Annotated in this window: 52 protein-coding genes, 1 tRNA gene and 2 pseudogenes (2 of these 55 cut by a window edge); 21 read left to right on the forward strand and 34 right to left on the reverse strand. The window is 71.6% G+C overall.

All coding sequences use genetic code 11. From position 1 onward, the window contains the following. From IE255_RS13535 to IE255_RS13560, 6 genes are all read right to left on the reverse strand, one after another. Window positions 1-935, reverse strand: the 5' portion of a protein-coding gene (locus IE255_RS13535) for a glycoside hydrolase family 43 protein (RefSeq protein ID WP_190050473.1). Its footprint begins 67 nt before the window's first position; the window shows 935 of its 1,002 coding nt (coding positions 1-935); the start codon lies at window positions 933-935; the stop codon falls past the left edge of the window. Window positions 936-967: 32 nt separating this feature from the next. Continuing rightward, entirely contained in the window at window positions 968-1,495 is a 528-nt protein-coding gene (locus IE255_RS13540) for an NUDIX hydrolase family protein (RefSeq protein ID WP_190050758.1), read from the reverse strand. A gap of 84 nt (window positions 1,496-1,579) precedes the next feature. Further along, window positions 1,580-2,392: an SAM-dependent methyltransferase gene (locus IE255_RS13545; protein ID WP_190050474.1), complete on the reverse strand. Its 813-nt coding sequence runs from the start codon at window positions 2,390-2,392 to the stop codon at window positions 1,580-1,582. 145 nt (window positions 2,393-2,537) lie between these two features. After that, on the reverse strand, window positions 2,538-3,353 hold the full coding sequence (locus IE255_RS13550) for a hypothetical protein (RefSeq protein WP_190050475.1): 816 nt from the start codon (window positions 3,351-3,353) through the stop codon (window positions 2,538-2,540). Between the two features lie 110 nt (window positions 3,354-3,463). Beyond that, window positions 3,464-4,207 carry a response regulator gene (locus IE255_RS13555; protein WP_190050476.1) on the reverse strand — a complete coding sequence of 248 codons (744 nt, stop codon included), beginning with the start codon at window positions 4,205-4,207 and terminating at the stop codon, window positions 3,464-3,466. An 18-nt stretch (window positions 4,208-4,225) separates the two neighbouring features. After that, the gene (locus IE255_RS13560) at window positions 4,226-4,597 is read right to left on the reverse strand and encodes a DUF4333 domain-containing protein (RefSeq protein ID WP_190050477.1); all 372 of its coding nucleotides are present in this window, start codon (window positions 4,595-4,597) and stop codon (window positions 4,226-4,228) included. A gap of 155 nt (window positions 4,598-4,752) precedes the next feature. Between IE255_RS13560 and IE255_RS13565 the strand changes: the two genes are divergently transcribed. The 8 genes from IE255_RS13565 (at window position 4,753) to IE255_RS13600 (ending at window position 12,945) form a co-directional block, all read left to right on the forward strand. Beyond that, window positions 4,753-5,916, forward strand: coding sequence for a sensor histidine kinase (locus IE255_RS13565; protein WP_190050478.1), 1,164 nt, complete (start codon window positions 4,753-4,755; stop codon window positions 5,914-5,916). 104 nt (window positions 5,917-6,020) lie between these two features. Then, window positions 6,021-6,662, forward strand: a complete 642-nt coding sequence (locus IE255_RS13570) for a helix-turn-helix domain-containing protein (protein ID WP_190050479.1) — start codon at window positions 6,021-6,023, stop codon at window positions 6,660-6,662. A gap of 52 nt (window positions 6,663-6,714) precedes the next feature. Next, the gene (locus tag IE255_RS13575) at window positions 6,715-8,052 is read left to right on the forward strand and encodes a M24 family metallopeptidase (protein ID WP_190050480.1); all 1,338 of its coding nucleotides are present in this window, start codon (window positions 6,715-6,717) and stop codon (window positions 8,050-8,052) included. After that, entirely contained in the window at window positions 8,052-9,029 is a 978-nt protein-coding gene (locus IE255_RS13580; protein ID WP_190050481.1) for a thiamine pyrophosphate-dependent dehydrogenase E1 component subunit alpha, read from the forward strand. The genes IE255_RS13575 and IE255_RS13580 overlap by 1 nt, the downstream gene beginning before the upstream one ends. Further along, on the forward strand, window positions 9,017-9,997 hold the full coding sequence (locus tag IE255_RS13585; protein ID WP_190050482.1) for an alpha-ketoacid dehydrogenase subunit beta: 981 nt from the start codon (window positions 9,017-9,019) through the stop codon (window positions 9,995-9,997). The genes IE255_RS13580 and IE255_RS13585 overlap by 13 nt, the downstream gene beginning before the upstream one ends. 22 nt (window positions 9,998-10,019) lie before the next feature. Further along, window positions 10,020-11,381 carry an amidohydrolase family protein gene (locus IE255_RS13590; protein ID WP_190050483.1) on the forward strand — a complete coding sequence of 454 codons (1,362 nt, stop codon included), beginning with the start codon at window positions 10,020-10,022 and terminating at the stop codon, window positions 11,379-11,381. Next, complete coding sequence (locus IE255_RS13595; RefSeq protein WP_190050484.1) at window positions 11,378-12,259, forward strand: cupin domain-containing protein; 882 nt, start codon at window positions 11,378-11,380, stop codon at window positions 12,257-12,259. Before IE255_RS13590 ends, IE255_RS13595 begins: the two co-directional genes overlap by 4 nt. After that, the gene (locus tag IE255_RS13600; protein WP_190050485.1) at window positions 12,256-12,945 is read left to right on the forward strand and encodes an SDR family oxidoreductase; all 690 of its coding nucleotides are present in this window, start codon (window positions 12,256-12,258) and stop codon (window positions 12,943-12,945) included. The genes IE255_RS13595 and IE255_RS13600 overlap by 4 nt, the downstream gene beginning before the upstream one ends. 18 nt (window positions 12,946-12,963) lie before the next feature. On the opposite strand, the gene IE255_RS13605 is transcribed toward IE255_RS13600, so the two are convergent. The 4 genes and pseudogenes from IE255_RS13605 to IE255_RS13620 all read right to left on the reverse strand — a co-directional run bounded on the left by IE255_RS13605 (window position 12,964) and on the right by IE255_RS13620 (window position 14,726). Then, a complete protein-coding gene (locus IE255_RS13605; RefSeq protein WP_190050486.1) occupies window positions 12,964-13,611 on the reverse strand; it encodes an HhH-GDP family DNA glycosylase in 648 nt (215 codons plus the stop codon). 2 nt (window positions 13,612-13,613) lie between these two features. Further along, window positions 13,614-13,958: a DUF3140 domain-containing protein gene (locus IE255_RS13610; RefSeq protein WP_190050487.1), complete on the reverse strand. Its 345-nt coding sequence runs from the start codon at window positions 13,956-13,958 to the stop codon at window positions 13,614-13,616. Between the two features lie 33 nt (window positions 13,959-13,991). Next, window positions 13,992-14,472 (reverse strand): annotated as a pseudogene (locus tag IE255_RS13615) (Dps family protein). Next, complete coding sequence (locus IE255_RS13620; protein WP_190050488.1) at window positions 14,469-14,726, reverse strand: WhiB family transcriptional regulator; 258 nt, start codon at window positions 14,724-14,726, stop codon at window positions 14,469-14,471. The pseudogene IE255_RS13615 and the gene IE255_RS13620 overlap by 4 nt, the downstream one beginning before the upstream one ends. Window positions 14,727-14,922: 196 nt before the next feature. Here IE255_RS13620 and IE255_RS13625 point away from each other — a divergent pair, with 196 nt between their 5' ends. Then, window positions 14,923-16,110 carry a thiolase family protein gene (locus IE255_RS13625; RefSeq protein ID WP_190050489.1) on the forward strand — a complete coding sequence of 396 codons (1,188 nt, stop codon included), beginning with the start codon at window positions 14,923-14,925 and terminating at the stop codon, window positions 16,108-16,110. 73 nt (window positions 16,111-16,183) lie between these two features. Further along, entirely contained in the window at window positions 16,184-16,957 is a 774-nt protein-coding gene (locus IE255_RS13630) for a sulfite exporter TauE/SafE family protein (RefSeq protein WP_190050490.1), read from the forward strand. Here the strand turns inward: IE255_RS13630 and IE255_RS13635 are convergent. After that, window positions 16,943-17,743, reverse strand: a complete 801-nt coding sequence (locus tag IE255_RS13635; protein WP_190050491.1) for an HAD-IIA family hydrolase — start codon at window positions 17,741-17,743, stop codon at window positions 16,943-16,945. The two genes, IE255_RS13630 and IE255_RS13635, sit on opposite strands and share 15 nt — an antisense overlap. A gap of 89 nt (window positions 17,744-17,832) precedes the next feature. On the opposite strand from IE255_RS13635, the gene IE255_RS13640 reads away from it, so the two are divergent. After that, a complete protein-coding gene (locus tag IE255_RS13640; protein ID WP_190050492.1) occupies window positions 17,833-18,573 on the forward strand; it encodes a cobalt-precorrin-6A reductase in 741 nt (246 codons plus the stop codon). 64 nt (window positions 18,574-18,637) lie between these two features. Here IE255_RS13640 and IE255_RS13645 read toward each other — a convergent pair. From IE255_RS13645 to IE255_RS13655, 3 genes and pseudogenes are all read right to left on the reverse strand, one after another. Next, window positions 18,638-20,052, reverse strand: a pseudogene (locus IE255_RS13645) (MFS transporter). A gap of 81 nt (window positions 20,053-20,133) precedes the next feature. After that, on the reverse strand, window positions 20,134-20,904 hold the full coding sequence (gene cobF / locus IE255_RS13650) for a precorrin-6A synthase (deacetylating) (protein ID WP_190050493.1): 771 nt from the start codon (window positions 20,902-20,904) through the stop codon (window positions 20,134-20,136). A gap of 99 nt (window positions 20,905-21,003) precedes the next feature. Next, window positions 21,004-21,546 carry a DUF309 domain-containing protein gene (locus IE255_RS13655; protein WP_190050494.1) on the reverse strand — a complete coding sequence of 181 codons (543 nt, stop codon included), beginning with the start codon at window positions 21,544-21,546 and terminating at the stop codon, window positions 21,004-21,006. Window positions 21,547-21,642: 96 nt separating this feature from the next. Here IE255_RS13655 and IE255_RS13660 point away from each other — a divergent pair. Next, window positions 21,643-21,716: transfer RNA gene (locus IE255_RS13660), tRNA-Pro, on the forward strand. An 87-nt stretch (window positions 21,717-21,803) separates the two neighbouring features. Here the strand turns inward: IE255_RS13660 and IE255_RS13665 are convergent. Both IE255_RS13665 and IE255_RS13670 read right to left on the reverse strand, forming a co-directional pair. Further along, window positions 21,804-22,637, reverse strand: a complete 834-nt coding sequence (locus IE255_RS13665) for an RNA methyltransferase (RefSeq protein WP_190050495.1) — start codon at window positions 22,635-22,637, stop codon at window positions 21,804-21,806. Window positions 22,638-22,757: 120 nt separating this feature from the next. Continuing rightward, entirely contained in the window at window positions 22,758-23,948 is a 1,191-nt protein-coding gene (locus IE255_RS13670; RefSeq protein WP_190050496.1) for an FAD-dependent monooxygenase, read from the reverse strand. Between the two features lie 243 nt (window positions 23,949-24,191). Between IE255_RS13670 and IE255_RS13675 the strand changes: the two genes are divergently transcribed. The 3 genes from IE255_RS13675 (at window position 24,192) to IE255_RS13685 (ending at window position 26,865) form a co-directional block, all read left to right on the forward strand. Next, complete coding sequence (locus IE255_RS13675) at window positions 24,192-24,854, forward strand: NUDIX domain-containing protein (protein ID WP_190050497.1); 663 nt, start codon at window positions 24,192-24,194, stop codon at window positions 24,852-24,854. A 116-nt stretch (window positions 24,855-24,970) separates the two neighbouring features. After that, complete coding sequence (locus tag IE255_RS13680; protein WP_190050498.1) at window positions 24,971-25,954, forward strand: aldo/keto reductase; 984 nt, start codon at window positions 24,971-24,973, stop codon at window positions 25,952-25,954. An 86-nt stretch (window positions 25,955-26,040) separates the two neighbouring features. Next, complete coding sequence (locus IE255_RS13685; protein ID WP_190050499.1) at window positions 26,041-26,865, forward strand: DUF427 domain-containing protein; 825 nt, start codon at window positions 26,041-26,043, stop codon at window positions 26,863-26,865. On the opposite strand, the gene IE255_RS13690 is transcribed toward IE255_RS13685, so the two are convergent. From IE255_RS13690 to IE255_RS13730, 9 genes are all read right to left on the reverse strand, one after another. Further along, window positions 26,831-27,562 carry a TetR/AcrR family transcriptional regulator gene (locus IE255_RS13690; RefSeq protein ID WP_190050500.1) on the reverse strand — a complete coding sequence of 244 codons (732 nt, stop codon included), beginning with the start codon at window positions 27,560-27,562 and terminating at the stop codon, window positions 26,831-26,833. The two genes, IE255_RS13685 and IE255_RS13690, sit on opposite strands and share 35 nt — an antisense overlap. Window positions 27,563-27,627: 65 nt before the next feature. After that, window positions 27,628-28,971, reverse strand: a complete 1,344-nt coding sequence (locus IE255_RS13695) for a GH39 family glycosyl hydrolase (protein WP_190050501.1) — start codon at window positions 28,969-28,971, stop codon at window positions 27,628-27,630. A 41-nt stretch (window positions 28,972-29,012) separates the two neighbouring features. Continuing rightward, window positions 29,013-29,807 (reverse strand): polysaccharide deacetylase family protein, encoded by a 795-nt coding sequence (locus tag IE255_RS13700; protein WP_190050759.1) that lies wholly within the window; start codon window positions 29,805-29,807, stop codon window positions 29,013-29,015. Window positions 29,808-29,915: 108 nt separating this feature from the next. Continuing rightward, entirely contained in the window at window positions 29,916-31,025 is a 1,110-nt protein-coding gene (locus IE255_RS13705) for a GNAT family N-acetyltransferase (RefSeq protein WP_190050502.1), read from the reverse strand. A 3-nt stretch (window positions 31,026-31,028) separates the two neighbouring features. Then, window positions 31,029-32,147 carry a glycosyltransferase family 2 protein gene (locus IE255_RS13710; RefSeq protein WP_190050503.1) on the reverse strand — a complete coding sequence of 373 codons (1,119 nt, stop codon included), beginning with the start codon at window positions 32,145-32,147 and terminating at the stop codon, window positions 31,029-31,031. Further along, window positions 32,144-33,508 carry a lipopolysaccharide biosynthesis protein gene (locus IE255_RS13715; RefSeq protein ID WP_190050504.1) on the reverse strand — a complete coding sequence of 455 codons (1,365 nt, stop codon included), beginning with the start codon at window positions 33,506-33,508 and terminating at the stop codon, window positions 32,144-32,146. The genes IE255_RS13710 and IE255_RS13715 overlap by 4 nt, the downstream gene beginning before the upstream one ends. Before the next feature lie 120 nt (window positions 33,509-33,628). Continuing rightward, window positions 33,629-34,009, reverse strand: coding sequence for a hypothetical protein (locus tag IE255_RS13720; protein WP_190050505.1), 381 nt, complete (start codon window positions 34,007-34,009; stop codon window positions 33,629-33,631). Beyond that, the gene (locus tag IE255_RS13725; RefSeq protein WP_229906385.1) at window positions 34,006-35,679 is read right to left on the reverse strand and encodes a glycosyltransferase; all 1,674 of its coding nucleotides are present in this window, start codon (window positions 35,677-35,679) and stop codon (window positions 34,006-34,008) included. Before IE255_RS13725 ends, IE255_RS13720 begins: the two co-directional genes overlap by 4 nt. A 457-nt stretch (window positions 35,680-36,136) precedes the next feature. Further along, on the reverse strand, window positions 36,137-36,901 hold the full coding sequence (locus IE255_RS13730; protein ID WP_190050507.1) for a glycosyltransferase family 2 protein: 765 nt from the start codon (window positions 36,899-36,901) through the stop codon (window positions 36,137-36,139). A gap of 188 nt (window positions 36,902-37,089) precedes the next feature. Between IE255_RS13730 and IE255_RS13735 the strand changes: the two genes are divergently transcribed. Continuing rightward, window positions 37,090-38,904, forward strand: coding sequence for a glycoside hydrolase family 15 protein (locus IE255_RS13735; RefSeq protein ID WP_190050508.1), 1,815 nt, complete (start codon window positions 37,090-37,092; stop codon window positions 38,902-38,904). 40 nt (window positions 38,905-38,944) lie between these two features. On the opposite strand, the gene IE255_RS13740 is transcribed toward IE255_RS13735, so the two are convergent. From IE255_RS13740 to iolC, 8 genes are all read right to left on the reverse strand, one after another. Then, entirely contained in the window at window positions 38,945-42,136 is a 3,192-nt protein-coding gene (locus IE255_RS13740) for a putative bifunctional diguanylate cyclase/phosphodiesterase (protein WP_308280892.1), read from the reverse strand. A 6-nt stretch (window positions 42,137-42,142) separates the two neighbouring features. Then, window positions 42,143-43,243 carry a UDP-glucose 4-epimerase GalE gene (gene galE, locus IE255_RS13745; protein ID WP_229906386.1) on the reverse strand — a complete coding sequence of 367 codons (1,101 nt, stop codon included), beginning with the start codon at window positions 43,241-43,243 and terminating at the stop codon, window positions 42,143-42,145. Between the two features lie 86 nt (window positions 43,244-43,329). Beyond that, on the reverse strand, window positions 43,330-44,121 hold the full coding sequence (locus tag IE255_RS13750; RefSeq protein ID WP_190050509.1) for a GntR family transcriptional regulator: 792 nt from the start codon (window positions 44,119-44,121) through the stop codon (window positions 43,330-43,332). Window positions 44,122-44,144: 23 nt separating this feature from the next. Further along, window positions 44,145-45,647 carry a CoA-acylating methylmalonate-semialdehyde dehydrogenase gene (locus IE255_RS13755; RefSeq protein ID WP_190050510.1) on the reverse strand — a complete coding sequence of 501 codons (1,503 nt, stop codon included), beginning with the start codon at window positions 45,645-45,647 and terminating at the stop codon, window positions 44,145-44,147. A gap of 39 nt (window positions 45,648-45,686) precedes the next feature. Continuing rightward, window positions 45,687-47,561 carry a 3D-(3,5/4)-trihydroxycyclohexane-1,2-dione acylhydrolase (decyclizing) gene (gene iolD, locus IE255_RS13760; protein ID WP_190050511.1) on the reverse strand — a complete coding sequence of 625 codons (1,875 nt, stop codon included), beginning with the start codon at window positions 47,559-47,561 and terminating at the stop codon, window positions 45,687-45,689. Next, complete coding sequence (gene iolB, locus IE255_RS13765) at window positions 47,558-48,451, reverse strand: 5-deoxy-glucuronate isomerase (RefSeq protein WP_190050512.1); 894 nt, start codon at window positions 48,449-48,451, stop codon at window positions 47,558-47,560. The genes iolD and iolB overlap by 4 nt, the downstream gene beginning before the upstream one ends. Window positions 48,452-48,465: 14 nt before the next feature. Beyond that, window positions 48,466-49,344, reverse strand: a complete 879-nt coding sequence (locus tag IE255_RS13770; RefSeq protein ID WP_190050513.1) for a Cgl0159 family (beta/alpha)8-fold protein — start codon at window positions 49,342-49,344, stop codon at window positions 48,466-48,468. 13 nt (window positions 49,345-49,357) lie between these two features. Next, on the reverse strand, window positions 49,358-50,335 hold the full coding sequence (gene iolC, locus IE255_RS13775; RefSeq protein ID WP_190050514.1) for a 5-dehydro-2-deoxygluconokinase: 978 nt from the start codon (window positions 50,333-50,335) through the stop codon (window positions 49,358-49,360). Window positions 50,336-50,657: 322 nt separating this feature from the next. On the opposite strand from iolC, the gene IE255_RS13780 reads away from it, so the two are divergent. The 5 genes from IE255_RS13780 to IE255_RS13800 are packed head-to-tail and all read left to right on the forward strand — an operon-like array spanning window position 50,658 to window position 55,612. Continuing rightward, complete coding sequence (locus tag IE255_RS13780; RefSeq protein WP_190050515.1) at window positions 50,658-51,677, forward strand: sugar ABC transporter substrate-binding protein; 1,020 nt, start codon at window positions 50,658-50,660, stop codon at window positions 51,675-51,677. Further along, complete coding sequence (locus IE255_RS13785; RefSeq protein ID WP_190050516.1) at window positions 51,677-52,753, forward strand: ABC transporter permease; 1,077 nt, start codon at window positions 51,677-51,679, stop codon at window positions 52,751-52,753. The genes IE255_RS13780 and IE255_RS13785 overlap by 1 nt, the downstream gene beginning before the upstream one ends. Window positions 52,754-52,758: 5 nt before the next feature. Beyond that, the gene (locus IE255_RS13790; RefSeq protein WP_190050517.1) at window positions 52,759-53,670 is read left to right on the forward strand and encodes an ATP-binding cassette domain-containing protein; all 912 of its coding nucleotides are present in this window, start codon (window positions 52,759-52,761) and stop codon (window positions 53,668-53,670) included. Between the two features lies 1 nt (window position 53,671). After that, window positions 53,672-54,574, forward strand: a complete 903-nt coding sequence (locus tag IE255_RS13795) for a sugar phosphate isomerase/epimerase family protein (RefSeq protein ID WP_190050518.1) — start codon at window positions 53,672-53,674, stop codon at window positions 54,572-54,574. 18 nt (window positions 54,575-54,592) lie between these two features. Then, the gene (locus tag IE255_RS13800; RefSeq protein WP_190050519.1) at window positions 54,593-55,612 is read left to right on the forward strand and encodes a Gfo/Idh/MocA family protein; all 1,020 of its coding nucleotides are present in this window, start codon (window positions 54,593-54,595) and stop codon (window positions 55,610-55,612) included. Window positions 55,613-55,654: 42 nt separating this feature from the next. Here the strand turns inward: IE255_RS13800 and IE255_RS13805 are convergent, their stop codons facing one another. Further along, a protein-coding gene (locus tag IE255_RS13805; RefSeq protein ID WP_190050520.1) for a Gfo/Idh/MocA family protein crosses the window boundary here: on the reverse strand, window positions 55,655-55,920 show its final stretch. The gene runs 751 nt beyond the window's last position; 266 of the gene's 1,017 nt are visible here — the last part of the coding sequence; its start codon lies beyond the right edge, outside the window; it ends in the stop codon at window positions 55,655-55,657.

The following is a 55,920-nucleotide window of genomic DNA, read 5'->3' on the forward strand; positions in this document are numbered from 1 at the left end:
TCGTACAGCTTCCCGCGGGCGTTCTCGAAGGGCCGGTGGAGGATCATCATCAGCCGGCCGTCGAAGGTGTGGAACAGCATGCCGTGGCCGCTGTCGTCGCGGACCAGCGGCCGGTGTTGCCGCCAGGGGCCCGTGAGGTCCCCGGATTCCGACACGGCGTACGTCTGCACATAGCCGCCGCTGACCGTGCCGTCCTCGCCGGGCGTGTTCTTCTCGTAGGTCGACCACAGCATGAGCAGGGACCCGTCAGGGGTGCGGTACAGCTGAGGGCCGTCGGTGATGTACGGCGGGAGCTGGTGCGGTACGCCGGCGGGGATCTGCTCGCCGGTCCAGGGCGCGTCCGAGGCCTTGAAGAGGTAGACCGGGTCGCCGACCGTGCGGGACAGGTCCGGGGTCAGCCGGATCGCCTCCATCGTGCCGTCGATGGTCTGGAGCCACTCGTGCGCGTACACCATCCAGGGCTGCCCGGCCGGGTCGACGTACAGCGTGCCGTCGAGGGTCATCAGGTGCTCGGGCGGGACGGGCCGGGACGGGTCGAGGACCGTGAAGGGGCCGAGCAGTGAGTCGGAGACCGCCGTGATCGTGCCGCGCATATGGGTCGGGGTCCGGAACGGCACGCCCCACCGGTTCGGCGGCGGGACCGGAAGCGGCCTGGCCTCGTTGTGCAGCGTCGTGAACAGGTAGTACCTGTCGTCCCACGCGTGCACCTCCGGTGCCCACGCGCCGTCCGTCGCCCAGATGCCCTCCTGCTCGGCGGTCAAGAAGACCACGACGGGGCTCGTCCAGTCGCGCAGGTCGCGGCTGCGGTAGACCATCGTGCCGGTGCCGGCCACACCTGACACGGCCGGGACGTTGGACGTGTACAGGTGGTACGTGTGCGTCGCGTCGTCGGCGACGACGAACGGATCGTGCAGCGGCATGTCGGCAAGCCGCATCGGCGAAGGTCCCTTCGGCAGCGCCTAGCCGGTCAGATCACACAGCCCGCGTGCGCCAGCGCCTGCTTCAGCAGTACCCCGTGCCCGCCCGGCATCTCGCTCTGCACCGCCTCCGACAGAGCCTCCTGCGGACTGAACCACACCAGGTCCAGCGCGTCCTGCCGGGGCCGGCAGTCGCCCGTCACCGGCACGATGTAGGCGAGGGACACCGCGTGCTGGCGGGGGTCGTGGTACGGCGTGATGCCCTGCGTCGGGAAGTACTCCGCGACCGTGAACGGCTGGAGCGAGGCCGGGACGCGGGGCAGGGCGACCGGGCCGAGGTCCTTCTCCAGATGGCGCAGCAGGGCGTCGCGGACGCGCTCGTGGTGCAGCACGCGGCCGGAGACCAGTGTCCGGCTGACCGTACCGTCGGGTCCGATGCGCAGCAGCAGGCCGACGCTGGTGACTTCGCCGCTGTCGTCGACGCGTACCGGGACGGCCTCGACGTACAGGATCGGCATGCGGGCGCGCGCCATCTCCAACTCGTCGGAGGACAGCCAGCCGGGCGTGGTTTCGGTCATGTCAGACATCGCTTGATCATACTTTCAGCCGTTCGGACTTCCTGGGTAGCCGCTCCAGGAGAACTGTGACCGGCCCCACGCGCGTCAGGGCTTCACGGCCACCGCGCCGTACTGCGGCACCAGCACGGCCGAGCCGGGCTCGGCGCGCCACTGCCCGCACGACACCATGCCCGGTTCGAGCAGCTCCAGGCCGTCGAGGAACGCGGCGATGTCCGCGCCGCCGCGGGCCGTGATCGGGGGAGTGGCGTTCTCGTTCCAGAACTTCATGGCCGGGATCTGGCCGGCGCCGCCGAGCTCGTCGTCGAAGGTCGGGTGGGTGAGGACCAGGAAGCTGCCGGAGGGGACCGCGGCCATCACCCGGCGCACGATGTCCAGGGCCTTCTCGGTGTCCAGGACGAAGTTGAGGATGCCCAGCATCATCACGGCGACGGGCCGGGTCAGGTCGAGAGTGTGCCCGGCCCGTTCAAGGATGGCGTCCGGGTCGTGGACGTCGGCGTCGATGTAGGCGGTGGCGCCGTCGCTGGTGCCGGTCAGCAGGGTGCGGGCGTGCGCCAGCACGATCGGGTCGTTGTCGACGTAGACGATCCGTGCGTCGGGTGCGATCCGCTGGGCGATCTCGTGGGTGTTGTCCGCCGTCGGCAGGCCAGTGCCGATGTCCAGGAACTGCCGCACTCCGCGCTCGCCGGCCAGGAACGACACGGCCCGGCCCAGGAACTCCCGGTCCGCCCGGGCGATGTCCCGGATGATCGGGAACATGCCGGCGACGTGCTCGCCGACCTGCTGGTCGACCTCGTAGTTGTCCTTGCCGCCGATCCAGTAGTTCCACACGCGCGCGTTGTGCGCCACACCGGTGTTCAGTCTCGCCGACCCGCTCGGCGGGGTGTGGCTCTCACTCACGTCTCTTCCTCTCCTCGCACGAGCGACCGAAACCGGCCATCGCCGCCATTGTGCCGCTCCGATGATCACGCTGTCCCGGGAATCGGCAGAGGCGGTGGGGCCGTCGGTGTGCGGCGGGGGAGCGCCACGGGGCCTGTGGCCCGGTTCAGTTGGGGCTGGCGGCGGGTGTCCGGCCGGCGAGGACGTCCTCCAGGCGCTGGGTGCCGAGCCGTGCCGCCTGCCCGGTGGAGTCCTGCTCGTCCCCGTCGAGCCCGCCCGCCGTGACGGTGATCGCGTTGTTGCCGACGCGTACGGCGGCGACGTCCAGGGTGAGCGTGGCCTCCGTGCCCCCGATGGGGCCCCGCACCGTCACGCGCAGGCCCTCACGGGCGTCGCCCACCTTCGGCAGCGAGGCGTCGACGACCTGGACGGTGCGCTGGTCGCGGCCGTCGGTCACGGTGAACTCGTCGCACTCCTGCGGCAGGCCCGCCATCCAGTTCAGGGACTCCTGCGGGTCGGTCCGGTCGTAGGAGGCGACCTGGTACAGCAGGCGCGAGTCGCCCTGTGTGAAGCCGCGCAGCGCGGACACGCCCGACGGCCTGCCCAGCAGATCGTCGTCGAAGAGGGAGTCCAGGAGCCGTTGGCAGTCGGCGGCCTGGGCCTTGGCGGTGAGGAAGTCGGAGACGTCCACCCTGCCGATGAGCAGGCTGTCGTGCCAGTTCTGGACCTCCGTCTCCTTCACCTGGGTCCAGTCGTCCTCGATGTCGGCCTCGGTGATCAGCGCCGTCCGCGCGCCGCCCTCGCTGAGGGTGGCGGCGGGGGAGGGGGTCTGCTGCTTCCCGGCGACCTGTGACGCGGTGACGCCCGGGACGCGCGAGCCGTCCTCGCCGCCGTCGTCCGAGCAGGCGGCGGTGGCCAGCAGCGTGCCCGCCGCCAGTGCGCAGGAGAGGACGCGGGCGAGCCAGGTCGGACGACGGGCCATCGGGAGTGCCTCCTGAGAACGTGACGCGTGTCCTCAGCGCACCACCGGCACCGACGGCCCACCACCGGCACCGGACTGTTCGGGTGAGCGCCACCCAGGGTGCGGACGCCTCACGCTTCGGCCCGGGCGTGCCCGTTCTGCCATGCCCAGGCCGCGATCTCGACGCGGTTCCGGGCGGCCAGCTTGACCTGGACGCTGGACAGGTGCGCCTTGACCGTGGAGAGGGAGACGTACAGTTCGGCCGCGATCTCGGCGTTCGTGCGGCCGAGGGCGACCAGGCGGACCACGTCCAGCTCGCGTTCGGTCAGCGGCTCCTGGAGCGGGGCCGAGGGAGCCGGGGACACCGGCCGCGCGGGACGGTCGGCGGGCGTCGCGGCCGCGGTGACGTGCTTGAGCAACCGGACCGTGACCGACGGGGAGACCAGCGAGTCGCCCGCCGCGGCGGCGCGGACGGCCTCCGCGAGGAGGGTCGGCCCGGAGTCCTTGAGCAGGAAGCCGCAGGCGCCCCCGCGCAGCGCGCCGTACACGTACTCGTCGAGGTCGAAGGTGGTGACCACGACCACCCGCATGGGGTCGGCGACCTCGGGCCCGGCCAGCAGCCGGGTCGCCTCCAGGCCGTCCAGCTTCGGCATCCGGATGTCCAGCAGGCACACGTCCGGGCGCTCGCGGCGGGCCAGCGCCACGGCCTCCTCGCCGTCGCGGGCCTCGGCGACCACGGTGATGTCCGGCTGGGCGTCGAGGAAGAACCGGAATCCGGTGCGGACCATGTCCTGGTCGTCCGCGATGAGCACCCGGATGGGAGCGCCGGAGCGGCCGGCGGCGCCGGACTGGCCTGGTGGGACGGGGGTCGTCATGGCTCGATCATGCCTCGGTCAGCGCTCGAACTTCCAGGTGACGGAGTGACTGTCGGCCTTCACGACACGCACCGGAATGTCGACGGCCCGCCCGTCGCCGCCCTCGCCGGTACAGGTGATCATCGCCCCGGCCACGGCCTTCAGGCCCCTCGGGCAGGACACGTGCGAGACCTCCTTCCCCACCCAGGGCAGCGCGTGGTACCTGCCCTCGGTGCGGCCCGCGACCACGTTCGCCGCCAGGGCCCGGTGGCCGTCCACGGTCACGGAGGTGTACCTGTCCAGCTCGCTGGTCGACTCGGCGCCGGCCAGCAGATGCGTGCCGACGGCACCGACGGCGACCAGGGCGACCGCGCCGCCGACGACCGAGACGAGGAACTTGTCGCGCTGCATCGGGAACTCCTGCCGATCCGGAGGGTGGTGGACGTGGCTCCACCCTCGCCCGGGGGCCCGGGCGCGCGCCTCGGCCGAACGGCCACACCCGCAGGCCGGGCCCTCGGCCGATCGGCCGATCCCGCCGGCCAGGGGCCTCGCATACCGTGATCCGCATGAGATCCACCTCTCCACGGGGCTGCGTGCGGGGCTTCGGCGTCGGCTTCCTGGTGGCGGCCTCGGCCTACGACCTGCTGATCGCGGGCGGGTTCGGCCACGCCCCCTGGCCACCGGCGGCGGTGCTGCTCGCCGGGCTCGCCGCCGTGCTGTGGCCGGCCGGCCGCAGGCCGCGATGGCTCACCCCGCAGCTGCGTACCGCCGTACCCGCCGCGGTCTCCGTGCTCTTCACGACCGGGGTGCTGCTGGCCGGATACACGAAGGTGCCGTCCGGGCCGGGCGAGGTGCTGATCCTGCTCAGCCTGCTGTTCGTCGCCGTACGCCACTGCCCGTGGCCCTGGGCCCTGCTGTGCGGGGTGCTCGACGCGGTCGCGCTGCTCCTGCTGCCGGTGCGGTACTTCCGGTCGCTCGACGAGGAGGTGCTCGCCTTCTCCGTGGTCGGCCTGGTCCTGGTCGGGATCACCGCCGGGCTCGCCGGATACCTGCGCTCCCTGGACTACCGGCGCACCGTCGCGGTCGGCGAAACCCGCCGCGCCGAACGCGTCGCCATCGCCGCCGACCTGCACGACTTCGTCGCCCACCATGTCACCGGGATCCTCGTGCAGACCCAGATGGCCCGCATGATGGCGGCCCGGCAGCCGCAGGACCTCGACCCCGTCCTGGCCGGCATCGAGCGGGCCGCGACCGAGGCACTGGCGTCCATGCGGCGCACCGTGGGCGTGCTGCGCGACACGGGGCCCGAGGCCGCCGACCGCCGTCCCGTCGGCGACCTGGCCGGCATCACCGACCTGGTCGAGGGCTTCGCGAGCCCCGGCCAGAAGGCCGTCCTGCATCGCGACCCGGCGGTCTGCGACGACCTGCCGCACGAGGTGCAGGCGGCGGCCTTCCGGGTCGTGCAGGAGGCGCTGACCAACGTACGGCGGCACGCGGCCGACGCCACGGAGGTCACCGTCCGCCTGGCCTGTCCCGGCGACCGGCTGGAGGTCACGGTGGCGGACGACGGCCGCGGCGGCACCCAGCTCCCCGAGGCCGCCCACGGCGGCGGCTTCGGCCTCGTCGGCCTGCGGGAGCGGGTCACCGCGCTGGGCGGCACCCTGCACGCAGGGCCGCGGGCGGGGGCGGGCTGGCAGGTGACGGCGACCTTCCCGGTCGGCAGGGCGTGAGGCGAATTCCGGGCTCTCTGGCGTGGCGCGCGGCGCGGGCTGTTCAATGAAGCTGCGGCTGTTCAGTGAAGCTGCACACGCCGCCCCGTGGAAAGGAGCCGCCCGTGTCTCCCGCCGTCGTGCCGCCCGTCGGCGCGCGCATCCGGCAGGCGCGCCTGGAGCGCGGGACGAGCCTGCGCGCGCTCGCCCGGGAGATCGGCGTGTCGGCGAGCCTCGTGTCGCAGATCGAGACCGGCAAGAGCCAGCCGTCCGTCAGCACGCTGTACGCGATCACCACGGCCCTCGGGATCTCCGTCGAGTCCCTCTTCGACGCCCGTGAGGCCACCGGAGCGACGGCGCTCGCGGCGGGGCAGGGCACCGTCCCGCACGCCCTCGCCGCCTTCGCCCCCGACCCGGGCCGCCGGATCGGCCCCCTGGTCGGCGCGGGCGAGCGCGAGACGCTGGAGCTGGACTCCGGGGTCGTATGGGAGCGGCTCGGGCGGGTGCCGGGCGCGGATGCCGACTTCCTGCTGGTGACGTACCGGCCCGGCGGCGCCTCCTCCGGCTCCGGCGCGCTGATGCGGCACGCGGGCACCGAGTACGGCTATCTGACCTCCGGCGAACTGATCCTCACCCTCGGCTTCGACGAGTACACGGTCCGGCCGGGCGACTCCGTCTGCTTCGAGTCGACGACACCCCACCGTTACCGCAACGATGGAGAGGTACCCGCTGTGGGCGTCTGGTTCGTGTCCGGCGATGTTCAGTGACACTTGACACCCGTACTACCCGGGCGTTCACTCCGAAGTGGGGGTGGTCGCCATGGCGATCCACACATACGGACCCAACGCCGTCGACTGGGAAGAGCGCATCGACCTGGACCGGCTGCGCGGGCAGCGGCTGGCCCGGCTGCGCGAGTCCCTGAACCGCTCCGAGCTGGGCGCCGTGCTCAGCTTCGACTTCGCCAACATCCGCTATATGACGGCCACCCACATCGGTACCTGGGCGATGGACAAGCTGATCCGCTTCGCCCTGCTGGTACGCGGCGGCGAACCGGTCGTCTGGGACTTCGGCTCCGCCGCCCGCCACCACCAGCTGTACAACCCGTGGCTCGACTACAGCGACGGCAAGGGCGGCCCGCCCACCGGCGCCCGCGCCGGCATCTCGACCCTGCGCGGGGCCTTCCACCCGGACGCGGGCATCGCCGAGGACGTCGCCGCGAAGATCGCCGCCGAGCTGCGCGACCACGGGCTCGCCGGCGAACCGCTCGGCGTCGACGTCGCCGAGATGCCGGTCCTCGCCGCGCTGCGCGCCGAGGGCATCGACGTCGTCGACGGGCAGCAGGTGTTCCTGGAGGCCCGCCGCATCAAGACCGGCGACGAGATCGCCCTGCTCACCCAGGCCTGCGCGATGGTCGACGCGGCCTACGAGGAGCTGTACGGCCACCTGCGGCCCGGTGTGCGTGAGAACGAGTGCGTGGGCGTGGTCAGCAAGGTGCTGTACGACCTCGGCAGCGAGTACGTGGAGGGCGTCAACGCCATCTCGGGCGAGCGCTGTTCACCGCATCCGCACGTCTACAGCGACCGGCTGATCCGCCCCGGCGACCCCGCCTTCTTCGACATCCTGCACAGCCACCTCGGCTACCGCACCTGCTACTACCGGACCTTCGCCGTGGGCAGCGCCTCCCGCGCGCAGCGGGACGCCTATGTGCGCTGCCGCCAGTACATGGACGAGGCGATCGCCCTCGTCCGGCCGGGGGCCACCACCGCCGACATCGTCCGGGTGTGGCCGCGCGCCGAGGAGTTCGGCTTCGCCGACGAGACCGCCGCCTTCGCCCTCCAGTACGGCCACGGCGTCGGCTTGTCGATCTGGGAGAAGCCGATCTTCAGCCGCCTGGTCTCCCTCGACCACCCCGAAGTCCTCGAAGAGGGCATGGTGTTCGCCCTGGAGACGTACTGGCCGGCCGCCGACGGCTGGTCCGCCGCCCGGATCGAGGAGGAACTGGTCGTCACCGCCGACGGCTGCGAGGTCATCACCAAGTTCCCGGCGGAGGAACTGCTGGTGGCGGGCCGCAAGTACTGGACGGTGGGCGGCGAGCTGAACACCCGGCGCGAGGCGCAGTCCCACCTCAACACCTCGCGTGGCAACGGGGCGGACTGATGGACACCGCCGAACTCCTCGCCTGCTACGAGCAGATGGCCCTCATCCGCCGTACGGAGAAGGCCGCCCACGACCTGTTCCTCCAGGGCCTGGTGAAGGGCACCACCCATCTCGCCGCCGGACAGGAGGCGATCGCCGTGGGCGCGAGCGCCGCCCTGCGCCCGGACGACTATGTGTTCGCCACCTATAGGGGCCACCACCATGCCCTCGCCCGGGGCGCCACCCCCGAGGAGTGCCTCGCCGAGCTGATGAGCCGGGCGACCGGGCTGTGCCGGGCCAAGGGCGGCTCCATGCACCTGACCAAGGCGGCCACCGGCATGCTCGGCTCGTACGCCATCGTCGGCGCGCACCTGCCGATGGCGGTCGGCGCGGCCTGGTCGGCCCGGCTGCGCGGCACGGAGCAGCTCGCGGTGGCGTTCTTCGGTGACGGCGCGACCAACATCGGCGCCTTCCACGAGTCGCTCAATCTGGCCGCCGTGTGGAAGCTGCCGGTGCTGTTCGTCTGCGAGAACAACCTGTACATGGAGTACACGCCGATCGCCGACGTCACGGCCGTCCCCCGGCCCGCCGCCGACCGGGCACCCGCCCACGGCATCCCGGGCGAGGTCGTCGACGGCAACGACGTCGTTGCCGTCGAGGAGGCGGTGGCCCGGCTCGCGCGCCGGGCCCGGGCCGGAGACGGGCCCGCCGTGCTGGAGGCCGAGACCTACCGGCACTTCGGGCACAGCCGCGCCGACCCGGCGGCCTACCGCCCGGCCGAGGAGGTCGAGCGGTGGCTCGAGCACGACCCGCTGGACCTGGCGCGGGGGCGGCTCGCCGAGCTGGGGGTCGGGGAGGGGACGGTCGCTGAGGCCGACGCGCGGGCCCGGGCCGTCGTGGAGCGGGCCGTCGAGGCGGCCAAGGCCGCGCCGGCGCCCGATCCGCGGGAGGCGCTGACCGACGTGTGGGCGGACGGAGGTGCCGCATGGCGGACGTGATCACCTACCGGGAGGCGGTCGCCGAGGGCATCGCACGCGAGATGCGCCGGGACGCGTCGGTGGTGTGCCTCGGGGAGGACATCGGCGCGGCCGGCGGGGTGTTCAAGACGACCACGGGGCTGCTGAAGGAGTTCGGGCCCGAGCGGGTGTGGGACACGCCCATATCCGAACAGGCCATTGTGGGCGCGGCGATGGGCGCCGCGATGACGGGGATGCGGCCCGTCGCGGAGGTCATGTTCTCCGACTTCATGGCCTGCTGCTGGGACTACCTCGCCAACGAGATCCCCAAGGTCCGCTACATGACCGGCGGCCAGGTGACCGTGCCCCTCGTCGTGCGCACCGCCAACGGCGGCGGACTCGGCTTCGGCGCCCAGCACTCCCAGGCCACCGAGAACTGGGTGCTGACCGTGCCGGGCCTGAAGATCGCGGCACCGGCCACGCCGGCCGACGTCATCGGCATGATGGCGGCGGCGATCCGCAGCGAGGACCCCGTGGTCTTCTTCGAGCACAAGGGACTCCTCGCGACCAAGGGGGCACCGCCACCGCCCGGTCATGTCGTCGAACTGGGCCGGGCCGCCGTCGTCCGCGAGGGCGGGGACGTCACGCTCGTCGCCCTGGCCTCGATGGTGCCGCTGGCCCTGAAGGCCGCCGACGTGCTGTCGGGGGAGGGGATCGAGGCGGAGGTGGTCGACCTGCGCTGCCTGGTCCCGCTGGATGCCGCGACCGTCCTCGCCTCCCTGGGCAGGACCTCGCGGCTCGTCACCGTCGAGGAGAACCCGTACCAGGGCGGCTGGGGCGCCACCGTCGTCTCCGTCGTCGCCGACGAGGGCTTCGGCCTGCTGGACGCGCCCGTGCGGCGGGTGGCGGGGGAGTGCGTCCCGCTGCCGTTCGCCGACGCGCTGGAGGAGCAGGTCATCCCCACCGTAGAGAAGGTCGTGGCGGCGGTCCGGAGCCTCGCCGCGTATTGAACACCCCATGGAGGGAAGCGCGATGACCCATCGGATACTCCTTCGCGCCGGACACGTCCTGTCGATGGACCCCGTCATCGGCGACCTGCCGAGGGGTGACGTCCTCGTCGAGGACGGCCGGATCGCGGCCGTCGAGCCCGAGATCAGCGCCGACGCCGAGGTCCTCGACATGAGCGGCCGCATCCTGATCCCCGGCTTCGTCGACACCCATCGCCACACCTGGGAGGCCCCGATCCGGGGCGTCGCACCCGACGCGACCCTCGACGACTACTTCGTCGACATCCTCGACACCTTCGCACCCCTGTACACCCCGGATGACGTCTACGCGGGCAACCTCGCGGGCGCGCTGGAGTGCCTCAACGCCGGCATCACCACGCTCGTGGACTGGTCGCACATCAACAACACCCCCGAGCACCCGGACGCCGCGATCCAGGCCCTGGCGGAGAGCGGCATCCGCGCGCAGTACGCGTACGGCAGTGCCAACACCTCCCTCGCCGACTACTGGTTCGAGTCCAGGATCGCGATCCCGGCGGACGACGTACGGCGGATCCGGTCGGCGCACTTCGCCTCCGGCGAGGGCCTGCTGACCATGGCCCTCGCCACCCGCGGCCCGGGCTTCTGCGTCGACGAGGTCGTCACCGCCGAGTGGGCGCTCGCCCGCGAACTCGGCCTCCCGATCACCGTGCACGTGGCCATGGGACGGCTCGCCGGCCGCTTCGGCATGGTCAAGCGGCTCCACGGCCTGGGGCTCCTCGGCCCGGACACCACCTACGTCCACTGCTGCTACCTCAGCGAGGAGGAGTGGCGGATGGTCGCCGACAGCGGCGGCACGGTGTCGATCGCGCCGCAGGTGGAGACCCAGATGGGGCACGGCTGGCCGCCCGTGATGCAGGCCATCGAGCACGGTCTGCGGCCCTCGCTCAGCATCGACGTCGTCACGACCGTGCCCGGCGACATGTTCACCCAGATCCGCGCGGCCTTCGGCGCCGAACGCGCCCGCGTCAACGCCGACTGCTGGCAGGCCAACATGCCGGTGCCCGACACCATGCTGACAGCACGTCAGATGCTGGAGATCGCCACCGTCAACGGCGCCCATGTCGCCGGACTGGAGGACCGCACCGGCTCCCTCACCCCCGGCAAGCGCGCCGACATCGTCGCGATCGACGCCACCGCGCCCAACGTCGCCCCCGTGCACGACGCGGCGGCCGCGGTGACCCTGTGCGCCGACGTGTCGAACGTGGACACCGTCCTCGTCGACGGCGTGATCCGCAAGCGCGACGGACGGCTGCTCGCCGACACCGCACGCGCGCTGCGGCTCGTCGAGGAGTCCCGCGACCGGCTCCTCGCGGCGAAGGAGGAGAAGGAGGCGAAGGCCACGGCATGACGAACCACCTGGTGCGCCGCGCCGCCGACCTGCCCGAGCCGCCGTACGACGGCCACGGCCACCGGCGGCGGACGCTGGTCGGCGAGGACGACGGCAGCGTGCACACCGGCTTCGGCCTGTGCGAACTGCGGCCGGACGGCCGTGTCCCCGCCCATGTGCACTCGTACGAGGAGACCTTCCACGTCCTGGCCGGGGCGGCGTTCCTCGACGTGCCCGAGGGGTCGTACCTCCTGGCGGAGGGCGACTACGGCCTGCTGCCGATCGGTGTGCCGCACGCCTGGCGCGGTGCCGGGGACACCGGCGGCCGCTGGGCGGACATGCGGGCCCCGGTCCCGCGGGCCCGCTACGGCTACGACACCCAGGCGGTGCCCGACCTGCCCGCCCGCGATCCGGTCCGCATCGACGTCCGCGACCCGCGCACCCGCTCCTTCGGCCATTTCGAGCCCGGCCAGATGGACCCGGGCAAGCAGTCCCAGGACCTGCTGGCCGTCACCGCGAGCATGCGCACCGCGCTGCTGGTCTACAGCGGCATCACCGTGAAGATGATGGTCGACAGCGACCTGGGCGCGGTGGGCTCGACGATGTTCATGGTGCAGTACGCGTCCGACGGGGTCATCGGCACCCACGACCACCCCTTCGAGGAGACGTATCTGATCCTCGAAGGGGTGGCGGAGGCCACCCTCGACGGCGAGCGGTACCGGCTGGAGTCCGGCGACCTCGCGTGGGCGGGCGCCGGGTGCGTGCATGGGTTCGTCAACGCCGGGCAGGCGCCCCTGCGGTGGTTGGAGACGCAGGCGCCGCAGCCGCCGCCGCGGCACGCGTACCGGTTCACGCGGGACTGGGACTACCTGCGTGCGGCACTGGAGGAGGGGTCATGAGCAGGGTGCTCGTCGTCGGCGGCACGTCCGGGATCGGCCTGGAGTTCGCCCGTGCGCGTGCCGGGCGCGGGGACGACGTGGTCCTCACCAGCCGGGACGCCCACCGGGCCGAGGCGGTCGCGAAGGAGGTCGGCGCGCGGGGGCTCGCCCTCGACCTGGCCCGCCCGCTGGAGATCGCGGCGGCGCTGGCCGACGTGGGGCGCGTGGACCACCTGGTCATCGCGGGCGTCTCCCGGGACGACAACAAGGTGACCGAGTACGACATCAATGCCGCCCTGAGCCTGGTCACCCTCAAGCTCGTCGGCTACACCGAGGTCGTGCACGCGCTGCGCACCCGGCTGCACGACGGCAGTGCCATCGTGCTGTTCGGCGGCCAGGCCAAGGAGCGCCCCTACCCGGGCGCGACGACGGTCGCGACGGTCAACGCGGGGATTCGGGGCCTGATGAACTCCCTCGCCGTCGAACTCGCGCCCGTCCGGGTCAATGTCGTGCACCCGGGTGTCGTCGGCGACAGCCCGTACTGGCTGGCCAAACCGGAGAAGGTGCTCACCGCGCTGCGCACCGAGACGCCCACCGGGCGGCTCGCCACGATGGCGGACGTGGTGGACGCGGTCGACTTCCTGCTGCGCAACCAGTCGGTCAACGCGGTCGAACTGACCGTGGACGGGGGATGGTTGCTCGGGTGAGCGCGTCCTCGGTGGCCGTCACCCGGCACGCCGGAGCGTGTCCTCGGCGACCTCCTTGTCCACCGCCGCCCGCACCAGCGCGGCGGCGAGGACGGCCGGGTCGGTCCTCCCGGCCAGCTGTACGAGGCGCTCCGGGTCCTTCGGCAGCTTCAGCCGCTCGGCGCCCTGGAGGGCCTTGGCGTCCAGGTAGGGCGCGGCCTCCGGCCAGACGCTCTGCGCCTCCCGCAGGAAGATGTCGGCACCGGCCGGTCCGATGCCGGGGAACTCCTGGAGCAGATGGCGCAGTTCGGTCAGCTTGCCGTCCGCCTTCCGGCGCAGCCGCCGCAGGTCACCGCCCCAGCGCTCGTTCAGCAGCTCGGCGGCGTCGCCGAGCTGGGTGGCGGTGCGTTCGTCGTAGCGCCGGTAGCCGCCCCGGCCGAGGGCGTCCACCCGTTCCTGCCAGTCGGCCTCGGCCATCCGGCGCGGATCGCGCAGCCCCGCCTCGTGCAGGGCACGGGCGGTGGCGAGCGCGATCGACCCGCGGATGCGGGCACTGAGCAGGTGGGACAGCACCAGCAGCCGGTAGAGCGGCTGCGGTGTGTCCTTCAGCCGGATGCCCGCCTCGTCGGCGTAGGTCCGGCCGTGCGCGTCGAGGAGTTCGCGTACGACGCGCTCCTGGCGGTCCACGGCTATCCCTTCAGGGGATCGTGGCCGAGCGTCATCAGCCGGTGCCGGCGGCGGGTGTCCTCGGCGGTCACCTCAGGCAGCGGCTCGTCCTCCAGGTCCACCTGCGAGGTGACCCTGTCCACGACGCTCCGCATCACCCGCAGGTCGTCCTCGGTCAGGTCGGTACGCCGCTTCTGCAGGATCGCCAGGACGTGCTGTCCGGTCTGCGTGCCCGCCTGCTCCGGCAGCGGCTCCGCGTCCTCGTCGGCGTCGCGCATCCGCAACCAGGCCGCGAGCTCCTGCGAGGTCATGTTCACCACGCGGTGGAAGTCCTCCCACAGCGCGTCGAGTTCAAGGGCGTCGGTCATCACATGCCCCTTTCTTGCGTACGTGCGCGCCGGTCAGCCCTCGCGGGGGAAGTTCTCCGCGTCGAACATCCAGCGCTGCTTCTCCAGCTCCGCGGTGATGCCGATCAGCAGGTCCTGGGTGACCAGGTCGGCCTTCTCGGTCGCGTCGATGCGCTCGCGCAGCCGGGCGATCGCGTCCTGGAGCGACTCCGCCATCACCTGCACGGCGTCCGAGTCGCGCACCCAGCCCTCCTTCGGGGCAGGCAGCGTGAAGGCCTTCGCGACGGTCTCCGGCCGGCCGTCCGGCGGGACACCGAGCGCCGCGGACCGCTCCGCCACCGTGTCGGCGAAGTTCCGCGCGGCCGAGACCACCTCGTCGAGCTGGAGGTGGATGGACCGGAAGCGCGGGCCGACGACGTTCCAGTGCGCCTGCTTCCCGATCAGCGAGAGTCCGAGCAGATCCACCAATGTGTCCTGGAGTGCCTCGCAGGACCCGGCGGGCCTCCTCGGGCAGCGTGCTCCTGACAGCCGTCATAGGGCGCTTCTCCTTCTCGCGTCGTTCGTCGTGCTCCTGAGCAGTGCGTCGCGATCCTCCTCGCAGGTGCCGCCCCAGACACCCGAGGCCTGCCCGTTGCTCAGGGCGAAGCTCAGGCAGTCGTCGGTCACCGGGCAGCGCGCGCAGATCCGCTTGGCGGCCGTGACGTCCCGCAGGGCGGGGCCCGCGGTGCCCACGGGAAAGAACAGTTCGGGGTCCTCGTCCACGCAGGCGGCGCTCCGCAACCACTCCATGACCGCGCGGGTGCCCAGGGCGCACTGGTGCAAACGCGGCCCGCGACGGGTGCGGACCGGTCCTGGCATACCGTCCCGGCCTGCGATAACGCCCTGGCGGCAGTCCCAGGCCCACGAAATCTTCCCAGCGGCAGGGCAAGGGGCTATAGTCCGAAACTAGCAGTGCTAATTATGTGCGGTGTGAGGAGCCCCTCCCATGCGTCCCGTCCACTTCGCGGCCGCCCGCCGCACCCCCATCGGCAAGCTGCGGGGATCCCTCTCCCCGGTGCGGCCCGACGACCTCGCCGCGACCGTCGTCCGCGCCCTGGTCGCCGGGGTGCCCGGGCTCGACCCGGCCCGGGTCGACGACGTCTACTGGGGCGCCGCCAACCAGGCCGGCGAGGACAACCGCAACGTCGCCCGCATGGCCGCGCTGCTCGCCGGCCTCCCCGAGTCCGTCCCCGGCGCCACGGTCAACCGCCTCTGCGCCTCCGGCCTGGAGGCCGTGACGACGGCCGCCCGCACCATCGCCGCCGGCGAGGCCGACATCGTGATCGCGGGCGGCTCCGAGTCGATGAGCCGCGCCCCCTTCGTCCTGCCCCGCCCCGACGAGGCCCTGCCGCACCGCGTCGAAACCGCCGACACGCGCCTGGGCTGGCGCCTGGTCAACCCGGCGATGGAGGACCTCCACGGCCTGCTGTCCATGGGCGAGACGGCCGAGGAGGTCGCCGCGCGCTACGGCATCCCGCGCGAACGCCAGGACGACTTCGCCCTGCGCAGCCACCAGCGGGCCGCCCTGGCCCGCAAGAACGGCCACTTCGACGACGAACTCCTGCCCGTGGAACGCCCCGACGGCGTGGTCGTCGACACCGACGAGTGCGTCCGCGAGGACACCTCGTACGAGAAGCTGTCCCGGCTCAGGCCGGTCTTCCGCGAAGGCGGCACGGTCACCGCGGGCAACGCCTCCCCGATGAACGACGGCGCCGCCGGCCTCCTGCTGGTCAGCGAGGACGCCCTGAACGACCTCGGCCTGGAGTCCCTCGGCCGCTACGTCGCCGGCGCCTCGGCCGGTGTCCACCCCGACGTGATGGGCATCGGCCCGGTCCCCGCCACCCGCAAGGTGCTCGCCCGCGCCGGCTGGAGCATCGGCGACCTGGAGGAGGCCGAGTTCAACGAGGCCTTCGCCGCCCAGGCCCTGGCCTGCGTCGACCAGCTCGGCATCGACCCCGACCTGGTCAACCCGAGCGGCGGCGCCATCGCCCTCGGCCACCCCCTGGGCTGCTCGGGCGCGCGCATCCTGACCACGCTGCTGCACCGGATGCGGCGCACGGGAGCGGGCAGGGGGCTGGCGACGATGTGCGTCGGGGTCGGGCAGGGGAGCGCGGTCCTCGTCGAACGGCACTAGCGGAGCCCCCGGGGCTCACCAGGCGAGACGCCGCTTACCCCACCTGTTCGTTGCATATAGCATCAGTGTTCGCATGAACACCATGACGCTCTGGCACATCACCGGCTGGGAGTTCGCCGCCCTCGCCTTCGCGGCCCTGCTCGTCGGCTTCTCCAAGACCGCCGTGAGCGGGGCCAACACGGTCAGCCTCGCCATCTTCGCCGCGGTGCTGCCCGCCCGGGCCTCCACCGGCGTGCTGCTGCCGGTCCTGATCGCCGGGGACCTGCTCGCCGTCGCCACCTACCGGCGGCACGCCCACTGGCCCACCCTGTGGCGGCTGTTCCCGGCGGTCGCCGCGGGCGTCGTCGTCGGCACGGTGTTCCTGATGTGGGCGGACGACGCGATCGTCCGGACCTCGATCGGCGCGATCCTGCTGCTGATGGCGGCCGTGACGGTGTGGCGCAGGCGCGCGGCGGACGCGGAGCGGGAGCCGGAGTCGGTCACCACCCGGGCCGGCCGCCTCAAGGCCCGCTCGTACGGCGTCCTCGGCGGCTTCACCACCATGGTCGCCAACGCCGGCGGCCCGGTGATGTCGATGTACCTGCTGTCGGCGGGCTTCCGCAAGCTCGGCTTCCTCGGCACGTCGGCCTTCTTCTTCCTGATCGTCAACGTCTCCAAGCTGCCCTTCAGCGCCGGACTCGGCCTGATCGACGGCCGCTCTCTCCTCCTCGACCTGGCGCTCGTGGCCTTCGTCGTGCCCGGCGCGCTGTTCGGCAAGTGGGCGGTGCACAAGATCAACCAACGGCTGTTCGAGCAGCTGGTCATCGCGGCGACGGTCGTCGGCGGCCTGCAACTACTGCTGCCCTGAACCCCGCAGCAGCGCCGGAAGGTCCGCGAAGGAGTCGATCACATGGTCGGGCGTGCCGTCGGCGGCCCGGAGCGTCTCCTCCTGGAACTTCCCGGTCCGCACCAGGACACCGGTGACTCCGGCCCGCTGCGCCGCCAGCACGTCCGACTCGACGTCGTCCCCGACCATCACGGCCTGGTCCGCACCGGCGCCGAGCCGGGCGAGCGCCGCCTCGAAGAACGCCCGGGCCGGCTTGCCGGTGATCTCGGCCTCCACCCGGGCGGCCTGCTCCAGCCCGGCCAGGAACGCGCCGGAGTCCAGCCGCAGCCCCTCGGCCGTACGCCAGTACAGGTTGCGGTGCATCGCCACCAGCCGGGCCCCGCGCTGAAGCTGCCCGAAGGCCCGGTCGAGCGCCTCGTACCCGAACTCGGGACCGGCCCCGCCCACCAGCACGACATCGGGCGCGGCGCCGGTGTCCGCCGGGTCGACGACGGTCACGCCGTCGAGGTCCTCCGCGATGTCGCCGCTGTTCAGCAGCGCGCACCGGGCGCCGGGACAGTGCTCGGCGAGGTACGCGGCGGTGGCGGCGGGCGCGGTCAGGATGTCCTCGGCGGACACCGGGAACCCCGCGTCGGCCAGGGTCCCGGCGATCGCCGCCCGGGTCCGGGAGGTCGTGTTCGTGACCAGCAGGACGGCGAGCCCGGCCTCCCGGATCTCCCGCAACGCCTCCACGGCCCCGGGCAACGGCCGCCACGAGACGGTGAGCACCCCGTCGATGTCGACGAGCACGGCACGCACGGACTCCATGCCAGGACGATAGCGACCATCGGCCTCGCCCGCCGGTGGTACGCACCCACCCCCGTGTCCGCCCCACGGGACCTCGTACGCTCGACGCCGTGTCCTGCCACGTCCTGATCCTCGGCGGTACGGCCGAGGCCCGCGCCCTGGCCGCCGCGCTGTCCGCACGGCCCGGCGTCCGCGTCACCACGTCCCTCGCGGGGCGCGTGGCGCGGCCGGGCGCGCTCGACGGGGAGGTGCGCGTCGGGGGCTTCGGCGGGGCCGAGGGGCTGGCGGGGTGGCTGCGACGGGAGGGCGTGACCGCGCTCGTCGACGCCACGCATCCCTTCGCCGAGTCGATCACGGCCAACGCCGCACGGGCCGCGGCCGCGACCGGCGTACCGGCGGTGGTGCTGCGCCGCCCCGGGTGGCGGCCGGGCCCCGGGGACCTCTGGCACCCGGTCCCCTCACTGGACGCGGCGGCCGGCCTGCTGCCCCGGCTCGGGCGCCGCGTGTTCCTCACCACCGGGCGCCTCGGGCTGGCCTCCTTCGCGCATCTGACGGAACTCCACTTCGTCGCCCGCTCGGTGGATCCGCCCGAGCCGCCGATGCCGCCCGACACGCACGTGCTGCTGGCCCGCGGCCCGTTCACCGTCCCCGGCGAGACGGCCCTGCTGCGCGAGCACCGCATCGACGTCCTGGTGACCAAGGACAGCGGGGGAGCGGCCACGGCGGCCAAACTCACGGCGGCGCGGGACCTGGGCCTGCCGGTCGTCGTCGTACAGCGGCCACCGCTGCCGGACGGCGTGACGGCCGTGCCCGATGTGGCGAGCGCTCTGGAACGGCTGGGGCTCGGGTAGGGCCTTGTCTTGCGCCGAGGGAGGCAGGACGTCGTCGGACCGGCCCTGGGCGGAAGCCGCCCCGTCACGCCGCGCTGGTCGCCAGGACCTTCGCCGGCCTGCTCGGCAGCCCGTGGCTCAGGTCCTCCACCAGCAGCCGTTTCGCGATCGCGTCGACCGCCACCCGCAGGTCGCTGTCCGAGGGGCGGCCGATGTCCTGCCCCAGCCGGTCCTCCAGCCAGGCGGCCCAGGCCCTGCTGATGACGGCGGCCTCGCGGGCGCCCGCCTCCGTGTGCGAGAGCAGGGAGCCGTCCCGGGTCAGGAACCCCTCGTCGACCATCCGCTCGAAGACCGGCAGCAGCACCTCGGGCGGCATCCGGCGCCGCGCGGCGATCAGCCCCAGGCTGGCATGGCCGACCAGCCGCGTGAACAACTCGACCTGCATCACCGCCCACGCACCGGCCACGTCGAGCCGGGTCTCCGACTCCAGGACGATCCGGCGCGTGGTGTCGAGGTCCGTACCGCCGATGATCTTGCCGACGGCGGCCTCCAGCACCCGCCGGGAGTCCGGGCCGTGCGGTGAGGCGAACCCCTCGCCCAGGTCCGTCGACCCCGTCCGCGCGGTGTCCCGCAGCCGACGATGAAGCTCAGCACCGAGCAGACCGTGAACACCGGGTTGGCGAACAGCCGCATGGGCAGCATCGGTTCGCGCGCCCGGGTCTCCACCCGGCAGAACAGGCCGAGCGCCACCACACCGCCCGCGAACAGCGTGATGATCACCCCGGAACCCCACGCGTACTCGTTGCCGCCCCAGCTCGTGGCCAGGATCAGCGCGCTCGCCCCGGTCGCCACGAGCGCGATGCCCAGATAGTCGATGACGGGCCGGGACGCCGACTTCACCACCGGAATGGTCCTGGCCGCCGCCAGGACCACGACGATCGCGATGGGCACGTTGACGTAGAACGCCCACCGCCACGTCAGATGGTCGGTGAACAGCCCGCCCAGCAGCGGCCCGATGACGGTGGACACGCCGAACACCGCGCCGATCGCGCCCTGGTACTTGCCGCGCTCGCGCAGCGGGATCACGTCGGCGATCAGCGCCATCGACGTGACCATCAGCCCGCCCGCGCCGATGCCCTGCATCGCCCGCCAGGCGATCAGCAGCGCCATGTTCGTGGCCAGGCCGCACAGGAACGAGCCCGTGACGAACACGACCGCCGAGACCTGGAAGACCGCCTTGCGGCCGAAGAGATCGCCGAACTTGCCGACCAGCACGGTCGAGACGGTCTCCGCCAGGAGATACGAGGTGACCACCCACGACATGTGATCCGCCCCGCCCAGGTCCGAGACGATGGTCGGCAGGGCGGTGCCGACGATGGTCTGGTCGAGGGCCGCGAGCAGCATCCCCAACATGATCGTCACGAAGACGACGTTGCGGCGACGGGAGTCCAGCACCGGGGGCTGGGAGGCGGGCAGGGCGGTTTCCTCCACGACGGTCACGTCGTCACCTTCACACCTGTGGGCTACGTGCGCATGCCAGAAAGTCCGCACGGGTGCCCGGTGATGCGTGCGCCAGTCGTGTCAGTCGCGGGGCCGCCGGCGCAGCAGATACGTGTCCATGATCCAGCCCTTGCGCTCGCGGGCCTCGGCGCGCAGCCGCTCGATGCGGGGGGCCGCCTCGGCGATCGGGCCGGAGACGAGTATCTCGTCCGGGGTGCCGATGTAGGCGCCCCAGTAGATGTCGACGTCCTCCTGCGCGTACTGCCGGAAGGTCTGGTGGGCGTCCAGCATCACCACCACGTCGTCCACGTCCTCCGGGAAGCCCTCCGCGAGCCGCCGCCCCGTGGTGATCTGCACGGGCCGGGCGACCCGGTTGAGCCCCGTCCGGTGCCGGGCGACGAGCGCCGAGACGCTGCTGATGCCGGGCACGACGTCGTACTCGAACGCCACGGCGCCCCGCTCCAGCACCTCCTGAAGGATCCCCAGCGTGCTGTCGTACAGCGAGGGGTCCCCCCACACCAGGAACGCGCCGGTCTCCTCCTCGCCGAGCTCCTCGGCGATCAGCCGCTCGTAGATGCCCGCGCGGGCGCTGCGCCAGTCCCCGACGGCGGGGGAGTAGGCCGCGCCGCCGGCGCTGCGGTCCCGCTCCGGGTCGCGCGCCTCGACGACCCGGTACGTCCCGTCCGTCAGGTGCGCCTCCAGCATGTCCCGGCGCAGCCCGGTGAGGTCCGCCTTCACCTCGCCCTTGTCCAGGATGAAGAACACGTCCGTGCTCCGCAGCGCCCTGACCGCTTGCAGGGTCAGCTGGTCCGGGTCGCCCGCGCCGATACCGATGACATGAATCTTTCGCACGCCCCGAGTCTGCCGTACACCACTGACAGTCCTACCACCGAGTCCCAGCCTCATCGCGTTCCGCGTCCGGTTCCCGCCGCCGAACGCAACGCCCCGGGCTCAGCGCCCCGCCCCCGCTCCCCGCAGCCGGGGCGCCCGCGCCGCAGCGTCCACGGACCGGCCGGTCCGCTCCACATCCTCGGCCAGGTGCCGTGCCCAGGCGGCGACGGTCTCGACGTCGATGCCGTGCGGCCGTGCCCGCCCGGAGCCGGACACCCACGTCTCGGCCGCACCCGCCCCGCGCCGCAGCAGGCGCGCCCCGCCCATGAGGTTGCCGCGGGCGGCGTGCGTCAGGCCCACGGCGAGCTGCGCGAGGCCGCGCCACAGCTCCCGCTCCTCGTCCGGCCCCGACTTCCACGCGTCCTCGAAGACCTCGTGCGCGTGGAACGGCTTCCCCTCGTCCAGCAGCCGCTGCGCCTCGGCGACGGTCTCCTCCGGGGTGCGGACGACGCCCTCGGGCTGGCGGGGCACGCCGTCCGCGCCGTACGGCAGGGGCCGGCCGAGACCGTCCCGGGGCCGGGCGTTGCGCGCCCGCCCCTCGCTGTCGCGGTCCCGCGCGCCGCCCGGCCGTCCCGTGCTTCCCTCACTGTCTGTGCTGCCCATACGCCGATTGTCCCGCCCGGCCCGCTTTCGGCGCGGCCAGGGGTGTGGGGTAAAGTGCTGTTCGCGCGATCACGCGGTTCACCGCGCGAGGCGCATCGGGACGTGGCGCAGCTTGGTAGCGCACTTGACTGGGGGTCAAGGGGTCGCAGGTTCAAATCCTGTCGTCCCGACTTGCGAAGCAGCAGGTCAGAGGCCGTATCGGAGCATTCCGATACGGCCTCTTGGTCATGTCCGGGGACCAGCGGGGGGCCGAGCGGTCAGCTCCGGGCGCGCTGCTTCGCGAGACGCTGACGGCGTGCCTCGTAGAGAACGACGGAGGCGGCGTTCGACGCGTTCAGGGAGCTGGCCGAGCCCGTCATCGGAATGCTGATCACGTGGTCGCAGAGCTCACGCCAGGCCGCGCTGAGGCCCGCGGTCTCGTTGCCGATCAGCAGCAGGACCGGCTGGGTCAGGTCGAACTCCGAGGCCTCGGCGTCGCCGTTCTCGTCCGTGCCGACGACGGCCACCGGCCGCCCCTGACCGCGCTCCTTCTCCAGCCACTCCATGACCTCGTGGTGAGACTGGCTGCGCACCACGGGCACGGCGAAGAGCGATCCCGTGGAGGCCCGTACCGACTTGGGGTCGTAGGGGTCCGCGGCGTGCCCCGTCACGATGAGCCCGTCGGCACCGAACGCGTCGGCCGACCGCACGATGCTGCCGATGTTGCCGGGCTGCGTCGGCCGGTCGAAGACCAGACCGAGGAAGTCGTCGTGGACCTTGATCCGCGACAGGCTGTCCGGTGCCATCTCGACCACCGCGATGACCTCCGCGGCGCCGTCGGCCTTCTCGCTGAGCTCGGCGAGCAGTTGCGGTGCCATCGCCACGCGTTCGGCACCGACGCGGTGCAGCAGGTCCTCGGCCCATCGGGAGAGCGGGCGGCTCGCGTCGTAGAGCAGCGACCGAACGGTCCAGCCGTGTTCCACGGCCATCGTGATGGGGCGGACGCCCTGGACCAGGAACTCCTTGGCGCGCCCTCGCTTGGTGCGGTTGTTGAGCAGCGTCTGCAGCTGCTGGAAACGGGCATTGCGGGTCGAGATCCGCTGTACCGCCACCCGTCCTCCAAGCCGAAGTCGATCGTTGCGAGCCGTTGCGAGCCCCGTCGTCCCAGGTGGGACACGGCACCGGGCACCCAGCAGGTTACACGCACCGCTCCGGGCGCCTCGACGCGACGATCAAGGCGCCCGGTACCCGTAGAGCCAGTCCAGCCGCCGGTGGTACAGGCGCGGAGCCAGTTTCCCGAGGAGCCACAGCGGCAAGTAGGCGAAGTCGTCGCCCTGGTGGAACCGCTGCCCGTTCCGGCGTGCACCGGCCTGGACGCGTGCGGTGCGCGGTCGCCGTGCCGCGGCGTACGAGCGCAGGGCCCTGGGCACGTCGTCGGTGTGTTGGAGCCGGTGGGCGAGGACCCGGGCGTCCTCGATGGCCATGGTGGCGCCCTGGGCCAGGTAGGGCAGCATGGGATGGCACGCGTCACCGAGGAGCGCGACGCGTCCGTCGGCCCAGTTCTCCAGGGGCTCGCGGTCGAACAGCGCCCAGCGGTAATGGGTGTCCGCCTCGCGGAGGGTGGTGGTGACCGTGGGGTGCCAGCCCTCGAAGTCGGCCAGCGCTTCTTGCCGGGTGCCGCGTTCGGTCCACGACTCGCCCCGCCACTCGTCGCGCTCCACCACGGCCACGAGATTGACCAGTGCCCCGCCGCGGAGCCGGTAGGTGATGGCATGACGTCCGTCGCCCACCCAGAGGCACGCGGTGGGCGGGGGCACGGCCCGCCCCAGACGCTCGACCGGTACGGTGACCCGCCAGGCGACGTGGCCGGTGAACCGGGGCTCGTCGGCCCCCAGCATCTGACCGCGGATCACCGAGTGGATGCCGTCGGCTCCCACGAGCAGGCTGCCGCTGACGCGCCGGCCCGAGTCGAGCGACACCGTGACCCCCTCGGGAGTCTGCTCGTAGCTCCGCACCGTCGACCCGGTGCGGACGGTGATGTCCAGGCCGCTGCCGGCCGTCCCGGTGAGGAGCGCGTCGAGCAGGTCCGCACGGTGGACGTGCAGATAGGGGGCGCCCCACCGCCGTACGGCGGTCTCGGCGAGTTCGATGCGGAACACGTGCCGGCCGGAGCGGCCGAGCCGCATCTCGACCGCCTCGGGATGGAACGCCGTGGGCAGCAGCCCGTCCAGCACGCCGAGAGCGCTCAGCACCCGCACCCCGTTGGGGCTGAGCTGGATGCCCGCGCCGATCTCCCCGATGGCCGCCGCCTGCTCCAGCACCGTCACGCGCCACCCGGTGCGGCCGAGGGCGAGCGCGGCGGCCAGTCCGCCGATCCCGGCCCCGACGACGAGCGCGTGTCCTGACTCCCGGACCGTTTCCATGAGCCCTCCCCCCGTGAGGTGAACCGGTCACCGTTCGCCTTCCAAGGGGCCACGGCACCGGCTTCCCACTGTCTCCCGGCTCACCGGGCGACGGGCAGTCGCAGACGCGTCACAACCGTGTCCCACGGCGTGCCCCCACCCGCGTCGATCCGGAACGTTCTGAACGTTCGGCCCCGGGCCGCCCCGGATGGTAGAAGCGGGCATGACCATCTTGCTCTTCTCCTCCCGCCCGGCCGGTGCCCGATGACCGCCGGCATCGACACCCCCGACCGCAGGGGCCGCACCGGACTCGACCGGACCGGCCGGGACCTCACCGGCAACCCCCGCGTCAGGGTGCGGGACGTGAAGCTCCTGTCCAGCCACTGGTACGTCGAGCGGACCACGACCTTCGACTTCCGGCACGCCGACGGCACCTGGAGCACCCAGGAACGCGAGACGCACGACCGCGGCAACGGGGCGACCATGCTGCTGTACGACGCCGAACGCGAAACCGTGCTGCTCACCCGCCAGTTCCGCTTCCCCGTGTACGTCAACGGGCACCCCGACGGCATGCTCGTGGAGACGCCGGGCGGCCTGCTCGACGACGATGACGAGCACCCCGAGATCGCCGTCCGGCGCGAGGTCGTGGAGGAGACCGGCCACACCATCGGCGAGGTCCGGCACGTCTTCGACGTCTACATGAGCCCCGGCTCGGTCACCGAACGCGTCAGCTTCTACGCCGCCGCATACGGCCCGTCGACCCGCACCCACGAGGGCGGCGGCCTGGACGAGGAGGGCGAGGACATCGAGATCCTCGAACTGCCCTTCCGCAGGGCCCTGGAGATGATCCGCACCGGGGAGATCGCCGACGCGAAGACGATCATGCTGTTGCAGTGGGCGGCACTGGAGGGGCCGTTCGCCAAGTGACCCGTCCGGTCCTTGACTTGGAGTCCTCGACTTGGAGTCCTTGACTTGGAGCGCTCTTCAAGGTGAAGACTCCCGTGCGTGGCCCGGAGCACCGGGCGCGTACGGGAGGAGCAGCCATGAAGTACCGCACGATCGGCACGGATCCGCAGACCCGCCGGGAGGTGAGCGTGCTCGCGCTCGGCACGATGCTGTTCGGCTCGGTGACGGACGAGAAGACGTCCTTCGCCGTCCTGGACCGCTACGTCGAAGCCGGCGGGAACTTCATCGACACGTCCGACAACTACGCCTTCTGGGTCGACGGCGGCCAGGGCGGCCAGAGCGAGGAACTCCTCGGCCGCTGGCGGCGCAGCCGCGGCATCGGGGACGAGATCGTCGTCGCGACCAAGCTCGGTGCCCGCCCGCTGGCCCCCGGCACGAGTTACGTCGACAACGCCGAGGGCCTGTCGGCGAAGGTGATCCGCGAGTCGGCGGAGCGCAGCCGCGAGCGGCTCGGCATGGAGAAGCTGGACCTGCTGTACGCCCACATCGAGGACCACGAGGTCCCCCTCCAGGAGACCGTCGAGGGCTTCGCCGCCCTGGTCGCCGAGGGCACCGTCGGACTGCTCGGCGTCAGCAACCACGCCACCTGGCGCGTCGAGCGGGCCCGCGCCCTGGCCGCCGCGGCCGGCCTGCCCGGCTACGAGGTGCTCCAGTACGCGCACACCCACCTGCGCCCCCGCACCGACGTACCCGACGACCTCTTCCCGGACGGCAGCCTCGGCCACGCGGGCGCCGACCTCCTCGGCTATCTGAGGGCCGAGCCGGGCCTGACCCTCGTCGCGTACTCGCCCCTGCTGAAGGGCGCCTACAGCCGCCCGGAGCGGCTGCCCGCGGACTTCGACCACCCTGGTACCCCGGCCCGGCTGGAGGTGCTGCACGACGTGGCCCGGGAGACCGGGGCGACCGTCAACCAGGTGGTGCTCGCCTGGCAGCTCGGCGGCGAGCTGCCGATCGTCCCGCTGGCCGGGGTCTCCTCGGTGGCCCAGCTGGAGGAGAACCTCGCCGCGGTGGACCTGGAACTGACCGCGGAGCAGCGGGCCCGGCTCGACGCGGCGCACTGAGAGCGGGGGCCGGGGGCCGGGGGGCGTGGGGCCGTGGGACCGTGGAGGGGAGACGGACATCCGGACGTCCCGAAGGAGCACCGGCCATGACCACCCACCCGGCCCACCCCGCCGCCCGGTCGATCAGGACCACCCCCGAAGGCCTCATGTGGGAGCCCAGCGAGCGCTGGGTGCGCGGTCGCAAGGGCGACGTCACCGTCGTCGACAGCCGGCACCCGGTGCTCGTCTGGGAGCCCCACCTGCCCGTGCCGCAGTACGCCTTCCCGCGCGACGACGTCCGCACCGACCTCCTCCGCCCGGCGCAGCACCCGCCGACGGGCACCCACACCGGATCGCAGATCTTCTACGACCTCCAGGCCGGCGGAGACGTACGGCCGAACGCGGCCTGGACCTTCCCCGCCGACGACCTGGCCGGCCACATCGCCTTCGAGTGGTTCCTGCGCACCGACACGGGCCTCGACCACTGGTACGAGGAGGAGGAAGAGATCTTCGTCCACCCGCGTGACCCGCACAAACGTGTCGACGCGCTGCCCAGCAGCCGCCATGTCCAGGTGGAGATCGACGGGCAGATCGTCGCGGACACGCACGCCCCGGTGCTGCTCTTCGAGACCTCCCTGCCGACCCGGTACTACTTCCCCCGCGAGGACGTCCGCCTGGACCTCTTCGACGCCACCGACCACAGCACCGGGTGCCCCTACAAGGGCACCGCGGAGTACTGGTCCTGGCGGGGCGGGGGCGACGTGCCGCCCAACATCGTCTGGAGCTACCCCGAGCCACTGCCCGCCGTGGCGGCGGTCCAGGGACGCGTCGCCTTCTTCAACGAGGCCGTCGACATCACGCTGGACGGCGAGCGCCTGGAGCGCCCGGACACGCCGTTCAGCCGGATGCTGCGGAAGGGCAGCCGCTCGTGAAGCCGCCGAGCAGGGCGTCGAGGCCGGCCGCGAGACCCTCGGGGCCGCCCTGCTCGGCGAGCGCCGCCGCCGTCTCCCGCAGAGTCGGCAGCTCCTTGGCCGACAGCCGGTGCAGCCCCAGCCGGAAGGCCGGATCGGTCTCGTCCGGGTTGTCCACCATGGGGCGCAGCTCCACGGTGACGTAGCCCAGCAGCCAGGCGGTGAAGGCGCGGAACACGGCGGAGGCGGTGGGCTCGTCGAAGCCGGCTTTGCGCAGCAGGGCGAGGACGCGCTCGTGGTCCCGCAGGACCGCGGCCGGCCGCCGGGCCAGCGGCACCGCCAGCAGCCGCGTCGCGAGCAGCGGCACCGCCTGGGGGTGGGTGAGACACACCTCGTAGGTCGCACGGGCGATCCGGTGCAGCCCGGCCCGCCAGTCGGCGTCCTCGACCGCACCGGCGTCGAGCCGCTCCTCCAGCTCCAGGTACAGGGCCTCGACCAGCCCGTCGAGCAGGGCGTCCTTGCTCGCGGCGTACCGGTAGAGCGCCATGGCCTCCACACCGAGCTCGGCGCCCAGGCGGCGCATGCTCAGGGCGGAGAGGCCGTCGCGGTCGACCAGCTCCAGCGCGGCGGTCAGCACGCGTTCCCGGCTCAGCCGGCCCAGATGGCCGCGGTCGCTGGCTCGTCGGGCGGGGGCGGATCGCCGTTCCTCCTTCGCCATGCAACGCCTTCCGGAGAGGAGAACTCACGAATCTGATAACTGCCAGGAAGCCTGAACAAGATTACTCACCTGCGCAGCCAGAGCGCCTGATGGCCGTCCAAGTCGACAGTCCGACCGTCGATCTTCACCTGAAGTGGCCGGTCCTGGGTGTTGACGACGAGGGTGGCCTCGTCGTCGCCGAGCACCCAAACGTCGGGTGCGTCACTCGGCGCCACGTCTACCGCGCGATACGCCGTGCCGGGTGGGAACTCCCTGTCGAAACGCTGCACCAGGTCGAGCATGGGCCTGGACTCGCCGCCCGTACCGTCGGTGATCTCGGTGCTGCGCCAGAGGCAGCCGGTGCATTGGGCGGTTCGGTTCTGCGGGTTCCAGTAGAACCCGGTGGTGGCACCGCCCCGGACCATGGCGATCATGCCGGCGGCCTGCACGGCCAAGCGGAGCTGCTCGCTCCAGCCGTCGCCGCCGGTGTCTGCGCCCGGTTCGACGTAGTACTCGGCCCACCACAGGGGCAAGGGAGTGCGCTCCCGTACCCACCGGCCGACGGCGGTGAACTTGTCGACGGCCCGGAACCGGTCGGGCAGCGCCTCGTCGCCGTGGGTGTAGCTGGAACCGTCGACGACGACGAAGTCGGCTCCGGCCTTGTGCGTGTTCCAGTAGTCGAAGGCGTCGAGGACACGCTGGTCGACGCTGCCCCACGGGCCTCTCAGGGCGGAGGCGTGCGTGGTGCGGCCGGGCTCGAAACTGTCCATGTTCAGGTACGGCCCGCCCACCAGGTTCTCCTTGTTCACCTTCTTCAGTGCTCGGTGGACCCGGTTGTAGAGCTCGGTGTATCCCTCGTAGTTCCAGCGCTTTCTCGCGTCGTCGAAGAATCCCTTGAATTCGTTCCAGACGATGAAATGCCGTACGTCCGGATAGCGTTCAGCGACTGTGGCGGAGAGGGCGGCGAAGTCGTCGTAGTGTTCGGGGCGCGGGGCGGTCTCCAGGGACTGGCGGGACCAGTCCGTGTGACCGGGTGTGCCGCCCTTCATCCAGTCCGGTGCGCAGCAGAGGGTGATGACGGGAGTGCCGCCGGTCTTCCGGATGAGATCGATGCGGCGGTCCAGGGCGGCGAAGTTGTAACGACCAGGAGACGGTTCGGGACTGGTGGCGCCCCAGCCCATGAGGTGCTGGTTCTGCGGGAGCGGCTGGGCGGAGAGGGCCTTTCGCGCGGTGCTCAGGGCGGCCCGGTCGCCCACATCGGCGCTGTACTCGGTGTGGGTGAAGCCCCAGCCGAGCGCGGGCTGGGCCGGCCCGGCGGCGTCGTCCGGTCCGGTGCCGCCGCAGGCCAGGGCGAGCGTGACGGCAGCCGCTATGGGTAGTGCGGCGAGCCGGCGCCGTCGGATGCCGCGATGCCGTGCGGAGCATTTCATCGAAAACAGAATATCTGCGCAATTGTGATGAATGCCAGATTTTAAGTACCTGGCCGGTGTCGAGCACATGTCCACGCCGTCTTCCACAGCAGGCGACGCGATCTGCGGACCACGGTGTAGCCCTTGGTCAGGATTCGGTCCCGGGCGAAGGTTCTGGTGACGGCTCGACCTTCTATCAACCGGGCGAACTCCTCGGCCCCGGTGCTCCGCCGCACAGTCATTCGACTCAGGGAGAACGGGTCCTGACGAGGACCTGCCAGGGCGTTGTGCACCACCACAGCCTGAGTGAAGCCAGCAGTGCGTACCATCTGCCGCACCCGGTGGTCTGAGTAACCGTATGGATAGGCGAAGGAGTACGGCGGGACGCCGAGTTGCTCGGTGATGATCTTCCAGCAGGTTTCCAGCTCGTAGCGCAGCGCGCCGAGGGGCAGCTGGTCGAGCTGTGGGTGACTGTGGCTGTGACCGCCGATCTCGGCACCCGCAGCGGCGAGTTCGCGCACCTCGTCCCAGTCAAGCATGGTGTCCAGAGCGGCGCCAGCGATCTGGTGCTGACCGGGCAGCCAGCCAGTGGCCACGAACAAGGTCGAGGGAAAGCCGAGTTCACGCAGGACGGGCAGAGCGTGCCGGTGTACACCCTGGTATCCGTCGTCGAAGGTGATCAGTACCGGCCGGACCGGCAGAGGCTGACCGCCGCGCCAAGCGGCCGTGAGTCCTCCCACCGTCAGCGGAGTGAAGCTGCCCTCGTCCAGCAGCCGCATCTGGGCGGCGAACGCGTCCGGTGAGACGGACAGGGCGCGGATCGATGGCGGCGGGGCGTGCGCGATCGCGTGGTACATCAGAATGGGCACGGATCCGGTCACAGGGCACCTCCTCAGGCCCTCAGGCGGCGGATCGGGGATGCCGGGCCGGCCCAGTCCCGGTGCCCGCCATCGTGCGGTCGTGGGCTACGACGCCCTGGTCCGAGCGCGGAGTCTTCCCACTCGCTTCAGCAGCCGGTCGGCCGGGTCGTACAGCTCCGGTCGCGAGACGACAAAGTTGCGCAGCGCTCGCACCGGAGCGCGGCGCGCCCTGTGGGCGACGGCGACCGGATGGCGCCGGGTCACCCAGCCCTCCGACACGAAGATCTCCCGCGTCTTGAGTGAGTCCTTGTACTCGCCCTGGCCACGCCCAAGATCAAGGTAGGAGATGCCGTCGTCGGCGGCCCTCTCGGCCATCCGCAGGTGCAGCGCGACCCCGGGAGAGAACTTGGCGAAGGCGAGGTCGTAGGCCGGGAACCAGCAGGAGAGGACATGATCCGTCCGCAGCCCGAAGTGGGCGGCCACCGGTTGGTCGCCCGCGTAGAGCACGGACAACTGACCGGCGAAAGAGTCCGCCCGGGTGTGGAACAGCTGCTCCACGAGCTGGGTGATCCAGGGCTGCGCGAACCGGTCGCTGCGGCCGGTCCTGCGGTACTGAGCGGACTTCCATGCCATCAGCGTGTGCAACATCACCGGGTCGCGTTCGTCGTGCACATAGCGGACCTCCCCGGCTGCCTTGGCCAGCTTGCGTTCCTTGGCGAGTCTGGTGCGTGTGCCCTTGGGTGACCGCTCTCCCAGCCGGGCGACATAGGCTTCCCAGCCGTCCGCCACGTCGATCACGGGCGAGGGGAAGCTGGCCCTGGCGGATCGCTCGAACGGCTGCTGCCCCTCCGCGAGATGGTCGAACTCCCAGATGGCGAGCCCGCACGCCGCCAGCAACGACGGAGCGTCCCAGCGAAAGCCCGCTTCGTGCACCAGCCCCTGGCAGTCGGAGAGGCCGAGGCCGATCGCGCGGCCAACTCCCGCGGGCGTGCGCTCGTAGGGGAAGAACGCCGTCGGTTCGCCGCCTGGTCCGTCCCGCATCACGGCGATCCGGACCCCGCGCCGGTGCCGGCCGACCGCGAGGGCGAACTCGGGTGAGAGGAAGGGGTTCGCCATCTGCGGCGTACCGTGCACTGGCGCTTTCGACTGCATCGTCGTCCACGCGGTCCGGTCGGCCGCCGTCACTTCGTGGGCTCGGTAAACATCGATGTCCATGATTCACGTCCTTGTCGCGAGGGTCTCCGCGGTGCCGTCTCCGTGTCCGGCCGAGTCAGCGGCCGAAGGCAGCACCTCGACCCGGAAGGGGGAGGTGCTCCTGCGGGCCCGGAAGGAGCCCACGACGTAGCCCGTGGCCGCGATGACCACCCCGGCCACGATCGCCCCCGCGCGCCCGGCGCCTCCCCGCTGTCCCCGTACTGCGTCGAGCAGCCCGTGCGCCACTCCGGCGGGCAGTACCCGGGTGGTATAGCGGCGTTCGGACTCCAGGCCCTTGGCCACGCCTACGTGCCGGGTGACTTGAGCCTTCGACAGCCCCTCCGCGTAGGCGCGGCGGCGGAAGTACGCGAAGCGTTCCCTGGCGGCGGGAACCTTGTGATGGATGACCGCGCGGCTGTCGAAGAGCAGCAGCGAGTCCGGGATGGCCCGGGCGAGCCGGATGCAGAACTCGGTCTCCTCGCAGCCGAGCGGGCGCTTGTCCCCGTCGCGGCCGATGCCGATGGCGAAGCCGCCCGCCGCGTCGAAAGCCGTCCGCCTAAAGGAGGCGTTTCCGCCGAGCACGTTGCGGACCGGTGCCACGCCTTCCGGCAGTCCCCGGTACGCGCAGCCGACGACCCAGTCGAACTCGGTGGGGAACCAGACCGGGCGGTGCCCGGACGCCCAGGCCGGGACAGTGCGGCCGCCCACCGCGATCACCTGCGGATCCGTGTACGCCGACGCCATGTGCCGCAGCCAGTCCCGTTCTGCCACCGCGTCGTCGTCGAGGAACGCGATGACCGTGCCCCGGCAGGCGGCGATCCCGGTGTTGCGCCCGGCCGACAGGCCGCGGGGGCCCGCGTTGGCGAGGACCCGTACTGCCGGACCCGGTGAGCCCTCGCGCCCGTACCCCCCGTATTCCGTGCGCAGGCGTTCCAGGAGTTCCGGATTGTGGTCGACCACCACCAGGGTCTCCAGGGCCGGCCGCGACTGGGCGCGTACCGACTCCACGGCGGCGAGGATGTCCTCCCAGCGCTCCTCGGTGTACACGCAGATCACGACGGAGAACTCTGTTCGGGTCCCGAGGATGCCGCCGGTGTGCGGCCGGGACGGATCACCGCTGAGGGACAGCGCGTGGACGTTCATGACGAATGCTCCGAGATCCCCGGCAGCCAACTCGACCGCCGGATCAAGAGGTAAAGGGCCAGCAGGCACTGCGCCACGAGCCAGGCGACGCCTGCTCCGGTCAGACCGAGCTCGGGCAGCAGGACGTGGGAAAGGCCCAGCACGAGGAAGCACAGCGCCAGTTGCAGTCCCACGACCATGCGCAGGCGCCGCCGCATCCGGGCCACGTCGATGGCCACGCTCACCAGCAGGTTCGGCAGCGCTGACAGCGCCAGCAGCCGGAGCAGCGTGGTGCCGTGCTCCCCATATCCCGGCCCGAAGAAGGACAGGAAGTACGGGGCGACGACGATGATCGCAACAGTCCCGAGGGCCATGAGCAGGGCCGAGTGGCGCAGCACCCGGAACGCGTGCTGAGCCAGCTGCCCGGGAGCGTGCGCCGCCTCCACAATCAGGGAGCTGCCCATGTTGGTCGCCAGCAGATAGGGGATGTAGCCGATGATCCAGGCCAGCGAGAAATAGGCGCTCTGGGCCGGCCCCAAGGTGTTCAGCACGAGCAGCGGCACCAGGTTGTACGCGGCCATCCGGAACAGGGAACCCACATAGTCGGCGGTCGAGTACCTCACCATCCGGGGCGGGCGTTCCGTCTGCGGGGCCTCCCGCTCATGGCGGGGCACGGCTCGCCGCAGCAGGAACACGTTGGCGACCAGAACGGCTACGACAAGGGCACCGGCCCAGGAGATCAGGATGCCCGCGAAGAGCGTCAGGGCGGCAGCCACGGCCAATAGAAGGATCTTCACCACGGCGAATACCACGTTCTCCGCCGCCACCCAGCCAGGGTGCCGCACTCCGGTCAGCGCACCGTCCTGAAGGGCGAAGATGGCGTATCCCGCCGTGTAGGCGACGAAGAAGAGACCGGTCACCGGTGTCAGCAGGAAGTCGAGGCCGGGAGCGATCTGCGGGACGAGCAGGAGGAAGCCGACCGCGACCAGGGCGCTGCAGGCGATGCTGGCGACGTAGCAGGCGAGGATCAGCCTACGCGTGTGACGGCCGGCGGCCGGCACGAATCGGACCAGGAAGTCGGAGAGGTTCAGCTGACCGACGGTGGACAGCAGCGTGGCCGCGGAGATGGTCGCGTAATTGAGGCCGACTGTCCGCTCGTCGTACCAGTGAGTGGCGAACACCCAGAACACGGCGCCCAGCGCCGCGTTGATGAGGGAGCTCACGGCGAGAAGGTGGCCGTTGCGCAGCAGCGGCTCGCGGGGCAGGACAGCGGCGAACCTCTGGCGTATCGGTGCGGTGAAGGGGCGCTTGGTGGCTGCGGGGGCGGGTGGAGCCGCCGTCTCTGCCGTCTCGGCCGGCGGCAGGGCTCGTGGTGCGTGCACGGCTTCTCCTCGGGGCGAATCCGTACGTTTACGCCGTACATGTACATAATAAGCCGACTGCCCGATTGGTCAAGGAATGAGATTGAGGGGAGTTGTCTCGCGGTATGGGAGGTGGCCTCGTCAATCGTCCACGGACGTTCGGTGGGCGTTTCTCCTCGCCCTGAGCAGCGCAGGCGCCAGTGCCAGAACAGAGCTGAGCACCGCGAGGATCAGCAGGGCACGCGTGGGCGTGGACGCCTTGGTCAGGAAGAGGGCTTCGGCGACCAGGGTGGAGAACGCGATGCTGAGGGCCACGGTGAGGACGGTGAACTCCAGCCGGGACCTGCGACCGGCTTCGGCGTCAGACGGCCGCCGGGTCAGCAGCAGGGTGGCGGCCAGTCCCGGCCCGATGAGGAGAAACGCGGACATCGTCGCGACCCGTAGCGGCGCTCCTTCCGGCAGAGCGGTCGCGGCGACGGCAACCCACCCGGACACGGCGACTCCCCAGCGCAGTCGGTTCATCCCGGGCTTCCTTCCGCCGGACGGACGTAGCGGTAGACCACCGCGTCCGGGTTGGCGTAGACGCGCTTGAAGTCCGACGCCCTGGACAGCGCCGACTCCAGCCGGTCCACGAAGTCGGCGGGCATCTCGCCGTTCAGATGGACGTCCGCGCGCTGCGCCCGGTTGAGGAGGATGTAAGCCGGCTGCTTCCCCGCTCTCCTGAGGAGCGGTTCCAGACCGGTCAGGGGGTTTTCCATCAGCATCCGCCTGGTACTCAGGCTCTCCTCGGTGACCTGCGTGCGCTCGTGGCGGTCATAGTGCATCTCCAGGCCTGGAGCGGCGTACGTGACGGAGATGAGCAGCGACCCGGTGGGGGTTGTCGTGGTCACGTACCGAGTGGCGGCGGCCTCCTGACGGGAGAAGTAGTTCATCGCCTCTTTGCTGTAGTAGCCGAACGCCAACCCGCCGAGCATGGCCAGGAGTACGACGCAGACGACCGGCATCCGCATCCGCAGGCGTTTCCCAGGAGGCAGCAGCAGGGCGGCGATGAGCAGGGCGACAGCGGGCAGGGCGAACATGTAGGACCGGAACACCATCTCCCCGCCGTAGGCATTGGCCAACACTAGGAGGAGAGGGGAGATCGTGAGCAGCGGAAGCGGGGTGCGCCGGGTCCAGCGCCGTACGACGAAAGCCAGTGCGGCGAGCAGGAAGACGCCGACCGACATGCCACGCTCGATCCAGGACACCATGATCTGGCTCGCCGCGGGCGTGGCCTCGGCGAGCCTGTTGACTCCGGACCAGATGTTGGCTTCTGGCTTACTGAGTGCGGAGACGAGGTCGCTGAGGTTCTCGGACATGTACTGCTTCGCCACAGTCGCGTTCCAGGCTGCGGTGAGCGCGACCGCCCCGATCAGCGGGGGCAGCACCACCCGCCGGTTGCGCCGGGGCAGGGAGAGCAGCAGCAGCGCGCTGATCAGCATCATGGGGGTGAGCTGGTGGGAGGAGACGATCGCGGCCTCCAGCACCAGCACCATGAACAGCCGATCCGGAGGCCAGCTCAGTCGGCGTTTCCCAGGGCTCGGCAGCCCTGCGGACGCGGCCTGCTGCTTCAGCACCAGGGCGATCACGCTGGCGAAGAGAAGGAAGGCGAAGGCCTGGGGGGCGAAATAGTCCTGTCCCACCCATGAACATGAGTAGTAGATCCAGACGGCTCCCCAGACCAGCCTCCGATCGTCGGTGATCGACCGGTAGATCAGCAGAAGCGGGCCGAGCAGTAGAAGGTTGGCGAGAGGCTGGGCCCATTGGGCGTAGGCATCGGGCGACTGGAGCCCGGTGGCGCGCAGGAGCACCGCATTGAACTGGAAGAAGCCCGGCCACTGGTTGTAGATGGCGAAGCCCGCCGCCTCCGGCACCTCGCCGTTGTGCCGCATCATCGCGTCGATCACGGCCACGTGCTTCCAGCCCCAGGCGTACCGCAGCTCCGGATAGAGCAGCGACGGCGTGGCGTGCAGGATCGAGATCAGCGCGAGCACGTACGCCAGGTAGCAGGCAGGGGGTGTCCGCCGGTCGGCCGCAGCCACGCAGAAGCCGATGGTGAGCAGGGCGAGGGCGACCCAGAAGAATCCCGGCAGCACTTTGAGCAGCCCGAAGTCCCACATGCGGTCGAGGGGCACGTCACGAAGCGAGAGCACCCAGACTGTGACCGCAGTGGGCAGCACGACGAGTGCCGTCCAAGTGCCAACCCCCGTCGGCCGGGACCGTGGTCGGCCGGGGCGGAAGAACCTGGCAGGGCTGTCGGGTGCCGGGCTCTGAAGGACAGGGCTCGCCGTGTGCGGTGGCGCAGCGTCGCCCTCCGCCGGGACCTTCCCGGGGACCACGGGACGGTCTCCGCTGTTCACCGTTGGCTCCGGCCTGACGTCCTGTCGGTGTGCAGCGCTCGTCGGGTCGTCGTGCCGAAGGTCTGCGCATGGTTCACGACCAGGCCTCCGGATGGCGAAACGCGGATGTGTTCGGGGACGACGATCACAGCGGGCCCGCGGCTCGGGGCGTGTCATGACGCACTGCTGTTCTGCGGTCACCGGTGGTGGTCCCGCTCATAGTCCACCACGGGTGGCGTGCCCCAGCCACTCGGCGCAGGGCGGCCCGGACCTACTTGCCTGGCCGCTCGGACAGCAGCGTGCGCAGCACCCGGCGCCCGTCGGAGATGGCATGCAGGTTGGAACGCCCGCTGCGGCGGGGCAGTTCGAGGCTCGGTACCTCGGCGATGCGCAGGCCCGAACGCAGGGCGTGGGCGATCATCTCGGTCTCGATCTCGAACCCGGAGGAGTGCAGGTCGAGGTCGTCCAGGAAATCGCGGCGGAAGGCGCAGAACCCGTAGCACAGGTCCGTCAGCTTCGTGTCGTACAGATGGTTCACGGCGGCCAGCAGCAGCTGGTTGCCGAGGCGCCGGATGCGGGTGATGTCGAGCGATCCGCCGCCCGCGATGAACCGCGAGCCCTTGACGAAGTCGAAGCCGTTGTCGAGGAAGTGCAGGTAGTGCGGGATCTCCCCGGGCAGCATGCTGCCGTCCGCGTCCATCATCACGATGTAGTCGCCGTTCGCGGCCAGGAAGCCGGTGCGCAGGGCGTTGCCCTTGCCGGGGCCGTTCTGCTCGACGTTGCGGACGGTCGGCAGGCACCGGGTGGCCACGTGCACCGTCGCGTCGACGGAATCCCCGTCGACCAGGATGACCTCGTCGACGCAGTCCGGGATCTGTTCGAAGACCCAGGGGATGTTGCGTGCCTCGTTCCGGGCGGGCACCACCAGGCTGACGGTGGCCCGGGGCGGGGGACGGTCCTCGGCCCGGCGCAGGGGGTGGGCGGGGGGGTCCGGGAGGAGGGAGGGGTGCTGGATCGCGTGAGGCGTGTGGTTCATGGTGGCCGTGTCTCCGAGTGAAGCGTCCTCGCAGAGACGCCATATATTTACGACGTATACGTACATGTTCCCCCTTTTGTCCGCGAGGTCAAGAGCAGCGCCTTTTCCGTTGTCGGCGGCCCTGGGGCGGGCGCTCTTTCCGGCGTAGGGTGGAAAGCGGCAAAGTGCACGACGGCGTAGTCCCGATCATGAATGCACCCATCGAGGATTACGCCCTCATCAGCGATCTGGAGACGGCCGCCATGGTCGGCCGGGACGGGTCGGTCGACTGGCTCTGCTTGCCCCGCTTCGACTCCCCGGCCTGTCTGGCGGCCCTGCTGGGCACCGAGGAGAACGGACGCTGGCGCGTCGCCCCGCTGTCCGGCGGCCGCTGCACGCGCCGCTCCTACCGGGCCGACACGCTGGTCCTGGAGTCCGTCTGGGCAACCCCCACGGGGACGGCGCGCGTCACGGACTTCATGCCACCGCGTGCCGGAGTGCCGTGCATCGTCCGTCTCGTCGAGGGCATGTCGGGCACGGTGGACCTGCGCAGCGAACTGCGGCTCCGCTTCCACCAGGGCCGCGTCGTGCCGTGGGTCCGGGACGTCGGCCACTGCACCGTCGCGGTCGCCGGCCCGGACGCCGTCTGGCTCGGCGGCGACGGACAGGTGCGGGACCGGGGCGCCGAGGACGCCACAGTCTGGGACTTCACCGTCACGGCGGGACGCCGGCTGGCCCTCACCCTGGGGTGGACACCCTCGCGCCGGTCCGCGCCCCCCTCGTCCCTGTCCGTCCCGGCGGAGACCGCCCTGAAGGAGACCGTCGACTTCTGGCGGCGCTGGGCCGCCCAGTGCCGCTACCAGGGGCCGTGGCGGGAGGCCGTGGTCCGCTCCCTCATCACCCTCAAGGCGCTCATCTATGCCCCCACGGGCGGCATCATCGCCGCCCCCACCACCTCGCTGCCCGGATGCATCGGCGGCGAGCGCAACTGGGACTACCGCTTCTGCTGGCTGCGCGACTCCACCTGCGCCCTGTCCTGCCTGTTGCGCAGCGGATACCGGGACGAGGCCACCGCCTGGCTGGACTGGCTGGTGCGGGCCATCGCCGGCGACCCCGCCGACCTCCAGACCGTCTACGGGGTCAAGGGCCAGCGCCTGCTGCGCGAGACCGAGGCGCCCTGGCTGCCCGGTTACGAGGGCTCCCGGCCCGTGCGGTTCGGCACCTCGGCGGTGCGCACCTTCCAGCCGGACGTGTACGGCGAGGTCATGGACACGCTGTGGCTGTCGCTGCGTGCCGGCATCCCGATGCCGGCCCACGTGTGGGACCTCGTCGAGGCGCTCATGGGGTTCCTGCTACGGCACTGGCGCGAACCGGACGAAGGGCTGTGGCAGCTGGGAGCTCCACGACGCCAGCACGTGCACTCGAAGGTCATGACGTGGGTGGCCGCCGACCGCGCCGTGCGCATGGGCGAACTGCTCGGGCGCAACGGGTCCTCCGGCGAGTGGCGGGCCATGCGCGAGGAGGTGCACCGGCAGGTCTGCCGGGAGGGCTGGGACACCGCCCAGCGGTCCTTCGTGCAGTCCTACGGCGAGCCCGGCCTGGACGCCTCGGCCCTGCTCATCCCGCGGGTCGGTTTCCTGCCCGCCCGCGACGAGCGGGTACGCGGCACCGTGCGCGCCCTGGGCCGGCTCGGGCACGGCGGGTTCGTGCGCCGGTACACCCAGGGCGGCACCGGGCCCGGGGGAGCGGACTGCGCCGAGGGCACGTTCGTCTCGTGCTCCCTGTGGTACGCCGACGCTCTCGCCACGACGGGGCACCCGCGGCAGGCCCGGGAGGCCTTCGAACGGGTCCTCGCCATCCGCAACGACGTCGGTCTGCTGGCCGAACAGTGGGACCCGGACTCGGGCCGGCAGCTGGGCAACGCGCCGAAGGCGTTCAGCCACATCGCGCTGGTGGAGACGGCGTTCGGCCTGTCGCCGGCAGCGGCCCGGAGCCACCGGGCTCCGGGGGCGGTCCGGCCGTGACGCCGGTGATGCCGCCCGGGCCGGCCGTCCGGGCCGGCCGTCATCCGTCGTTCCGCTGCCGCAGCACCGCCTCGCCCTCCTCCACCGTCAGTGGCCGGGCGAACAGAAAGCCCTGCCCGTACCGGCAGCCGATGTCCGCCAGCAGATCCCGCTGCGGCGGTTTCTCGATGCCCTCGGCGATCACCTGGAGGCCGAGTGTGTCGGCGAGATGGACGATGCCCTCGACCAGGGTGACCTGCCGGGGGTCCTCGGGGATGCCGTCGATGAACGACTTGTCGATCTTGAGTATGTCGACGGGGAAGTCCTGGAGGTAGCGCAGCGAGGAGAACCCGGTGCCGAAGTCGTCGACCGCGATGCGCACACCGCGGTCCTTCAGGGCCCGGATCTGCGCGTCGATCTGCTCGGTCCGCCGCATCAGCACCGACTCGGTCAGTTCCAGCTGGAGGGTGCCCGCGGCGAGGCCGGTGGTGTCCAGGGCGGTGCACACCTCGTCCAGGAAGCCGGTGTCCCGCCACTGCCGGGCGGACACGTTGACGCTGAGATACGGCGGGGCGAGCCGCGGTGTGCGGTGCTGGAGCCGGGCGATGTCGGCCGTGGCCGTGCGCAGCACCCAGGCGCCCAGCGTCGCGATGTGCCCGGTCTCCTCCGCGAGCGGGATGAACCGCCCCGGCGGCACCGGATCGGGCCCGGGCTCCGGCCAGCGGGCCAGCGCCTCGAAGCCCACGACATCGCCCTCGGCGATGTCCACCACCGGCTGGTAGCGAAGATTGAACTCCTCCTGGCTGACGGCCTTGTCGAGCCGCACCTGGAGGTCGTGACGCTCCACCACCCGCACCCGCTGCTGGGGCCGGAACCGGCGCCACGTGCGCTTGCCGGACGCCTTGGCCGCGTACAGGGCCAGGTCGGCGAGCGCCAGCAGTTCCTCGGCGTTCGTGGCGTCCCTGGAGGTGGCCACGCCCACACTCGCCGAGACGCTCACCGAGTCCATCGCCAGGCGGAACGGTCGGCTGAGCGCCCGGACCACCTGGGCCGCGAGCAGCTCGGCGTCGAGCGGCTGCCGCGCGTCCGCCATCAGCACGGCGAACTCGTCGCCACCGAGCCGGGCAGCGGTGTCGGCAGGGCGCAGCGTCCCCGACAGACGCTCGGCCACGGCGCACAGCAGCCGGTCACCGACCGAGTGGCCGAGCGTGGTGTTGACGATCTTGAAGTCGTCCAGGTCGATGAAGAGCAGGCACGGGGTCGTCGACTCCTTGCGGTGGCGACGGAGCGCGCGCTCGGTCCGCTCCAGCAGCAGAGTGCGGTTGGGCAGACCGGTCAGGGGGTCGTGGAAGGCCCGCTCGGTGATGTCCCGCAGGGTGACGACCAGGCCGTTCACGGTCGGGTCCCGCCGCAGGTCGCGGCCGCGCACCTCCACCTCGATGCGGCCGGTGTCCCGTACCACCCGCCAGTGGTCGTGAGCTTCCCGAGACCCGCTGCCGCGCAGCGCCGCCAGGGTGCGGACCGCCCGGTCCCGCTCCCGGGAGTCCACCAGGTCCGGCAGCTGCGTCCCGGTGAGGTCGGCGCCGCCGAACATGGTCCGCGCGGACGGACTGGCGTACCGGACGGTGGTGTCGTCGTCGAGGATGAGGATGACGTCCGAGGCGTTGCGTACCAGGGTGCGGAAGTACGTCTCGCTCTCCTTGCGGATGACCTCCCGGCGCAGCGCGATGCGTTCCGTCGCCAGCCCCGCGTGCGAGGCGAGCAACTCCAGGGAGCCGCGCATCTTGGCGAGTTGCCGCTCGGAGCCGGCCGCCAGCAGCGCTCCCGGCAGCTCGCCGCCGGCGGGCCGCTCGGGCTGGACCATGGGACAGAGCAGAGCGGTCGGCAGGTCGCCGAGCCGGGCAGTGATCTCCGGACCGAGCGCAGTGGCCGGGACCAGCACGGTGCGGCTGCGGACCGGCCGCGCGGACCCGGTCCGGCCGGGCTCGCCGCCGGCGTCGGCCCAGGCAGGGCAGCGCGCCAGACGCGCGTACAGGTCACGGGTCTCCCCGGCCGACAGGAGCAGGGTCACATGCCGGCCCTGCGGCCCGAACAGGCTGGTGACCGCCGCGGCGCAGGCCCGCGCGATCTCCTCCGGCCAGAACGCCCCCACCAGGGACGCGGCCGCGGTGCGCAGGGCCAGCTCCCGCGTCATGGCCTTGCGGTGCGCGACGACCATCATGGCGAGCCGGAGGATCACCAGCAGGAACAGCACACCGGAGAACCCCGCCAGCACCGTCGCGTCGTGGACCAGGCCCCTGCTCTCCTCGTGGCCGAGGATGGCGGGCGGGATCAGTGTCGCCGTGGCGAGCAGCAACAGCCGGTGCCGGGGCGGCAGCAGGGACTGGGGCGGGGGGCGCGGCGCGGCCGGACGTGCCATGGAGGGGTGCAGTGCGGCCAGTCCCCAGGCGGTGTAGAACACGATCCGGCCGGAGTCCGGCAGGGTGCCCGCCTGCCAGGTGCCGTTGAGCTGGAGGACGCCGTGGACGATGTCCGAGGCGAGCAGCGTGAGGGTGCCCAGGACGAGCAGCTGGACGGCGCGGCTCGGGCGGGGGGCGGGGCCGCGGGCGAGGAGCCGGACCAGCAGGGCCAGCACCAGGACGTCCCCGAGCGGGTAGGCGATGCTGATCGCGCGCTGCTGCCAGGTCAGCCCTTCCAGCCGGGCCAGCGGCAGCACCAGGTAGACCCACACCGGCAGGGCGAGCCCGGCCGTGATGACCACGGTGTCGAGCAGGCCGGGAAGGTCACGCCCCGTCCAGCGGTAGCGCGCCAGGCCGGTGAGCCCCACGGCGAACAGGGGGTACACCGCGAGGTAGCAGGCGTCCGCCGGCGACGGGAACGTCGACGCGGAGAAGTACGCCTCCTGGGCGTTGTAGTAGGTGTCGCCCGCGGTGAAGGCCAGCAGCCCGGCGGCGAGCACCAGCCACGGCCCGGGGTGCGGGGGCCGGTGGACCCGCACTCCGACGAGGACGGCGGCGACCCCCGCGAGACCGATCAGGGCCCACAGGGGTGTACGCAGGGCCGGAACGCTCAGCCAGAGCCCGGTGAGGACCCCGACGAGCGCGACATGGGCGGCCATCAGCCGACGGGCCGGCGGCGCGGCGGGGCGCCCCGGGCCGGCCCGGGCGGCGGTCGAGGCGGGGCACGGGCCCCACCGGGTCAGACGCCGGACATGGCTCACCGCACGCGGCGCGGGGACAGCCGGGGGCCGCATGGCGGCCTACTCCTTCGTCTCCGGGCACTGCACGGCCTCCACGTAGCCGTCCGGGTTGAGCCGCTGGAAGCGCCAGGCGTCCCGGCACACGTCGGCCAGGTCCCGGGTGGCGTGCCAGCCCCAGGCGCGCGTCACGGCCGTCGCGTCGGCGACCAGCTCGGCGACGTCGCCGGGGCGGCGAGCCGTGACGTCGTACGGAATGGCTCTGCCGGATGCCCGGGAGAACGTGGCGAGGACGTCGAGGACCGAACTGCCGGCGCCCGCGCCCAGGTTGTACACGTGCATGCCCGGAGCGTCGGCCAGATGGTCCAGCGCGACCCGGTGCGCCTCGACGGCGTCCATGACGTGCAGATAGTCCCGGATCCCGGTGCCGTCGCGGGTCGGATAGTCGTCGCCGAAGACGGAGAGCCTCTCGCGCCGGCCGACGGCCACCTGCGCGAGGTACGGCAGCAGGTTCTCGGGCGTGTCGCACGGGTCCTCGCCGAGGAGGCCGCTGGGGTGGGCCCCGGCCGGGACGGGGTACCGCAGGCACAGCACGGTGTACTCGGGATGCCGGCGGCAGACGTCCGCGAGAATCTGTTCGCAGATCCACTTCGAGGCCGCGTACGGGGTACCGGGCCGGACGGGGGTGGTCTCGTCCAGCGGCCCGCCACCGGCGTCGCCGTAGATCCAGCAGGAGGACGGGTAGACCAGCCGGTGCACTCCGTGCTCGTGCATGGTCCGCAGCAGGGCGGTGGTGCCGCCCACGTTGGTGTCGTAGTACGGGACGGGCATCCGTGTCGACCTGCCCCCCGCCTTGTGCGCGGCAAAGTGCACGACGGCGTCCACGGAGTGTCGGTCGAAGACGGCCGAGAGGGCGTGCCGATCACGGATGTCCAGCTCGTAGACGGCGCCGACGAAGCGGCCCGCGATCCGTTCCACCCGGGTGAAGACCTGCGGTGTGCTGTTCGAGTAGTCGTCGACCACGATCACCTCGTAGCCGTGGTCGAGCAGTTCCACGCAGGTGTGACTGCCGATGAAACCGGCCCCGCCGGTGACGAGGACGGTCGAGGGTGCCCAGGAGGATCCGGCTCCTCGAGGGGTCGGCATCTGGTTCCTGCGCGCCATGCCGGGACACTCCCGCGTCGGGTGCGGTCGGGCACCGTATGTTTACGGCGTATATGTACGACTTTTGCACCCGATCGCGGGGTCGGTCAAGGCCTCACCAGCAACTGAAAGTCGAACGTGTAACGCGTCGCCCGGTAGATGTGCGACCCGTACTCCACCGCCCGCCCGGTGTCGTCGTACGCCGTCCGCTGCATGGTGAGCAGTGCCGCCCCCTCCTCCTCGTCCAGACGGGCCGCCTCCTCCGCCGTGGCCGCGCGGGCGCCGATGGTCTGGCGGGCGCTGTGCAGGGTGATGCCCGCCGAGCGCATCATCCGGTACAGGCCCGTCGACTCCAGGCGGGCGTCGTCGAGGTCCAGCAGGGTCGGTGGGAGGTAGTTGCAGAGCAGGGCCACCGGCCGGCCGTGGGTGCGGCGCAGCCGTTCCAGGGCGGTGACCTCGCTGCCCTCCGCGACGCCGAGGGCGGCCGCCACGTCGCAGGACGCGGGGACGAGCTCATGGCGCACGACCTGCGTGGTCGGCTCCTGCCCTGCCGCCTCCAGGTCGTCGTAGAGGCTGCTCAGCTCCAGCGGGCGCCTGACCTGGCTGTGCACCACCTGGGTGCCCACCCCGCGCCGCCGGACCAGCAGCCCCTTGTCGACGAGGGACTGGATGGCCTGGCGGACGGTGGGGCGGGACAGCCCGAGGCGCACCGAGAGGTCGACCTCGTTGCCCAGGAGGTCGCCCGGGGCGAGGACGCCGTGCTCGATCGCCGCCTCCAGCTGCTGCGCGAGCTGGTGGTACAGCGGCACGGGACTGACCCGGTCCAGGGCGAAGTCCAGCGAGGCGAGGGCGGGGGCGGCCGCCGTACGGGCCCGGGCACGGTCACCGGTCTTCGCCATGGATCGAACCCCCCTTCCGGGCGTCAGGAGTTGCTCGGGAAACCGAGGTTGATGCCGCCGTCGGACGGGTCCGGCCAGCGGGTGGTGATGACCTTGCCCTGGGTGTAGAAGGCGATGCCGTCGTTGCCGTAGATGTGCAGGTCGCCGAAGAGGGAGTCCTTCCAGCCGCCGAAGGAGTGGTAGCCGACGGGGACCGGGATCGGGACGTTGACGCCGACCATGCCCGCCTTGACCTCCAGCTGGAACCGGCGGGCGGCGCCGCCGTCCCGGGTGAAGATCGCGGTGCCGTTGCCCCAGCGGGAGGCGTTGATCAGCTGGACGGCGTCGTCGTACGTGTCCGCGCGGACCACGCACAGGACCGGGCCGAAGATCTCGTCCCGGTACGCGTCCGCCGTCAGCGGCACCCGGTCCAGCAGCGAGACGCCCAGGAAGAAGCCGTCTGCGCAGTCGGGGTGTCCCTCGACCGAGAAGCCCGTGCCGTCGACGACGACCTCGGCGCCCTGCTCGGCCGCCGACGCCACGTACGACGCCACCTTGTCGCGGTGCTCGCGGGTGATCAGCGGGCCCATCTCGGACGCCGGGTCGGTGCCCGGGCCGATCCTCAGGTTCTTCGCGCGCTCGGCGATCTTGCCGACCAGCTCGTCACCGGTGTCGCCGACCGCGACCACGACCGACACGGCCATGCAGCGCTCGCCCGCCGAGCCGTACGCGGCGTTGATCGCCTGGTCGGCGGCGAGGTCCAGGTCGGCGTCGGGGAGCACCAGCATGTGGTTCTTGGCGCCGCCCAGGGCCTGCACGCGCTTGCCGTGCTCGACGGCCTTCAGCTGGATGTACTTGGCGATCGGGGTGGAGCCGACGAAGGAGACCGCCTCGATGTCCGGGTGCTCCAGGATGCGGTCCACGGCCGTCTTGTCGCCCTGCACGATGTTCAGCACGCCGTCCGGCAGGCCCGCCTCGGCGGCCAGTTCGGCCAGGCGGAAGGAGGCCGACGGGTCCTTCTCCGACGGCTTCAGCACGAACGTGTTGCCGCAGGCGATGGCCAGCGGGAACATCCACATCGGCACCATCGCCGGGAAGTTGAACGGCGTGATGCCCGCGACCACGCCCAGCGGCTGGCGGATCGAGGCGACGTCGACCCGGGAGGACACCTGGGTGGACAGCTCGCCCTTCAGCTGGACCGAGATGCCGCAGGCCAGCTCCACGATCTCCATGCCGCGTGCGACCTCGCCGAGCGCGTCGGAGTGCACCTTGCCGTGCTCCGCGGTGATCAGCTCGGCGATCTCGTCGCGGTGGGCGTCCAGCAGCTCGCGGTACTTGAACAGGATCGCCGTGCGCTTGGCCAGAGAGGACTGCCCCCAGCTCTCGAAGGCGGCCTTGGCGGAGGCGACCGCCGCGTCCACCTCGTCGACGGTGGCGAACACGACCTGCTTCTCCTGGGCGCCGGTGGCCGGGTTGTAGACGGGGCCGAACCGGCCGGAGGTGGACTCGACGGGCTTGCCGTCGATCCAGTGCGTGATGGTCTTCATGGTGCGCAAGGGCCTTTCGTGGAACCAGGGGTAGGGAGGTCAGAGGTGGCGGCGGCGTCCGGCCACCTGGCGGTCGTAGCGCTCACGCGCCTCGACGGCGGCCTCACGGGCGGCGGTCTCGGCCACCGGCACGTCCCACCAGGCCTCGGCCGGGGGAGCGGTCGGGGCCGGGTCGGTCTCGACGTACACGCACGTCGGACGGTCGGAGGCGCGGGCCGCGGCCAGGGCCTCGCGCAGCTCGCGCACGGTCTTGGCGCGCAGGACGTCCATGCCGAGGCTCGCCGCGTTGGCCGCGAGGTCCACGGGCAGCGGCGCGCCGGTGAAGGTGCCGTCGGCCGCCCGGAAGCGGTAGGCGGTGCCGAAGCGCTCGCCGCCGGTCTCCTCCGACAGGCCGCCGATGGAGGCGTAGCCGTGGTTCTGGATCAGGACGATGTTGAGCGGCAGGCCCTCCTGGACGGCCGTGACGATCTCCGTCGGCATCATCAGGTAGGTGCCGTCGCCGACCAGCGCCCACACCGGTGTGCCCGGGGCGGCCTGCTGGACGCCGATGCCGGCCGGGATCTCGTAGCCCATGCAGGAGTAGCCGTACTCCAGGTGGTACTGGCGCGGGCTGCGCGAGCGCCACAGCTTGTGCAGGTCGCCGGGGAGCGAACCGGCCGCGTTGATCACCACGTCCTCGTCGCCGACGGCCGCGTCCAGCGCGCCGAGCACCTGCGTCTGGGTGGGGACCGCGTTCTCGTCGCCGGCGCGGTAGGCCGTCTCGACGACCTCGTCCCAGCGCTCCTTGCCGGCGCGGTACTCGGCCTCGTACGCCTCGCTCACCCGGTGCCCGGCCAGCCCCTCGGCCAGCTTCTCCAGGCCGGTCCGCGCGTCGCACACCAGCGTGCGCGCCGCCAGCTTGTGGGCGTCGAAGCCGGTGATGTTGAGGTTGAGGAAGCGCACGTCCGGGTTCTGGAAGAGCGTGCCGGAGGCCGTGGTGAAGTCCGTGTAGCGGGTTCCGACGCCGATCACGAGGTCGGCGGTGCGGGCGAGGTCGTCGCTGACGGCCGTGCCGGTGTGGCCGATGCCGCCGAGGTCGGCGGGGTGGTCGTGGCGCAGCGACCCCTTGCCCGCCTGGGTGGAGGCGACCGGGATGCCGGTGGCGTCCACGAACGCCTTCAGCGCCTGTTCGGCCTCGCTGTGGTGGACGCCGCCGCCCGCGACGATCAGCGGCCGCTCGGCCGACCGGACGGCCTCGACGGCGGCGGTCAGCTCCACCGGGTCCGGCGCGGGACGCCGTACGGTCCAGACGCGCTCGGCGAAGAACTCCTCCGGCCAGTCGTACGCCTCCGCCTGCACGTCCTGGGGGAGGGCCAGCGTGACCGCGCCGGTCTCGGCCGGGTCGGCGAGCACGCGCATCGCCTGGAGCGCCGAGGGGATCAGAGCCTCGGGGCGGGTGATCCGGTCGAAGTACCTGGACACCGGGCGCAGCGTGTCGTTGACCGACACGTCGGCCTCGACCGGGTGCTCCAGCTGCTGGAGCAGCGGGTCGGCGGAGTGCGTGGCGAAGTAGTCGCCGGGCAGGAGCAGCACCGGCAGGCGGTTGATCGTCGCCAGGGCGGCACCGGTGACCAGGTTGGTGGCGCCCGGGCCGATCGAGGTCGTCACTGCCTGCGCGGACAGGCGGTTCAGCTGCCGGGCGTAACCGACGGCGGCGTGCACCATGGACTGCTCGTTGCGGCCCTGGTGGAAGGGCATGACGTCCTCGCCCGCCTCCAGGAGGGCCTGGCCGACCCCGGCAACGTTGCCATGGCCGAAGATGCCCCAGGTCCCGGCGATCAGCCGGCGGCGCACGCCGTCCCGCTCGGTGTACTGGGCGGACAGGAACCGCACCAGGGCCTGGGCGGTCGTCAGTCGGCGGGTGCGGGCGCTCATCGGGAAGTCTCCGGGGCGGTGTAGAGGGGGAGCCGGGGGTCGACCGGCTGGTCCGGCCAGGTGTCGCGGACCCAGGCGTGGTCGGGGTGGTCGCAGATCAGCCAGGCGCGCTCGGCCTCCAGGCCCGCCATGACGTTCAGGTAGTACATGTGGTGGCCGGGCGTGGCCATCGACGGCCCGTGCCAGCCGTCCGGGATCAGGACGACATCGCCGTCGCGGACCTCCGCGAGCACGTCGGTGTCGCGGCCCGGGCCGGACGGGGAGACGCGCTGGTAGCCGAGGCCCGGGATGCCGTCGTGCCCGGCGAACTCGAAGTAGTAGATCTCCTCCAGCACGGACTCCTCGCCCGGCCGGTGCTCGTCGTGCTTGTGCGGCGGGAACGACGACCAGTTGCCGCCCGGCGTGATCACCTCGACCGCGATCAGCCTGTCGCACTCGAAGACCCCGGCCGCGCCGAAGTTGTTGACCTGCCGGGAGCAGTTCCCGGTGCCGCGCAGCTCCACGGGCACCTCGAAGGCCGGGCCGTAGCGGGCGGGCAGGCGGCGGGTGCAGCGCGCGCCGGTCAGCGCGAACCGCCCGCCGGCCGCGGAGGTCACGGTCGCCCGGGCGTCGCGCGGCACGTACGCGAAGTCGCTCACCGCGCTGAACACGTCGGGGCGGCCGTGCAGGTCGAAGGTGTCCTGGCCGAAGTCGTCGGCGCACGCGACCGTGCAGGCACCGCTCAGCGGGACGACGATCCATTCGCTGTCGCCGGTGTCGAAGGTGTGGGAACCGCCCGGCGGCAGCTCCAGCACCCGCAGGCTGGAATGGCCCCAGCCGGCCTTCTCGGGCGTGACGTCGACGACGTAGGGGCCGCCGAGCGCCTTGCCGGCGGGAAGGTGGTACGTCATGGCATCCTCCGGGATCACAACAGGCCGACGGCCGTGTCCACCGCTTCTTCCACGCTGCCCCCGGCCGGGTAGAGCAGCGACCGTCCGACGACCATGCCCTGGACGGTGGGCAGGCGCAGGGCCTTGCGCCAGCGTTCGTACGCGCCCTCCTGGTCGTCGCCGACCTCCCCGCCGAGCAGGACCACGGGCAGCGTGGAGGTCTCCAGGACCTCGGCCATGTCGTCCGGGTCGTCGGTGACGGGCAGCTTCAGCCAGGTGTAGGCGGAGGTGCCGCCCAGGCCCGAGGCGATCGCGATCGACTTGGTGACGGCCTCGGCGGACAGGTCGTTGCGGACCCGGCCGTCGACCCGCCGGGAGAGGAACGGCTCGACGAACAGGGGGAGCCGGTGGGCCGCCATGGCGTCGATCGCCCGCGCGGTGGACTCCAGGGTGGTCAGCGAGCCCGGGTCGTCGTAGTCGATGCGGACCAGGAGCTTGCCGGCGTCGAAGCGGAGCCGGGCGATGTCCTCGGCGCGGTGGCCGGTGAAGCGGTCGTCCATCTCGAAGGCGGCGCCGGCGAGGCCCCCGCGGTTCATCGAGCCCATCACGACCTTGTTCTCCAGCACGCCGAGCAGGAGCAGGTCCTCCAGGATGTCGGCGGTGGCGAGCACCCCGTCGACGCCGGGCCGGGACAGCGCGGTGCACAGCCGTTCCAGCAGGTCCGCGCGGTGGGCCATGGCCAGGCGCCGGTCGCCGACCCCGAGGGCGCCGCGCGCCGGGTGGTCGGCGGCCACGATCATCAGCCGGCCGCTGTCGCCGATCAGCGGGCGGCGCGCCCGGCGGGCCGCCGCCTCGGCGACGGCCTCGGGGTGCCGGGCTCGGACCGTGGTGAGGTCGGGGATGCCGATGTTCAAGGAAGGCTCCGTTTCAGTGGCTCGTGCTCGGCGACGGCGCCCCGGCCAGGAGGTCCTCGACCTCGGACCCGGTGGGCATCGCGGAGGAGCAGGCGAGGCGGGAGGCGACGAGGGCGCCGGCGGCGTTGGCGTGCCGCATGGTCCGCTCCAGGTCCCAGCCGGCGAGCAGGCCGTGGCAGAGCGAGCCGCCGAAGGCGTCGCCCGCACCCAGGCCGTTGACCACCTCGACCGGCACCGGCGGCACCTCGGCCCGGGTGCCGTCCCGGTGCACGGCCAGGACGCCCTTGGGGCCCTGCTTCACGACGGCCAGCTCCACGCCCGCCGCCAGCAGCGCGTCCGCGCAGGCCTGCGGCTCGCGCACGCCGGTGGCGATCTCGCACTCGTCGAGGTTGCCGACCGCGACCGTGACGTGGCGCAGCGCCTCGCGGTAGTACGGGCGGGCCTCCTCGGGGTCGGACCAGAACATCGGCCGCCAGTCGAGGTCGAAGACGGTGATGCCCGACTTGTCGCGGGCCTTGAGGGCGGCGAGCGTGGCGGAGCGGCTCGGCTCCTCGCTCAGGCCGGTGCCGGTGATCCAGAAGATCCGGGCGCCGCGGATCGCGAAGTAGTCCAGCTCGTCGGTGTGGATCTCCAGGTCGGGGGCCTTGGGGCGGCGGTAGAAGTACAGCGGGAAGTCGTCCGGCGGGAAGATCTCGCAGAACGTGACCGGCGTCGGGTACGCCTCGACCGGGGTGACCCAGCGGTCGTCGACGCCGAAGCCCTTCAGCTCCTCGTGCAGATACGCGCCGAAGGGGTCGTCGCCGGTCCGGGTGATGACCGCCGTACGGCGTCCGAGGCGGGCCGCGGCGACCGCCACATTGGCCGCCGAACCTCCCAGGAACTTCCCGAAGCTCTCCACCCGGGCCAGCGGGACGCCGGTCTGGAGGGGATAGAGATCGACCCCGATGCGGCCCATCGTGATCACATCGAAATGCTGGGCTGGCTCGGCCATGCGCTACCTCCTCGGGAAGCTGGGGATGCGGGGCCCGGGGCGCCCTGACACGGTGGGGGCGTGGATCCACAGGACCTGCCGCCCCCCAGGTGTAGGTCCCGCGGGGCAGCGCTGTCAATAGTTTGTACTTACATTCGGACCTGCTTGTGAAATGATGTCTTAACAAAGTATTGACAGCGGGCGCGGCAAGGACTTGGATCCCGTGGCATCGCAACAGTCTGTTTGCGGCATCATGATCCGGACTCCGTAAGGCTCCGGGACCACGGATCCCTCGTGATCCCCTACCTTTCCCCAGCAGCAGCACAGTGAGGTGCCAGGAAAGATGGACCGCTCTTCTCACCCCCGCTCCCGCAGGTTCGCGCCCGTCATCGCCTTGACCGCGGCGGCGGCCCTGACTCTCGCCGGCTGTTCCAGCAGTTCCGGGGGCAAGAAGTCCGAGGAAGGCGCCGCGAACGCCTCCGCCGGCAAGGCGACCACGCCGCGCATGACCGTCGCCCTGGTCACCCACCAGGCGCCCGGCGACACCTTCTGGGACACCGTCCGCAAGGGCGCCGAGGCCGCAGCCGCCAAGGACAACATCAAGCTCGTCTACTCCGCCGACCCGAACGCGGGCAACCAGGCGAACCTCGTGCAGAACGCGATCGACCAGAAGGTCGACGGCATCGCGGTCACGCTCGCCAAGCCGGACGCCCTCAAGGGCGTCATCGGCAAGGCCGAGAAGGCCGGCATACCCGTCGTCGGCCTCAACTCCGGCCTGAGCGAGTGGAAGCAGCTCAACCTGCTGGAGTTCTTCGGCCAGGACGAGTCCGTCGCGGGTGAGGCCTTCGGCAAGAAGCTGAACGAGGTCGGCGCCAAGAACGTCCTCTGCGTCATGCAGGAGCAGGGCAACGTCGGCCTGACCCAGCGCTGCGACGGCGTGGCGAAGACCTTCGAGGGCAAGGTCGACCCGCAGAACGTCAACGGCACCGACATGCCGGCCGTGAAGTCGACGATCACCGCCAAGCTGAAGCAGGACCCGTCCATCGACTACGTCGTCACCCTGGGCGCCCCCTTCGCGCTGACCGCGGTGCAGTCCGTCGCCGACGCCGGCAGCAAGGCGAAGGTCGCCACCTTCGACCTCAACAAGGACCTCATCAAGGCCATCAAGGCCGGCGACATCCAGTTCGCGGTCGACCAGCAGCCCTACCTCCAGGGCTACCTGGCCGTCGACGGCCTGTGGCTCTACAAGAACAACGGCAACTACAGCGGCGGCGGCGAGCAGCCCGTGCTGACCGGCCCGGCCTTTGTCGACAAGTCCAACGTCGACCGGATCGGGGAGTTCGCCGCGAAGGGCACCCGGTGATGAGCATGACCCAACAGGCTGCGCCGGCGGTGGACACACCGCCGGCCCCCGGCCAGAAGCAGTCCGACGGCCGGACCCGGCAGCGCCCGCTGGCGCTGCGGCTGCTCGCCCGGCCCGAGGTCGGCGTCTTCCTCGGCGCCGTCGCCGTCCTGGTGTTCTTCCTGTTCGCCGCGCCGCCGGTGCGCGACGGCAGCTCGATGGCGAACATCCTGTACCAGTCGTCGACCATCGGGATCATGGCGCTGCCGGTGGCCCTGCTGATGATCGGCGGCGAGTTCGACCTGTCCGCCGGTGTCGCCGTGATCACCTCGGCGCTGACCGCGTCCATGCTCAGCTACCAGCTGACGCTGAACGTCTGGGTGGGCGTGATCGTCGCCCTGATCGTGTCCCTCGCGATCGGCGCCTTCAACGGCTGGTTGCTGGTCAAGACCGGACTGCCGAGCTTCCTCGTCACCCTCGGCACGTTCCTGATCCTCCAGGGCGTGAACCTCGCGATCACCAAGCTGGTCACCGGCAACGTCGCCACCGACGACATCAGCGACATGGACGGCTTCGCCCAGGCGCAGAAGCTCTTCGCCTCGACGTTCGAGGTCGGCGGGGTCAACGTCAAGATCACCGTGGTGTGGTGGCTGGCCTTCGCGGCTCTGGCGACCTGGGTGCTGCTGCGCACCAAGTACGGCAACTGGATCTTCGCCGTCGGCGGCAACAAGCACTCCGCGCGGGCCGTCGGTGTGCCCGTGACCTTCACCAAGATCTCGCTGTTCATGCTGGTCGGCTTCGGCGCCTGGTTCGTCGGCATGCACCAGCTGTTCTCCTTCAACACCGTGCAGTCCGGCGAGGGCGTGGGCCAGGAGCTCATCTACATCGCCGCGGCCGTCATCGGCGGCTGCCTGCTGACCGGTGGGTACGGCTCCGCGATCGGCCCGGTCTTCGGCGCCTTCATGTTCGGCATGGTGCAGCAGGGCATCGTCTACGCCGGCTGGAACCCGGACTGGTTCAAGGCCTTCCTCGGCGTGATGCTCCTCGGCGCCGTCCTCATCAATCTGTGGGTCCAGCGCACGGCGACCCGGAGGTGACCGCGATGACCAGCAATACAACCGGCACCCACGGTGCCGTCCTCAAGGACACCCCGCCCGCCGGGGACCGCCCCCTCGTCGAACTCCGCGGCGCCGGCAAGTCCTACGGCAACATCCGCGCCCTGCACGGCGTCGACCTGACCGTCCACCCGGGCAAGGTGACCTGCGTCCTCGGCGACAACGGCGCCGGCAAGTCCACCCTCATCAAGATCATCTCGGGGCTGCACCAGCACACCGAGGGCGAGTTCCTCGTCGACGGCGAGCCGGTGCGCTTCGCCACCCCGCGCGAGGCGCTCGACAAGGGCATCGCCACCGTCTACCAGGACCTCGCGGTCGTCCCGCTGATGCCGGTGTGGCGCAACTTCTTCCTCGGCTCCGAGATGACCAAGGGCCCCTGGCCCTTCCGCCGTCTCGACATCGAGCAGATGAAGAAGACAGCCGATCACGAACTGCGTGAGATGGGCATCGTCCTCGACGACCTGGAGCAGCCCATCGGCACGCTCTCCGGCGGCCAGCGCCAGTGCGTCGCCATCGCCCGCGCCGTCTACTTCGGCGCCCGGGTGCTGATCCTGGACGAGCCCACCGCCGCGCTCGGCGTCAAGCAGTCCGGCGTGGTGCTGAAGTACATCGCCGCCGCCCGCGAGAAGGGCCTCGGCGTCATCTTCATCACCCACAACCCCCACCACGCCTACATGGTCGGCGACCACTTCAGCGTGCTGCGCCTGGGCACCATGGAACTGTCCGCCTCCCGCAGCGACGTCTCCCTCGAAGAGCTGACCAACCACATGGCCGGCGGTGCCGAACTGGCCTCCCTCAAGCACGAGTTGGCGCAGGTACGCGGCGTCGACGTCGAAGAGCTCCCCGAGGAGGGGGACCTCACCGCTCCCGTAGCAACGTCCTCGGAAGGAAAGTCCTGACATGGCCCTCGCGCTCGACCGCATCCGGGTCGGCTCCGCCCCCGACTCCTGGGGCGTCTGGTTCCCCGACGACCCCCAGCAGGTGCCCTGGGAACGCTTCCTCGACGAGGTCGCCGAGGCCGGTTACTCCTGGATAGAACTCGGCCCCTACGGCTACCTGCCCACCGACCCGGCGCGCCTCACCGACGAGGTGACCAAGCGCAACCTCAAGGTCTCCGCCGGCACGATCTTCTGCGGACTGCACCGCGGCCCCTCAGAGTGGGACTCCACCTGGGAGCAGGTCAGCCGGGTCGCCGCCCTCACCCAGGCCATGAACGCCAAGCACCTCGTGGTCATCCCCTCCTTCTGGCGGGACGACAAGACCGCCGAGATCCTGGAGCCCCCGGAGCTCAGCACCGAGCAGTGGCGCAACCTCACCACGGGCATGGAGCGCCTCGGCCGCGAGGTCAAGGACCGGTACGGCCTGGACATCGTCGTGCACCCGCACGCGGACACCCACATCGACACCGAGGAGCACGTCGAGCGGTTCCTCGACTCGACCGACTCCGACCACGTCAACCTCTGCCTGGACACCGGGCACTACGCCTACTGCGGCGGCGACAGCGTCAAGCTGATCGAGACGTACGGCGAGCGCATCGGCTATCTGCACCTCAAGCAGGTCGACCCGGAGATCCTCGCCGACGTCGTCAAGAACGAGATCCCGTTCGGCCCGGCCGTCGCGCGCGGTGTGATGTGCGAACCGCCCGCCGGCGTCCCGGAGTTGGGCCCCGTCCTCGCGGCCGCCCAGAAGCTCGGCGTGGACCTCTTCGCCATCGTCGAGCAGGACATGTACCCCTGCGAGCCGGACAAGCCGCTGCCGATCGCGGTGCGCACCCGCAAGTTCCTGAGGTCCTGCGGCGCCTGACGACCCGAAAGGACGGCCATGACGCAGCGCGCCCCTCTCGGAGTCGCGGTCATCGGTACCGGAAGGATGGGCGCCGACCATGTGCGCCGCATCCATGAAACCATCAGCGGAGCACGGGTGGTCGCCGTCGTGGATGTCGACGCGGAGCGGGCGAAGGCCGTCGCCGCCCGCGTCGACGGCTGCACCCCGTACACCGACCCGGCGGCCGCGATGGCGGCGGCCGACGTCGACGCCGTCCTGATCGCCTCCCCGGGCCCGGCCCACGAGGCCACGCTGCTCGCGGCCTTCGAGCGCGACCTGCCCGTCCTGTGCGAGAAGCCGCTCACCCCCGACGCGGCCTCCGCCCTGCGCGTCCTCGAAGCCGAACTGCGCCTCGGCCACCGCCGGGTCCAGGTCGGCTTCATGCGCCGCTACGACCCCGAGTACGCGAAGCTGAAGGCCCTGCTCACCACCGGCCAGCTCGGCCGCCCGCTGATGGTGCACAACCGCCACCGCAACGTGGCCAGCCCGCCCTTCTTCACCAGCTCCATGCTCATCAGCGACTCCGTCGCCCACGAGGCCGACGCGACCCGCTGGCTGCTGGGCCACGAGATCACGGCCGTCACGGTGCTGCGCCCGACCCCGTCCGCCAACGCCCCCGACGGCCTGCGCGACCCGCAGTTCGTCGTCTTCGAGACCGACGGCGGCGCCCTCTCCGACGTGGAGATCTTCGTCAACTGCGGATTCGGCTACCAGGTCCAGGCCGAGGTCGTCTGCGAACGCGGCACCGCCCGCATCGGCGACGGCCACGCCCTGGTCACCCATATGGCCGGCCGCTGGGGCGGCACCATCGCCCAGGACTTCACCGAGCGCTTCGAGACGGCCTACGACCAGGAGATCCAGGCCTGGGTCGACGCCACCCGCCGCGGCGAGGTCACCGGCCCGAGCGTCTGGGACGGCTACGCCGCGGCGGCGGTCTGCGAGGCGGGCGTCCGGGCCCTGGAGGACGGCGGCCGGGTGGAGATCGAACTGGTGGAGAAACCGGCGCTGTACGCGTGAGAAGGGCCCGGGGGACACCCCGGGCCCTCTCCCTCGCGTGCGTCAGACCCTGGTGCGGGGCCGGACCTCGAACCCGGCCTCGCGGTAGCACGCGTCGATCAGCTCCATCGTCGTCACCGCGTCGTCCGCGTCCAGCGGAACCGGCGCGCCGTCCCGCACCCGGGCGGCGAACGCCTCCAGCTGGTACGTGTACGACGAGCGCGTGCCCAGCCGCTCCGTGCGCTCGCCCTCCGGGGTGCGGACCACGATCCGGTCGTCCATCTGGGGCAGCACGAAGTTCGGGGCGGTTGCCTCGCCCCGGGAGCCGA

It is taken from the genome of Streptomyces lomondensis (assembly GCF_014651035.1).
Taxonomy (GTDB): Bacteria; Actinomycetota; Actinomycetes; order Streptomycetales; family Streptomycetaceae; genus Streptomyces; species Streptomyces lomondensis.

Bases quoted from the DNA above. Each gene is read 5' to 3' on its own strand.
- IE255_RS13595 (WP_190050484.1), top strand. From the start codon at position 11,378: ATGACGAACCACCTGGTGCGCCGCGCCGCCGACCTGCCCGAGCCGCCG.
- IE255_RS13695 (WP_190050501.1), bottom strand. From the start codon at position 28,971: ATGAAATGCTCCGCACGGCATCGCGGCATCCGACGGCGCCGGCTCGCC.
- IE255_RS13680 (WP_190050498.1), top strand. From the start codon at position 24,971: ATGAAGTACCGCACGATCGGCACGGATCCGCAGACCCGCCGGGAGGTG.
- iolB (WP_190050512.1), bottom strand. From the start codon at position 48,451: ATGACGTACCACCTTCCCGCCGGCAAGGCGCTCGGCGGCCCCTACGTC.
- IE255_RS13755 (WP_190050510.1), bottom strand. From the start codon at position 45,647: ATGAAGACCATCACGCACTGGATCGACGGCAAGCCCGTCGAGTCCACC.
- IE255_RS13800 (WP_190050519.1), top strand. From the start codon at position 54,593: ATGACGCAGCGCGCCCCTCTCGGAGTCGCGGTCATCGGTACCGGAAGG.
- IE255_RS13655 (WP_190050494.1), bottom strand. From the start codon at position 21,546: ATGGGCAGCACAGACAGTGAGGGAAGCACGGGACGGCCGGGCGGCGCG.
- IE255_RS13575 (WP_190050480.1), top strand. From the start codon at position 6,715: ATGGCGATCCACACATACGGACCCAACGCCGTCGACTGGGAAGAGCGC.
- IE255_RS13555 (WP_190050476.1), bottom strand. From the start codon at position 4,207: ATGACGACCCCCGTCCCACCAGGCCAGTCCGGCGCCGCCGGCCGCTCC.
- IE255_RS13690 (WP_190050500.1), bottom strand. From the start codon at position 27,562: ATGGCGAAGGAGGAACGGCGATCCGCCCCCGCCCGACGAGCCAGCGAC.
- IE255_RS13585 (WP_190050482.1), top strand. From the start codon at position 9,017: ATGGCGGACGTGATCACCTACCGGGAGGCGGTCGCCGAGGGCATCGCA.
- IE255_RS13735 (WP_190050508.1), top strand. From the start codon at position 37,090: ATGAATGCACCCATCGAGGATTACGCCCTCATCAGCGATCTGGAGACG.
- IE255_RS13635 (WP_190050491.1), bottom strand. From the start codon at position 17,743: ATGGAGTCCGTGCGTGCCGTGCTCGTCGACATCGACGGGGTGCTCACC.
- IE255_RS13565 (WP_190050478.1), top strand. From the start codon at position 4,753: ATGAGATCCACCTCTCCACGGGGCTGCGTGCGGGGCTTCGGCGTCGGC.
- IE255_RS13780 (WP_190050515.1), top strand. From the start codon at position 50,658: ATGGACCGCTCTTCTCACCCCCGCTCCCGCAGGTTCGCGCCCGTCATC.
- IE255_RS13550 (WP_190050475.1), bottom strand. From the start codon at position 3,353: ATGGCCCGTCGTCCGACCTGGCTCGCCCGCGTCCTCTCCTGCGCACTG.
- IE255_RS13610 (WP_190050487.1), bottom strand. From the start codon at position 13,958: ATGACCGACGCCCTTGAACTCGACGCGCTGTGGGAGGACTTCCACCGC.
- IE255_RS13750 (WP_190050509.1), bottom strand. From the start codon at position 44,121: ATGGCGAAGACCGGTGACCGTGCCCGGGCCCGTACGGCGGCCGCCCCC.
- IE255_RS13600 (WP_190050485.1), top strand. From the start codon at position 12,256: ATGAGCAGGGTGCTCGTCGTCGGCGGCACGTCCGGGATCGGCCTGGAG.
- IE255_RS13675 (WP_190050497.1), top strand. From the start codon at position 24,192: ATGACCGCCGGCATCGACACCCCCGACCGCAGGGGCCGCACCGGACTC.
- IE255_RS13785 (WP_190050516.1), top strand. From the start codon at position 51,677: ATGAGCATGACCCAACAGGCTGCGCCGGCGGTGGACACACCGCCGGCC.
- IE255_RS13580 (WP_190050481.1), top strand. From the start codon at position 8,052: ATGGACACCGCCGAACTCCTCGCCTGCTACGAGCAGATGGCCCTCATC.
- IE255_RS13730 (WP_190050507.1), bottom strand. From the start codon at position 36,901: ATGAACCACACGCCTCACGCGATCCAGCACCCCTCCCTCCTCCCGGAC.
- IE255_RS13705 (WP_190050502.1), bottom strand. From the start codon at position 31,025: ATGGACATCGATGTTTACCGAGCCCACGAAGTGACGGCGGCCGACCGG.
- IE255_RS13625 (WP_190050489.1), top strand. From the start codon at position 14,923: ATGCGTCCCGTCCACTTCGCGGCCGCCCGCCGCACCCCCATCGGCAAG.
- IE255_RS13700 (WP_190050759.1), bottom strand. From the start codon at position 29,807: ATGTACCACGCGATCGCGCACGCCCCGCCGCCATCGATCCGCGCCCTG.
- IE255_RS13670 (WP_190050496.1), bottom strand. From the start codon at position 23,948: ATGGAAACGGTCCGGGAGTCAGGACACGCGCTCGTCGTCGGGGCCGGG.
- IE255_RS13710 (WP_190050503.1), bottom strand. From the start codon at position 32,147: ATGAACGTCCACGCGCTGTCCCTCAGCGGTGATCCGTCCCGGCCGCAC.
- iolC (WP_190050514.1), bottom strand. From the start codon at position 50,335: ATGGCCGAGCCAGCCCAGCATTTCGATGTGATCACGATGGGCCGCATC.
- IE255_RS13685 (WP_190050499.1), top strand. From the start codon at position 26,041: ATGACCACCCACCCGGCCCACCCCGCCGCCCGGTCGATCAGGACCACC.
- IE255_RS13560 (WP_190050477.1), bottom strand. From the start codon at position 4,597: ATGCAGCGCGACAAGTTCCTCGTCTCGGTCGTCGGCGGCGCGGTCGCC.
- galE (WP_229906386.1), bottom strand. From the start codon at position 43,243: ATGGCGCGCAGGAACCAGATGCCGACCCCTCGAGGAGCCGGATCCTCC.
- IE255_RS13630 (WP_190050490.1), top strand. From the start codon at position 16,184: ATGAACACCATGACGCTCTGGCACATCACCGGCTGGGAGTTCGCCGCC.
- IE255_RS13590 (WP_190050483.1), top strand. From the start codon at position 10,020: ATGACCCATCGGATACTCCTTCGCGCCGGACACGTCCTGTCGATGGAC.
- IE255_RS13790 (WP_190050517.1), top strand. From the start codon at position 52,759: ATGACCAGCAATACAACCGGCACCCACGGTGCCGTCCTCAAGGACACC.
- IE255_RS13620 (WP_190050488.1), bottom strand. From the start codon at position 14,726: ATGGAGTGGTTGCGGAGCGCCGCCTGCGTGGACGAGGACCCCGAACTG.
- IE255_RS13720 (WP_190050505.1), bottom strand. From the start codon at position 34,009: ATGAACCGACTGCGCTGGGGAGTCGCCGTGTCCGGGTGGGTTGCCGTC.
- iolD (WP_190050511.1), bottom strand. From the start codon at position 47,561: ATGAGCGCCCGCACCCGCCGACTGACGACCGCCCAGGCCCTGGTGCGG.
- IE255_RS13740 (WP_308280892.1), bottom strand. From the start codon at position 42,136: ATGCGGCCCCCGGCTGTCCCCGCGCCGCGTGCGGTGAGCCATGTCCGG.
- IE255_RS13795 (WP_190050518.1), top strand. From the start codon at position 53,672: ATGGCCCTCGCGCTCGACCGCATCCGGGTCGGCTCCGCCCCCGACTCC.
- IE255_RS13540 (WP_190050758.1), bottom strand. From the start codon at position 1,495: ATGACCGAAACCACGCCCGGCTGGCTGTCCTCCGACGAGTTGGAGATG.